Source organism: Kitasatospora sp. NPDC048540 (genome assembly GCF_040651175.1).
GTDB lineage: Bacteria > Actinomycetota > Actinomycetes > Streptomycetales > Streptomycetaceae > Kitasatospora.
The window spans coordinates 1-48,701 of record NZ_JBEZIR010000061.1; the positions used below are offsets into that span (position 1 = coordinate 1).

The 48,701-nt window shown below is 72.9% G+C and carries 37 protein-coding genes, 2 pseudogenes and 1 riboswitch; of the genes and pseudogenes, 33 read left to right on the forward strand and 6 right to left on the reverse strand.

Going from position 1 to position 48,701, the window contains the following annotated elements:
• The 3 genes and pseudogenes from AB0D08_RS23015 to gcvT form a co-directional block, all read right to left on the reverse strand.
• Nucleotides 1-172, reverse strand: a pseudogene (locus AB0D08_RS23015) (serine hydroxymethyltransferase); the annotation flags it as partial.
• Nucleotides 173-259: 87 nt separating this feature from the next.
• The gene (gene gcvH, locus AB0D08_RS23020; RefSeq protein WP_033820060.1) at nt 260-640 is read right to left on the reverse strand and encodes a glycine cleavage system protein GcvH; all 381 of its coding nucleotides are present in this window, start codon (nt 638-640) and stop codon (nt 260-262) included.
• A gap of 77 nt (nt 641-717) precedes the next feature.
• A complete protein-coding gene (gcvT, locus tag AB0D08_RS23025) occupies nt 718-1,836 on the reverse strand; it encodes a glycine cleavage system aminomethyltransferase GcvT (RefSeq protein ID WP_033820061.1) in 1,119 nt (372 codons plus the stop codon).
• A gap of 176 nt (nt 1,837-2,012) precedes the next feature.
• Nucleotides 2,013-2,118, reverse strand: a riboswitch (glycine riboswitch).
• Between the two features lie 157 nt (nt 2,119-2,275).
• On the opposite strand from gcvT, the gene AB0D08_RS23030 reads away from it, so the two are divergent.
• From AB0D08_RS23030 to AB0D08_RS23070, 9 genes are all read left to right on the forward strand, one after another.
• Nucleotides 2,276-3,070 (forward strand): enhanced serine sensitivity protein SseB C-terminal domain-containing protein, encoded by a 795-nt coding sequence (locus AB0D08_RS23030; RefSeq protein WP_359891197.1) that lies wholly within the window; start codon nt 2,276-2,278, stop codon nt 3,068-3,070.
• Nucleotides 3,071-3,311: 241 nt separating this feature from the next.
• A complete protein-coding gene (locus tag AB0D08_RS23035; RefSeq protein WP_033820080.1) occupies nt 3,312-4,124 on the forward strand; it encodes an enhanced serine sensitivity protein SseB C-terminal domain-containing protein in 813 nt (270 codons plus the stop codon).
• 594 nt (nt 4,125-4,718) lie between these two features.
• Complete coding sequence (locus AB0D08_RS23040; RefSeq protein ID WP_033820063.1) at nt 4,719-5,708, forward strand: ABC transporter permease; 990 nt, start codon at nt 4,719-4,721, stop codon at nt 5,706-5,708.
• A 58-nt stretch (nt 5,709-5,766) separates the two neighbouring features.
• On the forward strand, nt 5,767-7,530 hold the full coding sequence (locus tag AB0D08_RS23045) for an ABC transporter substrate-binding protein (protein WP_033820064.1): 1,764 nt from the start codon (nt 5,767-5,769) through the stop codon (nt 7,528-7,530).
• A gap of 98 nt (nt 7,531-7,628) precedes the next feature.
• The gene (locus tag AB0D08_RS23050; protein WP_033820065.1) at nt 7,629-8,639 is read left to right on the forward strand and encodes an ABC transporter permease; all 1,011 of its coding nucleotides are present in this window, start codon (nt 7,629-7,631) and stop codon (nt 8,637-8,639) included.
• Nucleotides 8,636-9,682: an ABC transporter ATP-binding protein gene (locus tag AB0D08_RS23055; RefSeq protein WP_033820066.1), complete on the forward strand. Its 1,047-nt coding sequence runs from the start codon at nt 8,636-8,638 to the stop codon at nt 9,680-9,682. Before AB0D08_RS23050 ends, AB0D08_RS23055 begins: the two co-directional genes overlap by 4 nt.
• A 28-nt stretch (nt 9,683-9,710) precedes the next feature.
• Nucleotides 9,711-10,748 (forward strand): dipeptide ABC transporter ATP-binding protein, encoded by a 1,038-nt coding sequence (locus tag AB0D08_RS23060; protein ID WP_033820067.1) that lies wholly within the window; start codon nt 9,711-9,713, stop codon nt 10,746-10,748.
• A gap of 221 nt (nt 10,749-10,969) precedes the next feature.
• A complete protein-coding gene (locus AB0D08_RS23065) occupies nt 10,970-11,749 on the forward strand; it encodes a hypothetical protein (RefSeq protein ID WP_033820068.1) in 780 nt (259 codons plus the stop codon).
• 70 nt (nt 11,750-11,819) lie between these two features.
• Complete coding sequence (locus AB0D08_RS23070; RefSeq protein WP_051812217.1) at nt 11,820-12,479, forward strand: trimeric intracellular cation channel family protein; 660 nt, start codon at nt 11,820-11,822, stop codon at nt 12,477-12,479.
• On the opposite strand, the gene AB0D08_RS23075 is transcribed toward AB0D08_RS23070, so the two are convergent.
• Nucleotides 12,415-13,227, reverse strand: a complete 813-nt coding sequence (locus AB0D08_RS23075) for an IclR family transcriptional regulator (RefSeq protein WP_033820069.1) — start codon at nt 13,225-13,227, stop codon at nt 12,415-12,417. The two genes, AB0D08_RS23070 and AB0D08_RS23075, sit on opposite strands and share 65 nt — an antisense overlap.
• Before the next feature lie 107 nt (nt 13,228-13,334).
• Here AB0D08_RS23075 and AB0D08_RS23080 point away from each other — a divergent pair, with 107 nt between their 5' ends.
• From AB0D08_RS23080 to AB0D08_RS23175, 20 genes are all read left to right on the forward strand, one after another.
• Nucleotides 13,335-14,519 carry a cysteine desulfurase family protein gene (locus AB0D08_RS23080; RefSeq protein ID WP_359891203.1) on the forward strand — a complete coding sequence of 395 codons (1,185 nt, stop codon included), beginning with the start codon at nt 13,335-13,337 and terminating at the stop codon, nt 14,517-14,519.
• Between the two features lie 91 nt (nt 14,520-14,610).
• The gene (gene mnmA, locus AB0D08_RS23085) at nt 14,611-15,750 is read left to right on the forward strand and encodes a tRNA 2-thiouridine(34) synthase MnmA (RefSeq protein WP_033820071.1); all 1,140 of its coding nucleotides are present in this window, start codon (nt 14,611-14,613) and stop codon (nt 15,748-15,750) included.
• Nucleotides 15,751-15,922: 172 nt separating this feature from the next.
• The gene (locus tag AB0D08_RS23090) at nt 15,923-16,453 is read left to right on the forward strand and encodes a TIGR00730 family Rossman fold protein (RefSeq protein WP_033820072.1); all 531 of its coding nucleotides are present in this window, start codon (nt 15,923-15,925) and stop codon (nt 16,451-16,453) included.
• 56 nt (nt 16,454-16,509) lie between these two features.
• Nucleotides 16,510-17,199 carry an SDR family oxidoreductase gene (locus AB0D08_RS23095; RefSeq protein ID WP_033820073.1) on the forward strand — a complete coding sequence of 230 codons (690 nt, stop codon included), beginning with the start codon at nt 16,510-16,512 and terminating at the stop codon, nt 17,197-17,199.
• Between the two features lie 124 nt (nt 17,200-17,323).
• Nucleotides 17,324-18,277 carry a methionine synthase gene (locus tag AB0D08_RS23100; protein ID WP_359891226.1) on the forward strand — a complete coding sequence of 318 codons (954 nt, stop codon included), beginning with the start codon at nt 17,324-17,326 and terminating at the stop codon, nt 18,275-18,277.
• 19 nt (nt 18,278-18,296) lie between these two features.
• Nucleotides 18,297-20,621, forward strand: a complete 2,325-nt coding sequence (gene ligA / locus AB0D08_RS23105; RefSeq protein ID WP_359891208.1) for an NAD-dependent DNA ligase LigA — start codon at nt 18,297-18,299, stop codon at nt 20,619-20,621.
• Nucleotides 20,622-20,974: 353 nt separating this feature from the next.
• Nucleotides 20,975-22,693 carry a bifunctional diguanylate cyclase/phosphodiesterase gene (locus AB0D08_RS23110; protein ID WP_051812219.1) on the forward strand — a complete coding sequence of 573 codons (1,719 nt, stop codon included), beginning with the start codon at nt 20,975-20,977 and terminating at the stop codon, nt 22,691-22,693.
• 213 nt (nt 22,694-22,906) lie between these two features.
• The gene (gene gatC / locus AB0D08_RS23115; protein ID WP_033820075.1) at nt 22,907-23,203 is read left to right on the forward strand and encodes an Asp-tRNA(Asn)/Glu-tRNA(Gln) amidotransferase subunit GatC; all 297 of its coding nucleotides are present in this window, start codon (nt 22,907-22,909) and stop codon (nt 23,201-23,203) included.
• A gap of 5 nt (nt 23,204-23,208) precedes the next feature.
• The gene (gene gatA / locus AB0D08_RS23120) at nt 23,209-24,702 is read left to right on the forward strand and encodes an Asp-tRNA(Asn)/Glu-tRNA(Gln) amidotransferase subunit GatA (protein ID WP_033820076.1); all 1,494 of its coding nucleotides are present in this window, start codon (nt 23,209-23,211) and stop codon (nt 24,700-24,702) included.
• Entirely contained in the window at nt 24,699-24,938 is a 240-nt protein-coding gene (locus AB0D08_RS23125) for a hypothetical protein (protein WP_033820077.1), read from the forward strand. Before gatA ends, AB0D08_RS23125 begins: the two co-directional genes overlap by 4 nt.
• A 32-nt stretch (nt 24,939-24,970) precedes the next feature.
• Nucleotides 24,971-26,470 carry an Asp-tRNA(Asn)/Glu-tRNA(Gln) amidotransferase subunit GatB gene (gatB, locus tag AB0D08_RS23130; RefSeq protein ID WP_033820078.1) on the forward strand — a complete coding sequence of 500 codons (1,500 nt, stop codon included), beginning with the start codon at nt 24,971-24,973 and terminating at the stop codon, nt 26,468-26,470.
• 223 nt (nt 26,471-26,693) lie between these two features.
• On the forward strand, nt 26,694-26,912 hold the full coding sequence (locus AB0D08_RS23135; RefSeq protein ID WP_033820079.1) for a hypothetical protein: 219 nt from the start codon (nt 26,694-26,696) through the stop codon (nt 26,910-26,912).
• 131 nt (nt 26,913-27,043) lie between these two features.
• Nucleotides 27,044-30,124, forward strand: a complete 3,081-nt coding sequence (locus tag AB0D08_RS23140) for an AAA family ATPase (RefSeq protein WP_359891213.1) — start codon at nt 27,044-27,046, stop codon at nt 30,122-30,124.
• Between the two features lie 338 nt (nt 30,125-30,462).
• Complete coding sequence (locus AB0D08_RS23145) at nt 30,463-33,408, forward strand: EAL domain-containing protein (protein ID WP_359891229.1); 2,946 nt, start codon at nt 30,463-30,465, stop codon at nt 33,406-33,408.
• 293 nt (nt 33,409-33,701) lie between these two features.
• Complete coding sequence (locus AB0D08_RS23150; RefSeq protein ID WP_359891216.1) at nt 33,702-35,552, forward strand: acetolactate synthase large subunit; 1,851 nt, start codon at nt 33,702-33,704, stop codon at nt 35,550-35,552.
• 36 nt (nt 35,553-35,588) lie between these two features.
• Complete coding sequence (gene ilvN / locus AB0D08_RS23155) at nt 35,589-36,113, forward strand: acetolactate synthase small subunit (protein WP_033821081.1); 525 nt, start codon at nt 35,589-35,591, stop codon at nt 36,111-36,113.
• A 103-nt stretch (nt 36,114-36,216) separates the two neighbouring features.
• Entirely contained in the window at nt 36,217-37,215 is a 999-nt protein-coding gene (ilvC, locus tag AB0D08_RS23160) for a ketol-acid reductoisomerase (protein ID WP_033821079.1), read from the forward strand.
• Between the two features lie 215 nt (nt 37,216-37,430).
• Nucleotides 37,431-39,014 (forward strand): phosphoglycerate dehydrogenase, encoded by a 1,584-nt coding sequence (gene serA, locus AB0D08_RS23165; RefSeq protein ID WP_033821080.1) that lies wholly within the window; start codon nt 37,431-37,433, stop codon nt 39,012-39,014.
• Nucleotides 39,015-39,307: 293 nt separating this feature from the next.
• Nucleotides 39,308-39,475 carry a hypothetical protein gene (locus AB0D08_RS23170; protein WP_199520345.1) on the forward strand — a complete coding sequence of 56 codons (168 nt, stop codon included), beginning with the start codon at nt 39,308-39,310 and terminating at the stop codon, nt 39,473-39,475.
• Nucleotides 39,476-39,699: 224 nt separating this feature from the next.
• Nucleotides 39,700-43,008, forward strand: coding sequence for a S8 family serine peptidase (locus tag AB0D08_RS23175; RefSeq protein WP_359891219.1), 3,309 nt, complete (start codon nt 39,700-39,702; stop codon nt 43,006-43,008).
• Here AB0D08_RS23175 and AB0D08_RS23180 read toward each other — a convergent pair.
• Nucleotides 42,949-43,374: a GtrA family protein gene (locus tag AB0D08_RS23180; protein ID WP_033821441.1), complete on the reverse strand. Its 426-nt coding sequence runs from the start codon at nt 43,372-43,374 to the stop codon at nt 42,949-42,951. The two genes, AB0D08_RS23175 and AB0D08_RS23180, sit on opposite strands and share 60 nt — an antisense overlap.
• A 149-nt stretch (nt 43,375-43,523) precedes the next feature.
• Here AB0D08_RS23180 and AB0D08_RS23185 point away from each other — a divergent pair, with 149 nt between their 5' ends.
• The 4 genes from AB0D08_RS23185 to cimA all read left to right on the forward strand — a co-directional run bounded on the left by AB0D08_RS23185 (nt 43,524) and on the right by cimA (nt 48,410).
• Nucleotides 43,524-44,561, forward strand: coding sequence for a 3-isopropylmalate dehydrogenase (locus AB0D08_RS23185; RefSeq protein WP_033821440.1), 1,038 nt, complete (start codon nt 43,524-43,526; stop codon nt 44,559-44,561).
• A gap of 142 nt (nt 44,562-44,703) precedes the next feature.
• Complete coding sequence (locus AB0D08_RS23190; protein WP_033821439.1) at nt 44,704-45,816, forward strand: branched-chain amino acid aminotransferase; 1,113 nt, start codon at nt 44,704-44,706, stop codon at nt 45,814-45,816.
• 93 nt (nt 45,817-45,909) lie between these two features.
• Entirely contained in the window at nt 45,910-46,473 is a 564-nt protein-coding gene (locus AB0D08_RS23195; RefSeq protein WP_033821438.1) for a Uma2 family endonuclease, read from the forward strand.
• 323 nt (nt 46,474-46,796) lie between these two features.
• On the forward strand, nt 46,797-48,410 hold the full coding sequence (gene cimA / locus AB0D08_RS23200) for a citramalate synthase (RefSeq protein ID WP_359891223.1): 1,614 nt from the start codon (nt 46,797-46,799) through the stop codon (nt 48,408-48,410).
• Nucleotides 48,411-48,587: 177 nt separating this feature from the next.
• Here the strand turns inward: cimA and AB0D08_RS23205 are convergent.
• Nucleotides 48,588-48,701: pseudogene (locus tag AB0D08_RS23205) on the reverse strand (ATP-binding protein); the annotation flags it as partial.

Below are 48,701 nucleotides of genomic sequence, written 5' to 3' on the forward strand. Positions count from 1 at the left end.
CCTCGGCGTACTTGTTGGTCAGGACCGAGCCCTGGGCCTCCATGACCGCCACCGGGGCGAAGTTCTCGGAGGCGATCATTTCGAGGGTGGTCTGCTGGCGGTGCAGCTCGGCGTCGACCGCGGCGGCGATCTCCGGGTCGAGCGCGTGCAGGGACTGGTTGAGAACCGTCATGAGTGGGTCTTCCCGTGGGGCTGGGCGGTTACCTGAGGGGAAGGGGCCGTCCGCCGCGCTGCGGCCGGCCCCCTTTCACGCGGTGGGTCAGGCGCCGCTGGTGAACGCGGTGTAGGCCTCGGCGTCCAGCAGCTCGTCGGTCGCCTCGACCTTGAGCTTGAACAGCCAGGCACCCTCGAAGGGCTCGCCGTTGACCAGGGCCGGGTCGTCGATGACGGCCTGGTTGATCTCGACGATCTCGCCGGTGGCCGGCGAGTACAGGTCGCTGACCGACTTGGTGGACTCGAGCTCACCACAGGTCTCGCCGGCGGTGACGGTGTCGCCGACCTCCGGGAGCTGGACGTACACGATGTCGCCGAGCGCGTCGGCCGCGTGCTTGGTGATGCCGACGGTCGAGACGCCGTCAGCGTCGGCCGCGGTCAGCCACTCGTGCTCCTTGGTGTACTGCAGGTGCGTGGGGTTGCTCATGACGTCATTCTCCAGGATCGCAAGAGGGTAGGGCGAAGCCGTCCGCCGACCGGACCGGCCTGTCGGATTGGTGCGGGTCAGCGGGCGCGCTTGTAGAACGGCAGCGCGACGACCTCGACCGGCTCGTGCTTGCCGCGGACGTCGACCGCGACGGCGGTGCCCGGGGCGGCGTGCGCGGCGTCCACGTACGCGATGGCGATCGGCTTGCCCAGGGTGGGGGAGGGGGCGCCGGAGGTGATCCGACCGATCGGGGCGCCCTCGGCGGAGACCACCGCGTACTCGGCGCGCGGCACCCGCTTGCCCTCGGAGACCAGGCCCACCAGCACCTGCGGCGGGGCGGTCTCGGCCGCGGCGGCGGCCCGCTCCAGCGCCTCGCGGCCGACGAAGCGGCCGTCGTTGGTGGTCTTGTCGAAGCGCACCACCCGGCCGAGGCCGGCGTCGAACGGGGTGAGGTCGGTGGACAGCTCGTGCCCGTACAGCGGCATGCCCGCCTCCAGCCGGAGGGTGTCGCGGCAGGACAGGCCGCAGGCCGCCAGGCCCTTGTCGGCGCCGGCCTTGCTGAGCTCCTGCCACAGGTGCTCGGCGTCGGAGGGGGCGCAGAAGATCTCGAAGCCGTCCTCGCCGGTGTAACCGGTGCGGGCCAGCCACACCTCGCGGCCGGCGACGGTGGCGGGCAGCAGCGCGTAGTACTTCAGCCCCGGCAGGTCGGCGTCGGTCAGCGAGGCCAGGATGCCGTTGGCCTCCGGGCCCTGGACGGCGAGCAGCGCGTAGGCGTCGCGGTCGTCGCGGACCTCGGCGTCGAAGCCGGCCGCCCGCTCGGTCAGCGCGTCCAGCACCACCTGGGCGTTGGAGGCGTTGGCGACCACCATGTACTCGGCCTCGCCGGTGCGGTAGACGATCAGGTCGTCGAGGATGCCGCCGTCCTCGCGGCAGATCATGGTGTAGCGGGCGCGCAGCACGCCGAGCGCGGAGATGAAGCCGACCAGCGCGTGGTCCAGCAGTTCGCCCGCCTGCGGGCCGCTGACGGTGATCTCGCCCATGTGGGAGAGGTCGAAGAGGCCGGCCCTGGTGCGGACCGCGAGGTGCTCCTCGCGCTCGGAGCCGTAGCGCAGCGGCATGTCCCAGCCGGCGAAGTCGGTCATGGTGGCACCGAGCGAGCGGTGCAGCGCGTCGAGCGCGGTGTGGCGGAGGGACATGGCGGCGGGACTCCTTGGCTGGACACTCACGGAGCGCGCCCGCACCTGGATGCGGGCATGCGGGGGTGGAGTCTCCCCGTCTGTCGTCACAACCTGAGAGCTTCACCGCACACAAGAATGGCGGCTTGCACCGTGGGTGGGCGCACGGCGCGGCCGTGTCCACTTTCCAGATGTGCCTCGCCCGCGCGGTATGGGTGGCCTGAGAGATTCCGGGGAGGACTTGCTCCTTCGGCGCCGGCCCGTGCCGTGTAGTGGCACTCCGGACTCTCCCGCGCGGGTTCGAGCGGCCAGTATGAAGTTCGATCGGGGTCATCATGGCATGCCCGCGGGGCCCTGCGGGAGGGGGGCCGGGCGATACGCTCTGCGGGACGGTTCTTCGGCCCGCGCACGGCGCGCGGCGCGCGGGCTCGCCCGGTCAGGGCGGAAGGGGCAGAGACGGATGGGGTACCCGGCGGGCGAGGCACGGCCTTGGACGGAGCCGGGCGCGGCTCCCGAGGGCGGGAGCTGGCCGGTCAACGAGCTGGAACAGGTCCTCACCGCGGCCCTGGGCGACCCGGGCGCCACGCCCCGGGTGATCGAGGTGCTGGCCCGCAGCCAGGTGTGGATCCCGCTGCCGGCCGGCGCCGACCAGCAGGGCCAGTCGCTGGACCTGCCCACCATCGAACTGGCCGGCGCGCCGTACGTGCCGGTCTTCTCCTCCCAGGAGGAGTTCCTGCGCCAGGCGCCCGGGATGGCCTTCGCGATCGCGCCGATGTGGGAGTTCGCCCGCGGCCTGCCGCTGGGCATCGGCATCGCGGTCAACCCCGAGGCGCCGGTCGGCATCCCGGTGCCGCCGGAGGGCGTGGGCGAGCTGCGGCGCGGCCCGCAGGGCGATCGGCCGACGGACGGCGGTGTGCCCGAGGGGGCGAGGGTCGCCCTCAAGGAGCCCGAGCCGCACCAGGAGCCGTACGCCTTCCTGGCCGCCGCCGGATCCGAACTCGCGATGCTGCCCGAGGTGTTGACGGCCCGTCGGGCGCTGGCCAAGGTGGAGGGTGAGGCCACCCTGCTCTACCTGGGCATCCAGCTCGACCCCGCGCTGCCCGCCGACCCGGCCCGGGTGGGCGAGGCGCTCGGCCGGGCGCTCGGAACCGCCGCCCCGGCCTGGGGCGTCCACCTGGTGCTGCTGGACCTGGCCGCCGACCCGGTGGTCGACTGGCTCGTCACCCAGGTGCGGCCGTTCTACGTCCGCGCCTGAACGGGCGGGACGGGACCGGGCCCCGCGGGCGGCCCGCCCCGGCGGTGACCGTCCAGTAGGGGGACGGCGGTATGACGGCTGTCGGCCTTGCCCCATAGGGTTGCTGCCGACAGTCCGCGCGGCGGGGCCGCGGAGGCGACGGGACGGGCGAGAGCGAGGTGGGCGCGTGAGCGCGGGAGCGGCAGGCGGCGGCGCGCCGGGCCAGTGGGGCCAGGCGCGCCCCGGTGGTGACCCGGGGGCGATCGAGCGTGCCCTGGCCCAGGTCGCGCCCGAGCGGTACGAGGCCTACGAAGCGCTGCTGCGCGCGCTGGCCGAGGGCCAGGTCTGGATGCTGCTGTGGCACGGACAGCCCGGCAGCCCCGACGCCCAGTACGGGAACATGGACATCGGCGGTCTCGGCTACGCGCCTGCCGTCACCTCGCCGGGGCAGCTGAGTGCCAGCGGCTGGGCCCGGGGCCACGAGGTGATCTCCGGGCTGGAGATCGCGGGCGCGCTCTACCGGACCCGCTGGGGCCTGTGGCTGGACCCGCACGTGCCCGGCGGCGGGGTCGGCGTGCCCTGGGCGGACCTGCGCCGGATCGCGGTGGGCCTGGACCGGCTCCCGGCCGGCCCGCTGCAGCTGGCCGAACCCCAGCTGGCCGCCCCGCCGTTCTACGCCCAGCTGGAGCACCAGGCGGCCGAGGTCAGGCCGCTGCGCTCGCTGCGGCAGGTCTGGGTGCGGCCCGCGCTCGGCGAGCCCTACCTGGCGATCGGCCTCGACCTGTACGACACCTCGCCGCCCGCGGTCGAGGCGGCCCGGGCGCTGGTCCAGCGCGCGGTGGTGCACCTGCCGGAGGGCACCTCGGTGTCGACGGTGATGCTGGCCGACGAGTTCGACCCGGTGGCGATGTGGCTGCTGGCCAACGCGCGCCCGTTCTACGACCGCGAGGCCCGGTTCGGCCCGCAGCAGGCCGCCCCGCAGCCGCCGTACCCGGGGTACGGCTATCCGCCCCCGCAGGGGCAGTCGGTGGCGGGCTGGCCGCAGCAGCCGTGGCAGGGCTACCCGGGCCGCTGAACTACGTTCGTATGCCATTTTCTGAGCACCCGTAGGCGTTTTCGCCCACGGGTGCTTCCTTTTGTCCCCCCACGCCGACCTGGCAGTTTTCCGCCACTGGCGACCATTCGTCAGCGGGCGTCTTGACAGGCACGTAACACCTGTGTGAAGAGCGATATGCGGTGGAAACAGTCGTGCATGCAGGCAGATCACAGTTGGGCATCCTTCGGTTGTGAGGTCTGGCGCAAGGCTGTCCGAATGACACAGAGTGCTGCGCAATGCAGAGCGCGTAGCGAGCCCCACGAAGGCGAACGCGCAAGCTGAGAATCCTGAACGGCACGGGTCGCTTTCCGACCGGTACCACGCACCTCGCAACGACCCGGCGTACCGGCGCAGTTGACCGCCGCCCGCCCGGGACCGCAGTACCCCGGCATTTCAGCACCGCACCTTCAGCACCGCCGCACGAGCCCGGCACCACCGCACCGACGCACCGTCACCAAGCATCAGTGGCGCAATTCCGGCCCTTTCGAGCTCCTGGCCCCACCGGGCCGGGCAGGCCACGAACCGGCCGGAGACCGTGGGCCGGCCACCGTCGGCGAGGGGACCGAACTGACCATGACCACATCGAACGAGACCCTCGGCTCCGCACCCCAGGCCAAGCAGGAAACCGGCCCGGTGAAGCGGATCGAGGGCAGATCGCTCAGCCAGATCGCCTGGCTGCGCTTCAAGCGCGACAAGGCCGCCGTCGCCGGCGGCGTGGTCGTGATCCTGCTGGTGCTGCTCGCAGTGCTGGCCAAGCCGATCGAGGCGGTCTTCGGCCTCGACCCGAACGCCTTCCACCAGGACGCGCTGGACGCCAACCTCGGCGGCATCCCGTTCGGCGACTGGGGCGGCATGAGCTGGGAGCACCCGCTCGGCGTCGACGTCCAGTACGGACGCGACCTGCTGACCCGGGTCATCGAAGGCTCCTGGGTCTCGCTGCTGGTGGCATTCGGTGCCACCATCCTGTCCAACGTCATCGGCACCGTGCTCGGCATCACCGCCGGCTACTACGGCGGCTGGGTGGACACCGTGATCAGCCGGCTGATGGACATGTTCCTGGCCTTCCCGCTGCTGCTGTTCGCGATCGCCATCTCGGCCTCGCTCAAGGACGGCGCGTTCGGGCTGCACGGCACCTCGCTGCACATCACCGTGCTGATCTTCGTGATCGGCTTCTTCAACTGGCCCTACATGGGCCGGATCGTGCGCGGCCAGACGCTCTCGCTGCGCGAGCGCGAGTTCGTGGACGCGGCCCGCAGCCTCGGCGCCCGCGGCCCGTTCATCCTCTTCAAGGAACTGCTGCCCAACCTGGTCGGTCCGATCCTGGTCTACTCGACCCTGCTGATCCCGACCAACATCCTCTTCGAGGCCGGCCTGAGCTTCCTCGGCGTCGGCATCGAGCCGCCACAGGCCTCCTGGGGCGGCATGTTGAGCAACGCGATCGACTACTACCAGGTGGACCCGCAGTACCTGATGGTCCCCGGCCTGGCGATCTTCGTCACCGTGCTCGCTTTCAACCTGTTGGGCGACGGGCTCCGTGACGCCCTCGACCCCAAGAACAACTGACGTAGCCGTCAGGGATTTCCACCGTCATCGCTCATCCTCCAAGGGGTTGATCTCAGCTATGCGCAGGTCCCGTACTGCCGCGCTGACCGCGCTCGCCGCGGCCGTGGCGCTGACCCTCACCGGCTGCTCCAGCAGCAAGGGCAGCACCGACGGCGCCACCAAGGGCGGCTCCGTCGCCGGCGCCGACGCCGCGACGAAGAACATCGTGAACGCCTCGGACGCCAAGGGCGGCACGGTCGTCTACGAGCACTCCGACGTGCCCGACTCCTTCGACCCGGGCAACACGTACTACGCGTACATGTACAACTTCTCGCGTCTGTACGGCCGTCCGCTGACCACCTTCCAGCCCGCCGCCGGCGAGGCCGGCAACAAGCTGGTCCCGGACCTGGCCGAGTCGCTGGGCCAGGTCAGCCCGGACGGTCTGACCTGGACCTACAAGCTGCGGGCCGGCATCAAGTACGACGACGGCACCGCGGTCACCTCCAAGGACGTCAAGTACGCGGTGGAGCGCTCCAACTTCGCGCCCGACGTGCTGTCCAACGGTCCGACGTACTTCCACGACCTGCTCAAGGACAACGACACCCCCTACCAGGGTCCGTACAAGGACAAGACCGGTGACCTGAAGGCCATCGAGACTCCGGACGACACCACCATCGTCTTCCACCTGAAGCAGCCGTTCGCCGACTTCGACTACCTGGTCAGCGCCCCGCAGACGGTCCCGGTGCCGCAGGCCAAGGACACCGGCGCGGACTACGTCAAGCACATCGCCTCCACCGGCAGCTACAAGTTCCAGAGCTACGAGGACGGCAAGGAGGTCGTGCTGGTCCCGAACACCAACTGGGACCCGAAGACCGACCCGATCCGCAAGCAGCTCGCCGACAAGATCCAGGTCAAGCTGAAGATCGCGCAGTCGACCATCGACCAGGACCTGCTGGCCGGCAACGCCCAGGTCGACCTGGCCGGCAAGGGCGTCGACCCGCAGACCCAGGCCAAGCTGCTGCTGGACCCCAAGCTCAAGGCGCAGACCGACAACACCTACGGTGGCCGTCTGGTCTACACCGCGATCAACACCAAGGTCGCGCCGTTCGACAACATCGACTGCCGCAAGGCCGTCCAGTTCGCGATCGACAAGGTCTCGGTGCAGACCGCGATCGGCGGCCCGATCCGCGGCGACATCGCCTCCACGGTGCTCCCGCCGGACATCCCGGGCTACCAGAAGTCGGACCCGTACGCGACCGAGGGCAACAAGGGTGACGAGGCCAAGGCCAAGGACGCCCTGAAGGCCTGCGGCAAGCCGGACGGCTTCAAGACCAGCATCATGGCCCGTCAGGACCGTTCGACCGAGGTCGCCTCGGCCACCGCGATCCAGGCGGCGCTGAAGAAGGTCGGCATCGACGTCGAGATCCAGCAGTTCCCGCAGGGCAAGTACTTCTCGGACTTCGCGGGCGTGCCGGAGTACACCGACAGCCACAACACCGGTCTGATCATGATGCAGTGGGGCGCCGACTGGCCGACCGGCTACGGCTTCCTGCAGCAGGTGGTGGACGGCCGGGCGATCAAGAAGTCCGGTAACACCAACCTCTCGCAGCTGAACGACCCGTCGATCAACAAGCTGCTGGACGACGCGATCGCCAACCCGGACCGGGCCGCCCGCGAGAAGATCTACGGCGAGATCGACAAGAAGACCATGGACGCCGCGGTCATCGTCCCGCTGACCTACTACAAGGTCTTCCTGTACCGCCCGGCGGGTGCCACCAACGTGGCGTCCACCCCGGCCTTCTCGGGTCAGTACGACTACCTGAACATCGGCGTCACCAAGTAAGAGCCTGGCTCCACACCCCTGAAGGCAGGTGAAGGCAGCGGCGCCCGCCTCCGGTCCGGTCACCCCGGACGGAGGCGGGCCGCCGCAGCCGACCGACTATGTTCGCCTACATCATCCGAAGGATCCTCGCGGCCGTCGTGCTGCTGCTGGTAGTCAGCGCCATCACCTTCGGCATCTTCTTCCTGCTCCCCTCGCTGGCCGGCGAGACCACCGACCAGCTGGCCGCGCAGTACGTCGGCAAGAACCCCAGCCCCGAGGCGATCGCCGCGGTCAAGCAGAACCTCGGCTTCGACCAGCCGCTCTACGTCCAGTACGGCCGGTTCCTGAAGGCCCTGGTCAGCGGTGCCGAGTACAAGTTCGGCCCGGACCCGGTCAGCTGCCACGTGCCGTGCTTCGGCTACTCGTTCAAGAACCACGTCGAGGTCTGGCCGGAGATCTCCTCGCGCATCCCGGTGACCTTCTCGCTGGCCGTCGGCGCCTCGGTGATCTGGCTGATCTCCGGTGTCTCCACCGGCGTGGTCTCCGCGCTGAAGCCGAAGTCGATCTTCGACCGGCTCTCCATGGGCATCGCCCTGGCGGGCGTCTCCAGCCCGGTCTTCTTCACCGGCGCGCTGCTGCTGCTGGCCTTCCACTTCAAGTGGCCGCTGTTCGAGAACGTGGAGTACGTCAACTTCACCGACGACCCGTTCGCCTGGGCCGGGCACCTGGTGCTGCCCTGGGTCTCGCTGGCCTTCCTCTACTCGGCGCTCTACGCCCGGCTCACCCGGGCCGGGATGCTCGAGACGATGAGCGAGGACTACATCCGCACCGCCCGGGCCAAGGGCCTGGCCGAGCGCAAGGTGGTCGTCCGGCACGGGCTGCGCTCCGCGCTCACCCCGATCATCACCATCTTCGGCATGGACCTCGGCCTGCTGCTCGGCGGCGCCCTGATCACCGAACAGGTCTTCTCGCTCAAGGGCATCGGCGCCTACGCGGTCGCCGCCATCGGCGAGAACGACCTGCCCAAGGTGCTCGGTGTGACGCTGGTGGCCGCCTTCTTCATCGTCGCCTGCAACCTCCTGGTTGACCTCCTGTACGCCGCAGTCGACCCCCGCGTGAGGCTGTCATGATCGACCTTCAGACCTCTTCGCCGGACGCCTTCCTGTCGGTGCGCGACCTGCGGATCCACTTCGACACCGACGACGGCCTGGTCCGCTCGGTGGACGGGGTCAGCTTCGACCTGCAGAAGGGCAAGACCCTCGGCATCGTCGGCGAGTCCGGCTCCGGGAAGTCCGTCACCTCGCTCGGCATCATGGGCCTGCACCGCTCCAAGCGGGCCAGGATCACCGGCGAGATCTGGCTGGACGGCGAGGACCTGATCGCCGCCGGCCCCGAGCGGGTCCGCCAGCTGCGCGGCCGCCGGATGGCGATGATCTTCCAGGACCCGCTGACCGCGATGCACCCGTACTACACCGTCGGGCAGCAGATCGTGGAGGCCTACCGGGTGCACCACCCGGAGGTGAAGAAGAAGGACGCCCGCAAGCGGGCCGTCGAGATGCTCGACCGGGTCGGCATCCCGCAGCCCGACCGCCGGGTGGACGACTACCCGCACCAGTTCTCCGGCGGCATGCGCCAGCGCGCGATGATCGCGATGTCGCTGGTCAACGACCCCTCGCTGCTGATCGCGGACGAGCCGACCACGGCCCTGGACGTCACCGTCCAGGCCCAGATCCTGGACCTGATCCGGGACCTGCAGCAGGAGTTCGGCTCGGCCGTCATCATCATCACCCACGACCTCGGCGTGGTCGCCGAGCTGGCCGACGACATCCTGGTGATGTACGGCGGCAAGTGCGTCGAGCGCGGCCCCGCGGCCACCCTCTTCCAGGCGCCCGAACACCCGTACACCTGGGGCCTGCTGGGCTCGATGCCGCGCCTGGACCGGGAGCTGCAGGACCGCCTGATCCCGGTCAAGGGCACCCCGCCCAGCCTGATCAACGTGCCCTCCGGCTGCGCCTTCCACCCGCGCTGCCCGTACGCGGAGCTGACCGGCGGGCGCTCGTCCACCGAGGTGCCGGTGCTCGCGGAGGCCGCCGAGCGGCACCACGCCGCCTGCCACCTGCCGGCCGCCGACCGGCACCGGATCTTCGCCGACGAGATCGCGCCCCGGCTGTGACCCCGTTCCACCCCTCAGGAGACACCCCATGACGGACTCATCGACAGCGGCGATCCCGGCCCCCGCGCCCGCCGCCGACCGCGAGCCGCTGCTCAAGGTGACCGCTCTGGCCAAGCACTTCCCCATCACCAAGGGCGTGCTGCGCCGGCAGACCGGTGCCGTCCGGGCCGTGGACGGGATCGACTTCACGGTCAACCCGGGGGAGACCCTCGGCGTGGTCGGCGAGTCGGGCTGCGGCAAGTCGACGATGGGGCGGCTGGTCACCCGGCTCGCCGAGCCCACCGGCGGGAAGATCGAGTTCGAGGGCACCGACATCACCCACTTGAGCACGGGCGCGATGCGGCCGCTGCGCAAGGACATCCAGATGATCTTCCAGGACCCGTACTCCTCGCTGAACCCGCGGCACACCGTGGGCACCATCGTGGGTGCGCCGTTCCGGCTGCAGAAGGTGCAGACCGAGCACGGGGTGAAGCGGGCGGTGCAGGACCTGCTGGAGCTGTGCGGCCTCAGCCCCGAGCACTACAACCGCTATCCGCACGAGTTCTCCGGCGGCCAGCGCCAGCGCATCGGCATCGCCCGGGCCCTGGCGCTCAAGCCCAAGATGATCGTCGCGGACGAGCCGGTCTCGGCCCTGGACGTCTCCATCCAGGCCCAGGTGGTCAACCTCCTCGACGACCTGCAGAGCGAGCTCGGCCTGACCTACCTGATCATCGCGCACGACCTCTCGGTGGTCCGGCACGTCTCGGACCGGGTCGCGGTGATGTACCTCGGCAAGATCGTCGAGATCGCCGACCGGGACTCGCTCTACAAGGCCCCGATGCACCCGTACACCACCGCGCTGATGTCGGCGGTGCCGGTCCCGGACCCGGGCCGCAAGGAGCGCCGCGAGCGGATCCTGCTCACCGGTGACGTCCCCTCCCCGATCAACCCGCCGAGCGGCTGCCGCTTCCGCACCCGCTGCTGGAAGGCCCAGGACGTCTGCTCCACCCAGGAGCCGCCGCTGGTCGCGGCCAAGGTCGGCCACCAGGTCGCCTGCCACTTCCCGGAGAACCCCGTCCTGGTCTGACCCGGTGCGGGCCCCGCCCGTACGCGCCCAAGGCCGCCACCCCCGCACCGGGTGGCGGCCTTCGGCGTCGTGGCACCCCGGGGGCCGCCCGCGCCGCCCGCTCCCCCGTACGGCGCAGCGGGCGGTGCGAGCGGTTGCGGGTGCGGCCGGGCCTGCATTCACTGATCGGAGTTCTGTTCCGATCGACGCCCGACCCCGGCCGGGCAGCTGGGAGGCCTCAGGTGCTGTCGGCGCGCAGTCTGTTCCAGGAGATCCACGACGACGACGAAGCCTTCCGGCTGTTCTGCTCCATCGCGGCCAAGGGCGAGGACCAGGGCGGCTGGGAGAACGGCCGGATCTCCCGGCTGGTGGACGACCAGTGGCTGGCCCCCCGGATCGCCCGGCACGGCGCGGACGAGGACAAGCACGGCCGGATCTTCAACGCGCTGCTGCGCAAGCGCGGGCTGTCGCCGGTGGACGTCCCGGACGACACCGACTACACGATGATCCTGGAGCGCCAGGGGATCGGCCTGGCCCACTCCCGGCTGCGCCGCGACGAGCCGCTGAGCGAGTCCGACGTGATCACCTACCTTGCGCACAGCCGGGTCACCGAGCAGCGGGCGGCCGAGCAGATGCAGTTGCTGAAGAGGGTGTTCGGGCACCACCCCGAGGTCGGCCACGCGGTGCGGATGATCTCCAACGACGAGGACAACCACCTCGCGTACTGCCACGAGGAGCTGCTGCGCCTCGCCCACGCCGGGCACGGCCGGCGGATCCTCGCAACGCTGCAGGAGACCGCCCGCGCCGAGATCAGCACCTACCGGGACGTGAGCCTGGCGGTGATGGCCCACATGGGCGCGATCCTGCGCTGGCCGCGGGCGAAGTCGGCGGTGCTGGCGGCCGGCGTCCACGCGGTGTTCGGCTACGAGCGGGTGGCCGGCTGGCACCGGATGACCAGTCTGACGATGCCGGAGCGGCTCGACGCGCTGGGCGGCCCGCCCCCGCGCGAGACCTTCGCCTGATCCCGGGGGCGTGCGGCGGGGCCCGCTGTTCGATTGGGCCGCGGGCCGGGGCGGCAGGGAGACTGGGCCGGTGACCTCGCAAATCTTCCCGCCAGGGGTGCAACAGGCCCTGGACCTGATCGGCATTTTCGTCTTCGCCCTGTCCGGCGGCCTGCTGGCCGTCCGCAAGAACATGGACATCTTCGGTATCTGCGTGCTCGCCGAGGCGACCGCGCTGGGCGGCGGGGTGATGCGCGACCTGGTGATCGGGGCCACGCCGGTGGCGGCGTTCAGCAACCTCGGCTACTTCTCCACCCCGCTCGCCGCCGGCCTGGTGGTGTTCTTCCTGCACCCGCAGGTGGAGCGGATCAACACCGCCGTGCAGACCCTGGACGCGGCCGGCCTCGGCCTGTTCTGCGTCACCGGCACGATCAAGGCCCACGACTACGGCCTCGGCTCGGTCGCCTCGGTGGCGCTCGGCATGCTCACCGCCGCCGGCGGCGGCGTCATCCGCGACGTCCTCGCCACCGAGCAGCCCTCGCTGCTGCGCTGGGACCGGGAGATCTACGCGGTGCCCGCGCTGGCCGGCGCCACCGTGGTCGCGGTGCTGATCTCGGTCGACCGCCTCACGCCGCTGAACGCCTCGGCCGCCGCGCTGTGCGCCTTCGTGATCCGGATGCTGGCGCTCAGGTACGGCTGGCGCGCTCCACGTGCTTGGCACCGCAACGGTTCTCGCACCAGCGAGGAGTAGGCGTCCCCCCGTACGCCAGCGAGATCGCCTCCACCGTGCACAGCAGCTCCGGCAGCAGCCGGCTCAGCTCCGCCGCCGAGGCCTCGTGGGCGGGCGCGGACAGCGAACAGGCGGCGATCGCCCGGCCCTCGGTGCCGGCGATCGGCGCGGCGATCAGGCTGACCGTCCCCGGGCCGGCCGCCTCGTCCGCGGACCAGCCCCGGCTGCGCACGGCCGCCAGCTCGGCCCGCAGTTCCTCGGTCGGGCCGGTCTCCTGCCCGCCGGCCCGCTGCGCCGCCAGAAAGGCCGTCAGCTGCTCCGGCGGCAGGTCCGCCAGCAGCACCCGCCCGATCGCCGTCGCGGCCGCGGGCGGGCGGTGGCCGAAGCGGCCGTCCGGGCCGAGCCGGGAGCCGGGCCGGTCCGGGTAGCGGCTCTGCGCCTTGTCCAGGTGCAGCACCTTGCCGTCCTCCAGCACCGACAGCTGGACGGTGTGCCCGTAGCGCTCGTTCAGCGAGGCCAGGTACGGCGCGGCGACCTGCCGGATGTCGATCGTCTCCAGCGCCTGCTGGGCGAGCGAGAACAGCCGGCCGCCGAGCCGGTAGCGGTGGTCGCTCTGGCGGGTGACGAAGCCGTGTTCCTGCAGCGTGCGCAGCAGCCGCAGGGCGGTGGACTTGTGCACACCGATCCGGTTCGCCGCCTGTTCCAGCGAGCTAGGCCCCTCGCCGAGGGCGGCCAGGATGGTCAGCGCCCGGTCGACCGTCTGCGACATCGTGTCCGCCCCTCCACGCCTGCCAGTGAGGCAGGAGGCTAACGGCGCGTTGCAGAGGGTGCAATGGCCAAATCGTGACCCTGGCGACGCCTACACTTGGTCCCGCTATGGCTTATCTCGACCACGCCGCGACCACTCCGATGCTGCCCGAGGCTGTCGCCGCCATGACGGCGCAGCTCGGGGTCGTCGGCAACGCCTCCTCCCTGCACGCGGCCGGCCGCCGGGCCCGCCGGGTGGTCGAGGAGTCCCGGGAGTCCCTCGCGGAGTCGCTGGGCGCCCGCCCGAGCGAGATCGTCCTCACCGGCGGCGGCACCGAGTCCGACAACCTCGCCGTGAAGGGGCTGTACTGGGCCCGCCGCGACGCCGACCCGGCCCGCCGCCGGGTGCTGTGCAGCCCGGTCGAGCACCACGCGGTGCTGGACGCGGTGCACTGGCTGGCCGAGCACGAGGGCGCGCTGGTCGACTACCTGCCGGTGGATTCGTACGGCCGGGTGCACCCCGACGCGCTGCGCGAGGCCGTCGAGCGGGATCCGTCCTCGGTCGCGCTGATCACCGTGATGTGGGCCAACAACGAGGTCGGCACCGTTCAGCCGGTCGCCGAACTGGCCGAGGTGGCGCGGGAGTTCGGGATCCCGATGCATGCCGACGCGGTCCAGGCGCTGGGTCAGGTCCCGCTCTCCTTCGCCGACTCCGGGCTCACCGCGCTCACCGTCACCGGCCACAAGATCGGCGGCCCGTACGGCGTCGGTGCGCTGCTGCTGGCCCGTCAGGCCACCCCGGTGCCGCTGCTGCACGGCGGCGGGCAGGAGCGGGACGTGCGCTCCGGCACCCTGGACGTGCCCGGCGCGGCGGGCTTCGCCACCGCCGCCGCGCTCGCCGTCGAGCGCCGCGAACCGTACGCCGCCGCGGTCGGCGCGCTGCGCGACGAGCTGATCGCCGCGGTCCGCGGCGCCGTGCCGGACGTGATCCTCAACGGCGACCCGGCGCCGGCCGGGCGGCTCGCCGCCAACGCGCACTTCTCCTTCCCGGGCTGCGAGGGCGACGCGCTGCTGATGCTGCTCGACGCCCAGGGCGTCGAGTGCTCCACCGGCTCGGCCTGCTCGGCCGGCGTACCGCAGCCCAGCCACGTGCTGCTGGCGATGGGCGCCGACCCGCTGCTGGCCCGGGCCTCGCTGCGGTTCTCGCTCGGCCACACCTCCACCCGCGCCGACGTCGAGGCGCTCACCGCGGCGCTCACCCCGGCCGTCGAGCGGGCCCGCAACGCGGGCCTGGCGGCCGCCGCCCGGCGCTGAGCGCGGGCCCGGGGCAGGGGAGAGGGTTGCCGCGGACGGTCGAGGATTCCTTTACCGCCTGCCGAGCGGGAGCACGTACGCTGGTCGCATCATGAGCGACTTCCCCGGTGCCCCGACCCTCCCCAGTGACAGCCCGCGCCTGCGGGTGCTCGCGGCCATGTCCGGCGGCGTCGACTCCGCCGTCGCCGCCGCCCGTGCCGCCGAGGCCGGCCACGAGGTGACCGGCGTCCACCTGGCGCTGTCCGCCAACCCGCAGTCCTTCCGGACCGGCGCCCGCGGCTGCTGCACCATCGAGGACTCCCGGGACGCCCGGCGGGCCGCCGACGTGATCGGCATCCCGTTCTACGTCTGGGACCTCGCCGAGCGGTTCCGCGAGGACGTGATCGACGACTTCGTCGCCGAGTACGCGGCCGGCCGCACCCCCAACCCGTGCCTGCGCTGCAACGAGAAGATCAAGTTCGCCGCGCTGCTGGACAAGGCCATCGCCCTCGGCTTCGACGCGGTCTGCACCGGCCACTACGCCAGGATCGTCGAGCTGCCCGGCGGCGGACGCGAACTGCACCGGGCCGTCGACCCGGCGAAGGACCAGTCGTACGTGCTCGGGGTGCTGGACGCGGAGCAGCTCGCGCACTCGATGTTCCCGCTCGGCGACACCACCAAGGACGCCATCCGGCAGGAGGCCGAGCGCCGGGGCCTGGCCGTCGCCAAGAAGCCCGACAGCCACGACATCTGCTTCATCGCCGACGGCGACACCCAGGGCTTCCTCGCCAAGCACCTCGGCACCGCGACCGGGGACATCCTCGACGCCGACGGCAGCAAGCTCGGCGAGCACGACGGTGCGTACGGCTTCACCATCGGCCAGCGCAAGGGCCTGCGGATCGGCCGGCCCGCCGCCGACGGCAAGCCGCGCTACGTCCTGGACATCTCGCCCGTGAACAACACCGTCACCGTCGGCCCCGCCGAGGGCCTGGACGTGCTCGGGCTGACGGCGATCAGGCCGCGGTGGTGCGGCGAGGAGCCGGCCGGGGAGGCCGCGTACACGGCGCAGCTGCGGGCGCACGGCGAGGAGGTGCCGGTCACGGCGGCGGTGGTGGACGGGGAGCTGACCGTCCGGCTTGCCGCGCCCGTCCGCGGCATCGCCCCGGGGCAGGCCGTGGTCCTCTACGACGGCACCCGCGTGGTCGGCTCGGCCACCATCGCGACGACGCAGCGGCGGGCCGTCACGGCCTGAGGCGCGCTCCGGGGGGCTTCCCCGGGGGCGGCGCACTCTTCCGGGGGCGCTGGGAGCTGCGGGAGACGGAAGGTGCGGCGAGCTGCCCTCCCGATTCGCGCGGTCCCCGCGCCCCTGGAGCAACCCCCTGCGCACCGGCTCCGGGCGGAGGGCGTGGTAGACCTGGGGAATCATGAACATCACTGTCTTCTGCTCCGCGTACTCGCTGGACGACCGCTACACTGCCCCCGCCGCCGAGTTCGCGCGGCTGCTCGGGGCGGGCGGCCACACCCTGGTGTGGGGCGGCTCGCACGCCGGGCTGATGGGGCTGCTCGCCGACGGGGTCAAGGAGGCCGGCGGGCGGCTGGTCGGGATCTCGGTGGAGCTGCTGGCGCACAAGACGTACGAGGGCGCCGACGAGCTGGTGATGACCGCCGACCTGGCGGAGCGCAAGGCGCAGCTGCTGGCGCGGGCCGACGCCGTGGTGGTGCTGGTCGGCGGGCTGGGCACGCTGGACGAGGTCACCGAGGTGCTGGAGCTGAAGAAGCACGCCCTGCACGACAAGCCGGTCGTGGTGCTGGACACCGAGGGCTTCTACGCGGGGCTGCGGACCCAGCTGGAGCGGATGGACGCCGAGGGCTTCCTGCCGCGTCCGCTCGCCGAGCTGATCACCTTCGCTGACACCCCCGCCGAGGCGCTGGCACGGCTCGACCGCCGCCGCTGACCGCACCGACCGCGATCGACTCCCCACCCGACCCCCACGACCACACTGAGGACATCATGGGTGCACACCTGATCACCGGCGCCGGTTCCGGCATCGGCTCGGCCGTCGCCGAGCGACTCGCCGCCCGGGGCGCCGAGTTGTGGCTGCTGGCGCGCGATGCCAAGCGGGCGGCGGTGCTGCGCTCGCGCTTCCCCGGCGCCCGCACACTGGTCGGCGACCTCGCGGACCCGGCCAAGCTGTCCTGGGCGCTCGGCCAGCAGGAGATGCCGGTCGAGGTGGACGCACTGCTGCACATCGCGGGCGTGGTGGAGCTCGGGACCGTCGGTGACCTGCCGGTGAAGGCCTGGCAGTACCAGCTGAACGTGAACACCGTCGCACCGGCCGAGCTCACCAGGCTCTTCCTGCCGTCGATCCGCCAGGCCAGGGGCCAGGTGGTGTTCGTCAACTCCGGTGCGGGCCTGCGGGCGGACGCGAACTGGGCCGGGTACGCGGCCAGCAAGTTCGGCCTGCGGGCACTGGCCGACGCCCTGCGCGCCGAGGAGCAGGAGAACGGCGTACGGGTCACCACGGTGTACCCGGGCCGGACCGCCACCCCGATGCAGCTCAAGGTGCACCACCAGGAGGGCAAGGAGTACGACCCGAGCCGCTGGATCGACCCGGAGTCGGTGGCCACCGCGATCGTCACCGCGCTCGACCTGCCGCGCGACGCGGCGATCACCGAGATCACCGTCCGGCCCGGCGCCTGACCGTGCCCGGCGCCTGACCCCGGCGGCCCGGCCGTCCGCGGGCGCGCGGTGCCCTAGGCTCGGCCGGGTGAGCACCGAATTCTCCTTCCCCGCCCTGTCCGGCGCCGCCAGCGGCGTCGGGTCCATGCCCGGCACCGATGCCCGGGAGACGGCCAGGACGGTGACCGGCTCGCTGGAGCTGCTGCCGCACCTGCCGGAGCTGCCCGCCCGCGGGCCGGGCGCCGACATGATCGGGCGCGGCGCCGGCCTGCTGGTCGAGCTGTTCGCCCAGGTCGAGCCGAGCGGCTGGCGGTTCGCGGACCGGCCCGGGCGGGACAGCCGGCGGGCCCGCTCCTGGCTCGGCGAGGACCTGGACGCGCTGGAGGAGTTCACCCAGGGCTACCGGGGGCCGCTGAAGCTGCAGGCCGTCGGCCCGTGGACGCTGGCCGCCTCCGTCGAGCTGCGGCACGGCGAGAAGGCGCTGGCCGACCCGGGCGCGTGCCGGGACATCGCCGGGTCGCTGACCGAGGGCCTGCGCCGGCACCTGGCCGAGGTCCGCACCCGGGTGCCGGGCGCGGAGCCCGTCCTGCAGCTCGACGAGCCGTCGCTGTCGGCGGTGCTGGCCGGGTCGGTGAAGACCGCGAGCGGGTTCCAGCGGCTGCGCGCGGTCGACCGGCAGGTGGCCGAGGAGACGCTGCGTTCGGTGGTCCGGGCGCTGGACGTGCCGGTGGTGGTGCACAGTTGCGCGCCCGGGGTGCCGATCCCGCTGCTGCGCCGGGCCGGGGTGGCGGGGGTGTCGCTGGACTTCTCGTTCCTGACGGAGCGTGACGACGACGATCTCGGCGAGGCGGTCGAGGGCGGCACTGTGATCCTGGCCGGTGTGGTGCCCTCCACCGACACGGGATTGTCGGACCCGGCCGGTAGTGTCCAGGGTGTCAGGACGTTGTGGCGCAGGCTCGGGCTGGATCCGGAGCTCCTGGGCCGCCGGGTGCTGGTGACACCGACCTGCGGGCTGGCGGGGGCCTCCCCCGACTACGCCAAGCGGGCATTGTCACTCAGTGTGAAGGCGGCGCAGAGCCTGGTGGACAACCCGGAGTAAGACGGCAGGAGGGCCCAGGGTGGCGGCTGTTGAGGGCTGGGAGGAGATCCCGGCCGAGGTTCGCACGCGGCATGCGGAGCTGGCGGCCGAGATCGAGGAGCACCGGGTCCGGTACTACGACCAGGACGCCCCGGTCGTCAGCGACGCGGAGTTCGACCGGCTGATGCGCGAGCTGGAGTCGCTGGAGGCCGGGCACCCGGCGCTGGTCACCCCCGACTCGCCCACCCAGAAGGTCGGTGGCAGCGCCACCGACGCCTTCGCCAAGGTCGAGCACCGCGAGCGGCTGCTCAGCCTGGACAACGCGATGGACGACGAGGAGCTGGCCGCCTGGGCCGAGCGGGTCGCCGGCGAGCTGTCCGGCATCGACTACCACTACCTGTGCGAGCTCAAGGTCGACGGCCTGGCCGTCAACCTCACCTACGAGCGCGGCCGGCTGGTGCTGGCCGCCACCCGCGGCACCGGCCGGGTCGGTGAGGACATCACCGCCAACGTCCGCACCATCAAGGAGATCCCGCACCAGCTGCAGGGCGAGAACGTCCCCGAGCTGGTGGAGATCCGCGGCGAGGTGTACCTGCCGACCGAGGCGTTCGCCGAGCTGAACGCCTCCTTCGCGGCGGAGAACGAGCGCCGCCGCGCGGAGAACGCCGAGCGGGAGAAGCAGGGCAAGCGCCCGCAGGCGCTGCTCAAGCTGTTCGCCAACCCGCGCAACGCGGCGGCCGGCTCGCTGCGCCAGAAGGACACCCAGGTCACCGCGGCCCGCCCGCTGCACATGGTGGTGCACGGCATCGGCGCCCGGGTCGGCTTCGACATCGACTGCCAGTCGCACGCCTACCAGCTGCTGCGGGACTGGGGGCTGCCCACCGCCCGGCACAACCGGGTGGTCTCCACCCTCGACGAGGTCCGCGCCTTCATCAAGCAGTACGGCGAGCAGCGGCACTCGGTCGAGCACGAGATCGACGGCGTCGTGGTCAAGGTGGACGAGATCGCGCTGCAGGGCCGGCTCGGCGCCACCTCCAAGTCGCCGCGCTGGGCGATCGCCTGGAAGTACCCGCCGGAGGAGGTCACCGCCAAGCTGGCCAGCATCAAGGTCGGCATCGGCCGCACCGGCCGGGCCACCCCGTACGCGGTGCTCGCCGAGCCGGTGAAGGTGGCCGGTTCGATGGTGCAGTACGCGACCCTGCACAACCAGCAGGTGGTGAAGGCCAAGGGGGTGCTGCTGGGCGACACCGTGGTGCTGCGCAAGGCCGGTGACGTGATCCCGGAGATCCTCGGCCCGGTCGAGGACCTGCGGGACGGCACCGAGCGGGAGTTCGTGATGCCGGCCGAGTGCCACGAGTGCGGTGCCGAGCTGCGGCCGATGTCGGAGGGCGACATCGACCTGCGCTGCCCCAACGCGCAGTTCTGCCCCGCCCAGGTGCGCGAGCGGATCGCGTACCTCGGCGGCCGCGACTCGCTGGACATCGACGGCCTCGGGTACGTCGCGGCCACCGCGCTGACCCAGCCGCTGGAGCCCGCCGACCCGCCGGTCGGGAACGAGGGCGACATCTTCGGCCTGACGGTCGAGCAGCTGCTGCCGATCAAGGTGCTGGTGCGCGACCCGAAGACCGGCATGCCCAAGCTGGACGACCAGACCGGCGAGGAGAAGGTGGCCACCTTCTTCGCCAATCTCCGCGGCGAGCCGAAGAAGTCGCTGACGCTGCTGCTGGACAACCTCCAGGCGGTCCGCGACCGCCCGCTGTGGCGCTTCCTGAACGGCCTGTCGATCCGTCACGTCGGCCCGGTCGCGGCCCAGGCGCTGGCCAGGGAGTTCCGCGACCTGGACCGGATCTTCGCCGCCACCGAGGAGGAGCTGGCCGCCGCCGAGGGGGTCGGCCCGACCATCGCCCGCTCCATCAAGGAGTGGTACGAGGAGGAGTGGCACCGCGAGATCCTGGAGAAGTGGCGGGCCGCCGGCGTGCGCTTCGTCGAGGAGGGGGCCGAGGAGCAGGGGCCGCGCCCGCTGGAGGGCCTGACCGTGGTGGTCACCGGCACCCTGGCCGGGCACACCAGGGACGGCGCCAAGGAGGCGCTGACCTCGCGCGGGGCCAAGGTGACCGGCTCGGTGTCGAAGAAGACACACTTCGTGGTGGCCGGTGACAACCCGGGTTCCAAGTACGACAAGGCCGTCCAGCTGGGCCTGCCGGTGCTGGACGACGCGGGCTTCACCGTCCTGCTGGAGCAGGGGCCCGACGCGGCCCGCGCGAGCCTCGGGCTCGACCCGCTGCCGGCCCCCGGGGCCGCACCCGGGGCCGCAGCCGCGGCGGAGCCGGCCCCCGCCGCCGAGCCCGCGGCGCCCGCCGGGTAGCCCGCCCGCGGGGTACTGATGAGCGGTCACCACCGTCCGGCCCGTTATCCTCCTGATGCGACGTCACCGGGGTCCGAACCGGGGATCGCGGGCATCCATCCGGTGTGAGGACAGGGCCGGACCCTCCCCGGTGGGAGAAGTCCGGCCGGTGCCGCGCTCAGGGTGTCCGAAAGTCTGCCCTCCCGGTCGACCCCGGCATACCCTGGAGCGCAACAGAGAGTCAGCAGGGGTGGGTGGCTCCGGTCTTGGCCGGGGCCCGTGGGGACACCCCGTCGCCTGACGTCCACCGGCACCGGTACGGTGCCTCACCGTAAGGCGGCCTGACGGGGCGGGCCCGACGGAGGACAGGGCTTATGGATCGTACGACCGGCGGTGCGCCCACACGCCCGCCGCAGGGGGTGGCAGGTGCGGTCCTGCTGCTCGGCGTTGTGCTGGCCGGGGCCGCGCCGCTCATCCCGCTCGCCGTCCTGGTCTACCGCTACGAACCCGAGCTGCTGCCGCTGTTCGCGGTCCCGCTGGCCGTCCTGGTGGCGGCCTGGCGGATCGCCCGCGACCGTGCCAGGGACCAGCTCACCGACCCGCTCACCGACCTGCCCAACCGGCAGGCCCTGCTGATCGCCGCGCAGGAGGCCATCGCGGCGCACGACGGGGAGGACGACTACAGCGTCGGGCTGATCCTGCTCGACCTGGACCGGTTCCGCTCGCTCAACGACGCCCTCGGGCACACCGCGGGGGACCGGCTGCTGGTGCACATCGCCCGGCGGCTGAACCGGGCGCTGCGCTCGGGCCCGGGCCCGCAGCCCGGCCCGCCGCGTCCCGGTGTGCCCGCGCTGCAGGACCCGGCGGAGGACGTGTTCGCCGCGCTGCCGCCGTCCGTCCAGCGCAGCGGGCAGGCCGTGGTGGCCCGGATGGGCGGCGACGAGTTCGCGGTGCTGCTGCCCGGGGTCGGCAGCCCCGAGACGATGGAACGGGTGGCAAAGGCCCTGATCGTGGAACTCGCCGCGCCGATCCGGCTCGACGGGCTGCTGCTGGTGCTGGAGGCCAGCGCCGGGGTCTGCGTCTACCCGACCCACGCCCAGGACGCCGAATCGCTTCTGCGGCGCGCCGACGTGGCGATGGCCCACGCCCAGCGCAGCCGCAGCGGCGTCGAGCAGTACGACGAGTCGCGGGACATCGACACGCCGTACCGGATCGGGCTGCTCGGCGACCTGCGGCGGGCGCTGGAGACCGCCGAGGTCAAGCTGCACTACCAGCCGAAGGTCGCCTTCGACGGGCGGGTGGTCGGCCTGGAGGCGCTGCTGCGGTGGGAGCGGGCCGGGCAGGGCCGGGTCGCCCCGGACGAGTTCATCAGCCTGGCCGAGTCCAGCGGCCTGATGCCCAGGCTCACCGACTACGTCCTGGAGTCGGCCGTCGGCCAGCTGGCGATCTGGCGGGCCCAGGGGCTCAAGGTGCCGGTCGCGGTCAACGTCTCGCCGCGCGACGTGCTCAACCCGGGCTTCGCCGCCCGGGTCGCCGGCCACCTCGACCGCAACCAGGTGCCGGCCGACGCGCTCCAGCTGGAGATCACCGAGCGGCTGCTGCTGGACGACTCCCGGCGGGCCGCCGACACCCTGGACGAGCTGCGCCGCTACGGCGTGCGGATGTCGCTGGACGACTTCGGCACCGGGCACTCCTCGCTGGTGCGGCTGCGCAGCCTGCCGGTCGGCGAACTCAAGATCGACCGCTCCTTCGTCTCCCGGATGGTCGCCGACGACCACGACGCCGCCGTGGTGCGCTGCTCGGTCGAGCTGGCGCACTCGCTCGGGCTGACCGTGGTCGCCGAGGGCGTCGAGGACGACGAGACCTGGGAGCGGCTGCAGAGCATGGGGGTGGACGCGGTGCAGGGCTGGCTGGTGTCGGCCGCGCTGCCGGCCGACCAGGCCACCGCCTGGCTGATGGTGCACAGCACCGGCGCGCCGTCGGTCGAGCGGCTGACGGCGACCCAGGTCCGCCCGGCCACCCAGCTCGGGCCCGGCGCGAAGGGCAAGGGCAAGGCCAAGCCCGAACTCGGGGCCCCGACCGCCCAGCAGTGACCGTCCCGCGGCGCCCCGCCGGCCCCCTCGACGGGCCGGCGGGGCGCCGCTTTCCCGCCCGGCGCCCCGCTCGCGTCGCCGGTGCCCGGGCCGCGCCCCATAGGATGGGGCGCACAGACCAAGAGGACGGGGTGCGCCGAGCGCCCGCCCGTCCGGGCCGGGCGCCGCAGCAGCGGCCCCGGCCTCACCAGAACTCACCTTGAGGATCGCTGCATGCCTGGCATCACGCGCGAGGAGGTCGCCCACCTCGCCCGGCTGTCGCGTCTTGAGTTGCAGGCCGAAGAGCTGGACCACTTCGCCGAGCAGCTCGACGTGATCATCGGCGCGGTCGCCCGCGTTTCCGAGGTCGCCGGACAGGACGTCCCGCCGACCTCCCACCCGCTGCCGCTGACCAACGTCATGCGCGCGGACGAGGTGCGGCCCTCGCTCACCCCGGAGCAGGCGCTGTCCGGCGCCCCGGCCAGCGAGGAGCAGCGTTTCCGCGTGCCCCAGATCCTCGGGGAGGACTGATCACCATGACCGATCTCATCCGCTACACCGCGGCCGAGACCGCCACCGCGATCGCCTCCGGCACGGTCTCCGCCGTCGAGGTCGCCCAGGCCCACCTGGACCGGATCGACGCGGTCGACAAGAAGGTCAACGCCTTCCTGCACGTCGACACCGAGGGCGCGCTGGCCGCGGCCCGCGCGGTGGACGCCAAGCGCGCCAAGGGCGAGGAGCTCGGCCCGCTGGCCGGCGTCCCGCTGGCACTCAAGGACGTCTTCACCACCGAGGGCATCCCGACCACCTGCGGCTCGAAGATCCTCGAAGGCTGGATCCCGCCGTACGACGCGACCCTGACGGCGCGTCTGAAGGACGCCGGCGTGGTGATCCTCGGCAAGACCAACATGGACGAGTTCGCCATGGGGTCCTCCACCGAGAACTCCGCCTTCGGCCCGACCGGCAACCCCTGGGACCTGTCCCGGATCCCCGGCGGCTCGGGCGGCGGCTCGGCGGCGGCGCTGGCCGCGTACGAGGCCCCGCTGGCGATCGGCACCGACACCGGCGGCTCGATCCGCCAGCCCGGTGCGGTCACCGGCACGGTCGGCGTGAAGCCGACCTACGGCTCGGTCTCCCGCTACGGCCTGGTCGCGTTCTCCTCCTCGCTGGACCAGGGCGGCCCGTGCGCCCGGACCGTGCTGGACGCGGCCCTGCTGCACGAGGCCATCGCCGGCCACGACCCGCTGGACTCCACCTCGATCGACGCGCCGGTGCCGGCCGTGGTCGCGGCGGCGAAGATGCGCGACATCCGCGGCATGCGGATCGGCATCGTCAAGGAGTTCGCCGGCGAGGGCTACCAGGCCGGTGTGATGCAGCGCTTCCACGAGTCGGTGGAGCTGCTGCGCGAGCTGGGCGCCGAGGTCGTCGAGGTCTCCTGCCCGTCGTTCACGCTGGCGCTGCCCGCGTACTACCTGATCGCGCCGAGCGAGGCCTCCTCCAACCTGGCCCGCTTCGACGCCATGCGCTACGGCCTGCGGGTCGGCGACGACGGCACCCGCTCCGCCGAGGACGTCACCGCGCTCACCCGCGAGGCCGGCTTCGGCGACGAGGTCAAGCGCCGGATCATCCTGGGCACCTACGCGCTGTCCTCGGGTTACTACGACGCCTACTACGGCTCGGCGCAGAAGGTCCGCACCCTGATCTCGCGCGACTTCGACGCGGCCTTCGCCGGCGTCGACGTGCTGATCTCGCCGACCACCCCGACCACCGCCTTCCCGATCGGCGAGCGCGCCGACGACCCGATGGCGATGTACCTGGCCGACCTGTGCACCATCCCGTCGAACCTGGCGGGCAACGCGGCCATGTCGCTGCCCTGCGGCCTGGCCCCGGAGGACAATCTCCCGGTCGGCCTGCAGATCATCGCGCCCGCGATGGCGGACGACCGCCTGTACCGCGTGGGCGGCGCCGTCGAGGCCGCACTCAACGACAAGTGGGGACACCCCCTGCTGGAGGAGGCACCGGCACTGTGAGCACCGTTGCGAAGGCCAAGGGCTTCAAGCACTCGAAGCCGGGCCTGTGGCTGTCCATCGGGACGAGCGCCTTCGGCGCGGTCTCGATCGTCAAGGACGTCCGCAAGGCACGTGGCGACAACGACACCCTCAAGCTGATCAACGCCCTGGTCGGCGCCGCCGCGCTGATCACCGGCACCGCGCTCCTCGTCCGTGAGCTCAAGCGGCTCGGCGACGACGACGTGCTGCTGGGCTGACGGACCTCCAAGACTCAAGTGAAGGGGACGCTGTGAGCGTCATCAGTCTGGTCTCGTACGAGGACGCTCTCGCCTCGTACGACCCGGTGATGGGCCTTGAGGTCCACGTCGAGCTGGGTACGAAGACCAAGATGTTCTGCGGCTGCTCGACCGAGCTGGGCGCCGAGCCGAACTCGCAGACCTGCCCGACCTGCCTCGGCCTGCCCGGCTCGCTGCCGGTGGTCAACGCGGTCGGCGTGGAGTCGGCGATCAAGATCGGCCTCGCGCTGAACTGCGAGATCGCCGAGTGGTGCCGGTTCGCCCGGAAGAACTACTTCTACCCGGACATGCCGAAGAACTTCCAGACCTCGCAGTACGACGAGCCGATCGCCTTCAACGGCTACCTCGACGTGCAGTTGGAGGACGGCTCGACCTTCCGGGTGGAGATCGAGCGCGCCCACATGGAGGAGGACACCGGCAAGTCCAGCCACGTCGGCGGTGCCACCGGCCGGATCCACGGCGCCACGCACTCGCTGCTGGACTACAACCGGGCCGGCATCCCGCTGATCGAGATCGTCACCAAGCCGATCGAGGGCGCCGGCGAGCGCGCCCCCGAGGTGGCCAAGGCGTACGTGGCCGAGCTGCGCGAGCTGATCCGGGCGCTGGGCGTCTCCGAGGCCCGGATGGACAAGGGCCAGATGCGCTGCGACGTCAACCTGTCGCTGCGCCCGAACGGCACCTCGACCTTCGGCACCCGCTCGGAGACCAAGAACGTCAACTCGCTGCGCAGCGTCGAGCGGGCGGCCCGGTTCGAGATCCAGCGCCACGCCACGGTGCTGACCGACGGCGGGACGATCGTCCAGGAGACCCGGCACTTCCACGAGGACAACGGCACCACCACCGCGGGCCGGATCAAGGACAACGCCGAGGACTACCGGTACTTCCCGGAGCCCGACCTGGTCCCGATCGCCCCGGCCCGCACCTGGGTCGAGGAGCTGCGGGCCGAGCTGCCCGAGCTGCCGCGGGTGCGCCGCGCCCGGCTGCAGGCCGAGTGGGCGCTGTCCGACAAGGACATGCAGTCGGTGCTGAACGCCGGTGCGGTGGAGCTGCTGGAGCAGACCATCGCCGCCGGTGCGCCGGCCGACCAGGCCCGCAAGTGGTGGCTGGGCGAGCTGGCCCGCCGGGCCAACGAGACCGGCACCGAGCTGGCCGAGCAGCCGATCACCCCGGCCCAGGTGGCCCGGGTGTGCGCGCTGGTCGCCGAGGGCAAGCTCAACGACAAGCTGGCCCGCCAGGTCATCGAGGGCGTGCTGGCCGGCGAGGGCGAGCCGGACGCGGTCGTCGAGCAGCGCGGCCTCGCCGTGGTCTCGGACGACTCCGCGCTCGGCGCGGCCGTCGACCAGGCCATCGCCGACAACCCGGACATCGCCGCCAAGATCCGCGACGGCAAGGTCCAGGCGATCGGCGCGCTGGTCGGTGCGGTCATGAAGACCACTCGCGGCCAGGCCGACGCGGCCAGGGTCAAGGACCTGCTGCTGGCGAAGCTGTCCTGAGGACGCCTTAGGCCTCCTTAGTCCTCAAGGCCCGCCCGCACCCCGGACTCCCGGGGTGCGGGCGGGCCTTTCGGCTTCGAAAGGCAGGCGCCTAAGGCGGTCGTTCCCCCGAAGATGAGGCATGCTGCCGATGCCGCACCCCCGCCTGGGACGGAATCCTGGATGCAGGACGACGGACCGGCCACAGGGACCGGGAAGCGTCCCGAACAGGGGGACCACCACCGTGTACGAGTACGAGATCATCCGCCAGCGCCAGCACCAGCTCGAGCAGGAGGCCGAGCGCGCCCGCCTGGTGCACGAGGCCCGGACCGCCCGCGAGGCCGGGGAGCACACCGGCGGCCGCACCGGCCTGCGGGCGCGGTTCGCCCGGAGCGGACGCCGCGCCGCCGCCGCTACCGGCCGGTCGGCCACCGCCCGCCCGGCACGACTCGGCGAATGCTGACAGAGCGGCACATCCCGGGTGCCCGAGCCGGGACGGAAGGGGAGCACGCCACCGGCGTGCTCCCCTTCGGGCCGTCCGGCGCCCGGATAACGCCTCGGCCCGCGATACGGGCCTGTGGCATGCTCGCCGCCATGGAGCAGATATCGGTCAGCCCGGTCTTCGTCGGGCGCAGTACGGAGACCGACCTCCTCGCGGCGGCCCTGCGCCGCGCCGAGGCCGGGGATCCGCAGACCGTGCTGATCGGGGGAGAGGCCGGGGTCGGCAAGACCCGGCTGGTGGAGGAGTTCCTCGACAGCGCGGCCGCCGCCGGCGCGGTCACCGTGCTGGGCGGCTGTCTGGAGATCGGCGCCGAGGGCCTGCCGTACGCGCCGCTGGCCACCGCGCTGCGCCGCCTGTACCGCCAGCTGGGGCCCGAACTGGAACGGGCCGCGGCCGGCATGGAGGGCCATCTGGCCCGGCTGCTGCCGGACTTCGGCGAGGCGGACGGCGAACCGAACGACGAGTTCGGCCGGGCCCGGCTGTTCGAGCACACCGCCCGGCTGTTCGAGCGGCTCGCCGCCGACCGCACCCTGGTGCTCGCCGTCGAGGACCTGCACTGGTCCGACCGCTCCACCCGCGAACTGCTCGCCTACCTGATCCGCACCCTGCACCGCTCCCGGGTCCTGATCGTCACCACCTACCGCAGCGACGACCTGCACCGGCGCCACCCGCTGCGCCCCTTCCTGGCCGAACTCGACCGGCTGCGCACCGTCCAGCGGCTCGAACTCGACCGCTTCGGCCAGGTCGAGGTGGCCGCGCAGCTGGCCGGCATCCTGGGCACCGAGGCGCCGGACCGCGCGCTGGTGGACCGGATCCACCGCCGCTCCGAGGGCAACCCGTTCTTCGTCGAGGAGCTCGCCACCGCCCACCGGCAGGGCTGTCCGGCCGGGCTGACCGAGTCGCTGCGGGACATCCTGCTGGTCCGGGTGGAGGCACTGAGCGACGAGACCCAGCAGGTGGTCAAGTTCGCCGCCGAGGGCGGCTCCTGCGTCGAGCACGGACTGCTGGCCGCCGTCCTGGACGAGGGCGAGGAGCCGCTGATCGAGGCGCTGCGCACCGCGGTCGGCGCCAACATCCTGCGTCCCGACACCGACGGCGAGGGCTACCGCTTCCGGCACGCGCTGGTCCGCGAGGCGGTCTCGGACGACCTGCTGCCCGGCGAGCGGCACCTGATCAACCGCCGCTTCGCCGACGCCCTGGAGCAGGATCCCGCCCTGGTGGGGGACGAGGTCCGGCCCGCCCGGCTGGCCAACTACTGGTACCACGCGCACCATCCGGCCCGCGCGCTGCCGGCCGCCCTGGAGGCGGCCCGCGCCGCCCGCCGCCGCAACGCCTTCGCCGAACAGTTGCGGATGCTGGAACGCGCCCTGGAGCTGTGGGAGGAGGTCTCCGAGGACGTCCTGGAGCACACCCTGCGCCCCTACGACTGGGCCGAGACCTATCCGCCCTGCTCCTGCGACGCGGGCCGGCACGACACCTCGTGCGACCGGCTCCGGCAGGTCGACGTGCTGGCCGAGGCGGTGGTCGCGGCCCGTCGCAGCGGGGAGCGCGAACGCGGACTCAGCCTCGCCAAGCGCGGGGTCAGACTGGTCGACGAGCAGCGCGACCCGATGCGGGCCGCCTGGTTCCGGATGCAGCGGGCCCGGATGCTGGGCCACCTCGACCGGCCCGGCGGCAGCGCCGAACTCGCCTACGCGCACCGGCTGGTGGCCGACCTCGGACCGTCCGCCGTGCAGGCCGAGGTGCTCGCCCTGGAGGCGGCGCACGCGATGCTGCGCCGGCCGACCCACGAGCACCTGGCCACCGCCGAACGGGCCGTGCGGATCGCGCGGGAGGTCGGCGCGGGCAGCGTCGAGGCGCACGCCAGGATGACGCTGGGCAGCCTGCTCGCCGACTTCGACGACCCGGACCAGGGCCTGGCGGAGCTGGCCGCCGCGGTGGAGCAGGCCCGGGCGCTCGGCGTGCCCGACCTGACCTGCCGGGGGCTCAACAACCTGGCCAGCCTGCTGGTCCAGCTGGGCCGGGCCGAGGAGGCGGAACGCACCGCCCGCGAGGGGCTGGAGGCGGCCGGCTCCACCGGGCTGCTCGGCAACACCGGGGCGATCCTCACCGGCAACCTGGCCGAGGCACTGATCGCCCTCGGACGGCTGGCGGAGGCCGCCGGGGTGCTCGACGCCTGGGCCGAGGACCCGTCCAGGGACTCCCACCACGCCTTCCTCAGCCGGCTGCGGGCCGAGCTCGCCCTGCTGGCCGACGACCGGGCCGCGGCCGAGGCGGCGCTCGCCCAGGCCGTCGCGGCGGGCCGGCACGAGCAGCCCCAGCACGTCCTGCCGACCGTCCTGGTGAGCATCGAGATCGCCGCCCGCTGGGGCAGTCCGCTGGCCGCGCGCGAGCAGATCCTCGAGGTGCTGGACCGCGAGCCGGCCGGACAGCAGACGCTGCTGCTGCTCCCGCTGCTGGTCCGCGCCGCGGCCGTGGAGGCGGACGCGCGCGGACTGCCCGCCGCCGGCCCGGGGCGGGACGGGGTGCTGGCGCGGATCGCCGCCGCGGCCGAGGGCTACCGGCCGCAGGTGCCGCTGCACCAGGGCTGGGCCCGGCTGCTGGACGCCGAGCTGGCCCGCGCCCACGGCGCGGACACCGCCGGACACTGGGCCGAGGCCATCGCCCCGCTGCGGGTCGCCGGCCGGCCGCACCCGCTGGGGCAGGCGCTGGTACGGGCCGCCGGCCGGGCGGCCGCGGACGGGGACCGCCGGGCCGCCGCCGAACTGCTCTGCGAGGCCCAGCCGTTGGCCCGCGGCCGCGGTGACCGGTACCTGGAGCGGGAGGCCGCCCTGCTGGCCGAGCGGGCCGGCCTGCCGGTGCCGCCCGCAGTCCGGGCGGACACCGGGCGGGCGGACACCGGCGGGCCCGGGCCGGCCGCGCCGCAGGGCGCCCCGGCCGCCGTCGAGGCGCTCGGGCTGACCCCGCGCGAACGGGACGTGCTGCGGCTGCTCGCGCTCGGCCTGACCAACCGGCGGATCGCCGAGGAGCTGTACATCTCGCCCAAGACCGCCAGCGTCCACGTCTCCAACATCCTGGCCAAGCTGGAGGTGGCCGGCCGCGGCGAGGCGGCCGCACTGGCCCACCGCTGGCGGCTGTTCCCGGACGCCGGCCAGGTCCCCGCCGAGCGCTGACCCGCGCGGCCGCCGACCGTCGGCGAGCGCGGCCGCCGACCGCTGGCGCGCAGCCGCCGAGGGCTCGCGCGCCGGGGGCGTACGCCCCTGCCGATCGGGCGATCCCGGACCAATGCCCCCAGGCCACCCCGGCGCACCATTACTCTAAGTTGAGTGTGCGTGTCGTTGAGTGACGAAAGTGGTGTAGGGTCCCGATCGGGAACACCGGTACGGCACCGCGGAGCGCCGCACAGCCGAGGCCCGGGCCGAGACGGTCCCGGTGTCGGAGGGGGAGATGTCGATTGAACTCCACCGATGCGGTGCTGCCCGCCCCCCGGACCACCCCGCGCGCCGCCCGGCTGCGCCGGGCGCTCGCCGACGGCACCCGGACCGCGGGCCTTCCCGGCGCCCTGCTGGTGCTGCTGTGCCTCGGGTACACGGCGGGTGCCGCGGTCGGCTGGGGATCCCCCTCGGTGGCCCTGTTCATGGGCGACTTCGGACTGGCCGGCGCCGCCCTGGCGGCCTCCCTCTCCTGCCTCGCCCACGGCTGCGCGGTGGCCGGCCCGGCCCGGCCCGCCTGGCTGCTGTTCGGGCTGTCCTCCGCGATGGTGGCGGTCGGCAACGGCACCTGGGGCTGGTACGAGGTGGTGCTGCGCACCGAGGTCCCGGCCGACTCGGTGGCCGACTTCGCCTTCCTGCTCTTCGCCCCGCTCGCCATCACCGGCCTGCTGGTGCTGGCCCAGCGCCCGCGCACCGCGGCCGGCTGGCTCTGCCTGCTGCTGGACGGCTGGCTGGTCGGCGGCTCGCTGTTCACCCTCAGCTGGAGCCTGGCGCTCGGCCGGGTGGCCAGCGGCGACGGCGGCGACCCGGTCAAGCTGGCGCTCGGCCTCGGCTACCCGGTGCTGGACATCCTGCTGGTCAGCCTGGTGGTCGGACTGCGCTTCCGCAGCCGCGACGGCAACCGGGCGGCCGTGCACACCGCGATGGTCGCGCTCGCCCTCACCGTGGTCTGCGACGCCCTGTTCACCGCACCCGGCCTGCGCAGCTCGTACCGCTCCGGCGAACTGCTGGACGCGGGCTGGTTCGCCGGCAGCGTGCTGCTGGCCCGGGCGCCCTGGTCGCAGCCGCGCGGCCTGGCCAGCCGGGAGCACCCCTCGGCCGGCGGATCGCCGCGCCGCCGGGTGGCCAGCACCTTCTCCGCGCTCACCCCCTACGCGGCCGCCGCGGTCTGCACCGCCGGGATCCTCTACAACGCCCTGGTCGGCCACTTCGTGGACCGCGAGGTGCTCGCCGCGGCCAGCACGGTCGGGATCGCGCTGATCCTGCGCCAGGGCGTGATGCTGCTGGACAACCTCTCGCTGGCGCAGGAGCTGGCGCAGAAGGAGTCGCACTTCCGCTCGCTGGTGCAGGGCTCCAGCGACGTCATCATGATCGCCGGGGCGGACGGGGTGCTCTCCTACGTCAGCCCGGCGTCGCTGCGGGTCTACAGCCGCGACCCCGAGGAACTGGTCGGCGGCAACCTGCTCGACCTGGTCCACCCCGACGACGTCGACCGGGTGATCTGGGAGGTGGGCCGGATCCTGGCCCGCGGCCGGTTCCCGAACCGCCGGGAGGGCGGCGCGGAGCCGTCGGCCCGGGTGGAGTGCCGGATCCGCTCCGGCGACGGCGAGTGGCTGCACGTGGAGTCCACCGTCAACCGCCACCGGGACGGGCTGATCCTCAACAGCCGGGACGTCTCCGAGCGGGTCCGGCTGCAGGCCCAGCTCCAGCACAACGCCTTCCACGACCCGCTCACCGACCTGCCCAACCGGGCGCTGTTCGCCCAGCGGGTGCGCGCCGCGCTCGGCCTCGGCCAGGCCGAGGGCGCCCCGGCCCCCCGCGGCGGCGACGGCACCGGCGTCGCGGTGCTCTTCCTCGACCTCGACGGCTTCAAGGCGGTCAACGACACCGCCGGCCACCAGGTCGGCGACGAGCTGCTGGTGCAGGCCGCCCGCCGGCTGCAGGGCGCGGTCCGCTCCGGGGACACCGTGGCCCGGTTCGGCGGCGACGAGTTCGCCGCCCTGGTGTGCGGGCGGCTCGCTCCCGTCCAGGTGCACGAGCTGGCCGAGCGGCTGCGCACCGCGCTCTCCGAGCCGTACTGGATCGGCGGCGCCGAACTGGGGGTGGCGGCCAGCATCGGCATCGCCTTCGCCCCGCGCGACCTCACCCCCGGCGCCGACCCGCGGGCCGCCACCGACGAGCTGATGCGCAACGCCGACCTGGCGATGTACCGGGCCAAGTCCGAGGGCAAGGGCCGGGTGGTGCTCTACACCCCCGCGATGCGGGCCGAGCTGGAGCGCCGCACCGAGCTGGCGGAGCGGCTGCGGGTGGCGGTCCGCGAGGGCGGCTTCACCCTGCTGCACCAGCCGGTGGTCGACCTCGCCAGCGGCCAGGTGGCCGGCGTCGAGGCGCAGGCCCGCTGGCGCTCCGCGCAGGGCCTGCTGCTCACCCCGGCGGAGTTCCTGCGCACCGCCGAGCAGGGCGACGCCGCGACCAGGTTCGCCCGCTGGATGCTCCAGGAGGCGATCCGGGCGGCCGCCCGCCGCCGCGCCGACCCCACCACCCCCGACGTACCGGTCTCGGTCCGGCTGACCGAGGACCGGCTGTGCGCCCCCGGCATGTACGAGGCGGTGGCCTCCGCCCTGCGCGACAGCGGGCTGCCCCCGGGCCAGCTGATGCTGGAGCTGGCCAAGACCGGGGCCGACCACGGAGCGGACGAGCTGGGCCGCCGGCTGGCCGCGCTGCGCCGGCTCGGCGTCTGCACCGCGGTCGGCGGCTTCGGGGCCGGCGGCGGCTCGCTCGGCACCCTCGCCCGGTTGCCGTTCGACGTGCTGAAGCTGGACCGCAGCCTGGTCCAGGACCTCGCCGACTCCGCGCTCACCCGGGCGCTGGCCGGGAACGCGCTGCGCCTGGGCCGCGACCTCGGTATGGTGACGGCGGCCGAGGGGGTCGACCACCCCCGCCAGGTCGCCGTGCTGCAGGAGCTGGGCTGCCGACGGGCCCAGGGGCTGGCCTTCGCCCAGCCGCTGGACGAGCCCCGGCTGGCCCGCGCGCTGGTGCGCCGGGTCTACCCGCTGCCGCGTCCGGTCGGCGCGCTGGCCGGGCGCCGCCCGCACCTGGCGGACCAGACCCGTCCGGGTGGCTGCGCGGAGCCCGCGGCGGGCCGCTCCGGGCACCACCACGCCCCCCTCGACCTGCCACAACGCCATGCCGTGGGGGGTCCGTCCGGCGGTCCGCATGGCGAGACGTCCGTCCCACCAGCTTGACACTCACCGGGGCTCGGGAGGAAGGTCGGTGCCATGCGCACCCGAATTCTCGTACTTGGCGGGCGCGTCGGCTGAGCGGGCCGTTGTGCCTGCCTCGTGACAGACCGACGCGCCACCCCTCGCATGCCCTGGGCACGAGGGGTTTTTTGTTGCACTGAACCTGTTCCACCCCCGCGATACCCCTGGCCCTGAGCGTCCTAAAACGGGACGATTGGGGCAGAGCCGGAGATCGGCCCCCGGACGGCAGGACCCTCAACTGCCGGGGCCGGCAGAACCCGAGAAGAGACAGGCAGATGACTGAGCACGCCGCATCCCCCCGCCGCGGGGACACCCCGGCAGCCCACGCTCCGGGTCCCCAGACCACCGAGACCATGACCGGCGCCCAGTCGCTCATCCGCTCCCTCGAGGCCGTGGGCGCGGACACGGTCTTCGGCATCCCGGGCGGGGCGATCCTCCCGGCGTACGACCCGTTGATGGACTCCACCAAGGTCCGCCACATCCTGGTCCGGCACGAGCAGGGGGCCGGCCACGCCGCCACCGGCTACGCGCAGGCCACCGGCCGGGTCGGCGTCTGCATGGCGACCTCGGGCCCCGGCGCCACCAACCTGGTCACCCCGATCGCCGACGCCTACATGGACTCGGTGCCGATCGTGGCGATCACCGGCCAGGTCGCCTCCAAGGCGATCGGCACCGACGCCTTCCAGGAGGCGGACATCTGCGGCATCACGATGCCGATCACCAAGCACAACTTCCTGGTCACCGACCCGGCCGAGATCCCCCGGGTGATCGCGGAGGCCTTCCACATCGCCGGTACCGGCCGCCCCGGCCCGGTCCTGGTCGACATCGCCAAGGACGCGCTGCAGGCGACCACCGTCTTCCGCTGGCCGGTGGAGACCTCGCTGCCCGGCTACCGGCCGGTCACCAAGCCGCACGCCAAGCAGATCCGCGAGGCGGCGCGGATGCTGGTCAACGCGAAGAAGCCGGTGCTGTACGTCGGCGGCGGCGTGCTCAAGGCCAACGCCAGCGCCGAGCTGCGGATCCTGGCCGAGCTGACCGGCGCCCCGGTGGTCACCACCCTGATGGCGCTCGGCGTCTTCCCCGACAGCCACCCCCAGCACCTGGGCATGCCCGGCATGCACGGCTCGGTCCCGGCCGTCACCGCGCTGCAGAAGTCGGACCTGCTGTTCACCCTCGGCGCCCGGTTCGACGACCGGGTCACCGGCAAGCTGGACAGCTTCGCCCCGTTCGCCAAGGTCGTGCACGCCGACATCGACCCGGCCGAGATCGGCAAGAACCGGCCGGCCGACGTGCCGATCGTCGGTGACGCCCGCGAGGTGATCGCCGATCTGATCGTCGCCGTGCAGGCCGAGTTCGACGCCGGGCACAAGGGCGACTACGCGGACTGGTGGGTCAAGCTCAACCAGTGGAAGGCCACCTACCCGCTCGGCTACGAGCCCGCCCCCGAGGGCGGCCTGTCGCCGCAGCAGGTGATCGAGCGGATCGGCCAGCTGGTCGGCTCGGACGCCATCTACGCGGCGGGCGTCGGCCAGCACCAGATGTGGGCCTCGCAGTTCATCAGCTACGAGAAGCCGGCCACCTGGCTGAACTCCGGCGGCGCGGGCACCATGGGCTACGCGGTGCCGGCCGCGATGGGCGCCAAGGCCGGCAAGCCGGACACCGAGGTCTGGGCGATCGACGGTGACGGATGCTTCCAGATGACCAATCAGGAACTGGTCACCTGCGCCCTGAACAACATCCCGATCAAGGTGGCCGTCATCAACAACGGCTCGCTCGGGATGGTCCGCCAGTGGCAGACCCTGTTCTACAACCAGCGCTACTCCAACACCGTGCTGCACGCCGGCCCCGAGCACGACGGCATCGCCGCCCCGGCCCAGGGCACCCGGATCCCGGACTTCGTGATGCTCTCCGAGGCGATGGGCTGCGTCGGCCTGCGCTGTGAGCGCCCGGAGGACCTGGACGCGGTGATCAAGCAGGCGATGGAGATCAACGACCGCCCGGTGGTCATCGACTTCATCGTCCACCAGGACGCCATGGTCTGGCCGATGGTCGCCGCCGGCACCAGCAACGACGAGATCCTCGCCGCCCGGGACCTGCGCCCGGACTTCGGCGACGACCTCGACTGACGGCCCCGACCACCCGATAGAGAGACCATGACCGCCATGTCCAAGCACACCCTCTCCGTCCTGGTCGAGAACAAGCCCGGCGTGCTCGCCCGCATCGCCTCGCTGTTCTCCCGTCGGGGCTTCAACATCGACTCGCTCGCGGTCGGCCCGACCGAGCACCCGGACATCTCCCGGATGACCATCGTGGTCAACGTGGAGGACCTGCCGCTGGAGCAGGTCACCAAGCAGCTGAACAAGCTGGTCAACGTGATAAAGATCGTCGAACTCGACCAGAGCCAGGCGGTCCAGCGCGAGCTGGTCCTGGTCAAGGTCCGGGCCGACGCGGAGAGCCGCTCGCAGATCGTCGAGATCGTCCAGCTGTTCCGCGCCAAGACGGTCGACGTCTCGCCGGACGCCGTCACCATCGAGGCCACCGGCAGCTCCGACAAGCTGGAGGCGATGCTCAAGATGCTGGAGCCGTACGGCATCAAGGAGCTGGTCCAGTCCGGTCTGGTGGCCATCGGACGCGGCGCCCGGTCGATCACCGACCGCTCGCTGCGGGCCCTGGACCGCAGCGCCTGATCCCCTCCCGTCTCACCCCCTGAAGCAACGCCCCACCCCACCGCCGGGTCCACGTACGGTAGGTACGCACCGGCACCACCACCACGCAAGGAGATGTGCCCCCGTGGCCGAGCTGTTCTACGAAGACGACGCCGACCTGTCCATCATCCAGGGCCGCAAGGTCGCGGTCATCGGCTACGGCAGCCAGGGCCACGCCCACGCGCTGTCGCTGCGTGACTCGGGCGTGGACGTCCGGGTCGGCCTCCTGGAGGGCTCGAAGTCCCGCGCCAAGGCCGAGGAGGCGGGCCTGCGCGTCACCGACCCCGCCACCGCCGCGGCCGAGGCCGACGTCATCATGATCCTGGTGCCGGACCCGATCCAGGCCGATGTCTACACCGAGTCGATCGAGCCGAACCTGAAGGCGGGCGACGCCCTGTTCTTCGGCCACGGCCTGAACATCCGCTTCGGCTTCATCACCCCGCCGGAGAGCGTCGACGTCTGCATGGTCGCCCCCAAGGGCCCGGGCCACCTGGTCCGCCGCCAGTACGAGGAGGGCCGCGGCGTCCCGTGCATCGTGGCGGTCGAGCAGGACTCCACCGGCAAGGCGTTTGATCTGGCCCTGTCGTACGCCAAGGGCATCGGCGGCACCAAGGCCGGTGTCATCAAGACCACCTTCACCGAGGAGACCGAGACCGACCTGTTCGGCGAGCAGGCCGTGCTGTGCGGCGGCACCGCCGCGCTGGTCAAGGCCGGCTTCGAGACCCTGGTGGAGGCCGGCTACCAGCCGGAGATCGCCTACTTCGAGTGCCTGCACGAGCTCAAGCTGATCGTCGACCTGATGTACGAGGGGGGTCTGGAGAAGATGCGCTGGTCGGTCTCCGAGACCGCCGAGTGGGGCGACTACGTCACCGGCCCGCGCATCATCACCGCCGACACCAAGGCCGAGATGAAGAAGGTCCTCGCCGAGATCCAGGACGGCACCTTCGCCAACACCTGGATCGCCGAGTACAAGGCGGGCCTGCCCAAGTACAACGAGTACAAGAACGCCGACTCCGAGCACCTGCTGGAGACCACCGGCAAGAAGCTCCGCAAGCTGATGAGCTGGGTCGACGCCGAGGCGTAACCCGTTCGGGCGGTCCAACTGCCTTGTACAACCAGGCTGCTCCCGTCCGGGTGATTTCGCCGGACGGGAGCAGCCGCCGCCCCAGCCCGTCGATACACTTCCGAGTGCGCGTCAGGCCCACAGCGTCGTGCGTCTACCTACGCGGCATGCCACCTTCCCCCCGTTCGCCACGCCACCTACGTGCCGGGGAGAACCGGACAGTTAAGGACACTGTCGTGAGCAGCAAATCCGTAGTTCTGATCGCCGAAGAGCTGTCCCCCGCCACGGTCGACGCCCTGGGTCCGGATTTCGAGATCCGCCACTGCAACGGTGCGGACCGCACCGAGCTGCTGACCGCCATCGCGGACGTGGACGCGATCCTGATCCGCAGCGCCACCAAGGTGGACGCCGAGGCGCTGGCCGCGGCCAAGAAGCTCAAGGTCGTCGCCCGGGCCGGGGTGGGCCTGGACAACGTGGACGTGTCGGCCTCCACCAAGGCCGGCGTGATGGTCGTGAACGCGCCGACCTCCAACATCGTCACCGCCGCCGAGCTCGCCTGCGGCCTGCTGATCTCGGTCGCCCGCAACATCGCGCCGGCCAACGCCGCGCTCAAGCAGGGCGAGTGGAAGCGCAACAAGTACACCGGCGTCGAGCTGAGCGAGAAGGTCCTCGGCGTGGTCGGCCTCGGCCGGATCGGCGTGCTGGTCGCCCAGCGGATGTCCGCGTTCGGGATGAAGATCGTCGCCTACGACCCCTACATCCAGGCCGCCCGCGCGGCCCAGATGGGCGTCAAGCTGCTCTCCCTGGAGGAGCTGCTGGAGGTCTCCGACTTCATCACCGTGCACCTCCCCAAGACCCCCGAGACGATCGGCCTGATCGGCGACGAGGCGCTGCACAAGGTGAAGCCCTCGGTGCGGATCGTCAACGCCGCCCGCGGCGGCATCGTGGACGAGGCCGCGCTCGCCAGCGCGCTGCGCGACGGCCGGGTGGCCGGCGCGGGCCTGGACGTCTACGCCAAGGAGCCGTGCACCGACTCCCCGCTGTTCGCCTTCGACAACGTGGTCGCCACCCCGCACCTGGGCGCCTCCACCGACGAGGCGCAGGAGAAGGCCGGTATCGCGGTCGCCCGCTCGGTCCGCCTGGCGCTGGCCGGCGAGCTGGTGCCGGACGCGGTCAACGTCCAGGGCGGCGTGATCGCCGAGGACGTCAAGCCGGGTCTGCCGCTGGCCGAGAAGCTCGGCCGGATCTTCACCGCGCTGGCCGGCGAGGTCGCCGTCCGGCTCGATGTCGAGGTCCGCGGCGAGATCACCCAGCACGACGTCAAGGTGCTCGAACTCTCCGCCCTCAAGGGCGTGTTCGAGGACGTGGTGGCCGAGACGGTGTCCTACGTCAACGCCCCGCTGTTCGCCCAGGAGCGCGGCGTCGAGGTCCGGCTGACCACCTCCAGCGAGAGCCCCGAGCACCGCAACGTGATCACGGTGCGCGGCACCCTGGCCGACGGCGGCGAGGTCGCCATCTCCGGCACGCTGGCCGGCCCGAAGCAGCAGCAGAAGATCGTCGGGGTGGACGCCTTCGACGTGGACGTGGCCCTCACCGACCACATGGCGTTCTTCAAGTACGAGGACCGCCCCGGCGTGGTCGGCACCCTCGGCCGGATCCTCGGCGACGCCGGGATCAACATCGCCGGCATGCAGGTGGCCCGGGACGGCGCGGAGGCGCTCGCCTCGATCACCGTGGACAGCGAGGTCTCCCAGGAGGTGCTGGCCGAGATCGCCGGTGCGATCGGCGCCCGCTTCGCCCGTGCGGTCAACCTCGGCTGAGACCGGCAGCCAGGCCTTCGAGCGGCCCTTCCGCCTTCGGGCGGAAGGGCCGTTCGCATGCCGTCGCATCGGCGGCCGGGTGAACCCCGTCTCAGATACTAGGAAATCCAACTAATCGTGCAGACATCGGCGCCGTCGAGTCGTACGGTGAAAGAGCCATACGGTGAGCCACCCCTGCAAGCCAGGGACGGTGGCCCGTGTGTGCCCGTACGCAGTTCGGCAGGCGACCCTTGCCGGCGTACCCCACCCTCCCCACTGCGCCTTCGGGCGCGCCCAGAACCGAGGAGACCGGTATGCCCCCCGTCGCAGACCGTCGCACCGTCCCCAGCGCCCCCGCCGTCCACTCCGTCCACGCCCCGCGCCGCCGTCGCCGCGCCGAGCCGGACCCGCACGCCGCGGCCGCCCTGCAGCGCGCCCTGGATCGCCGTGACAACGGCGGTGCCACCGGCCACGGTTACTGAGCGCGGCCCGCGGACTCCGCCCGCAGGTCGCGGAATGGGCCGAACGCCTGACGGTCCGTCACCCACAGGAGTGCAAGCCGTCCCCCAACGGGGGAGAGTGCTCGCCGACGCCAACTCGATGATCGTAATTTGGTGCCTCCGGAAGGGTGATCGACCTCCGCACGGCGCGGACCGCGGCTGACCGGCACGCAGATCAGTCCACCCCTGCCGGGGGAGACGGACCTGTGCGCACCCCACCAGCCCACCGCCGGGCGGCAGTCGCCACCCGGATCGGCCTGACCCTCGCCCTGCTGACCGCCGTCGCGCCCGCCGGCGCGGCGGCGGCCGAGCGGCCCGACACCTCCGCGGGCAGCGCCCGCCCCGGCGCCCCCGCCGGTTTCCTGCTCGAACTCGACACCGAACCGGCCGCCCCGGCCTGGCGCCGGGCCGCGGACGACGCCCGGCGGGCGAGGCGCAGCCCGGAGGCGGTCCGCGCGGCCGCCGCCCGGGCCGGCGCCGACCAGCGGGCCCGGGCCCTGCGCGCGGCCGCCGACCTGGAGGCCGCGGTGCACCGGGCCGAGCCCGCCGCCCGCCCGATCTACCGCACCTCCACGGTGCTCACCGGCCTGGCCGTCCGGGCGCCCGCCGGCGCCCAGGCGCGGCTCGGCGCCCTGCCGGGCGTCCGGGCGGTCCACCCGATCACCCTCAAGCAGCGCGCCAACTCCTACTCGGTGCCGCTCACCGGCGCCCCGCAGGTGTGGTCGCCGGCGGCGGGCGAGGGCAACACCGGGCGCGGGGTGCGGATCGGCGTGATCGACTCCGGGATCGACTACACCCACGCCGACTTCGGCGGCCCCGGCACCGAGGCCGCGTTCAAGGCCGTCGACGGCGCCAGGCCGGCCCCGGCCGCGCTGTTCCCCAACGACAAGGTGGCCGGCGGCCGGGACCTGGTCGGGGACGACTACAACCCCGACCCCTCCGCCGAGCACTCGCAGCCCGAGCCGCACCCGGACGCCAACCCGATCGACTGCGCGCTCAACGGGCACGGCACCCATGTGGCGGGCACCGCGGCCGGCTACGGCGTCGCCGCGGACGGCCGCACCTACCGCGGCCCGTACCGGCCCGGGCTGGACCCGGCCGGCTTCAAGGTCGGCCCGGGCGCAGCGCCCGAGGCGCAGCTGTACGCGATCCGGGTGTTCGGCTGCACCGGCTCCACCGACCAGCTCGCGCAGGCCCTCGACGTGGCCGCCGACCCCGACGGCGACGGCGACCTGTCCGACCGGCTGGACGTGGTCAACCTCTCGCTCGGCAGCTCCTTCGGCGACCCCGCCGACGCCGACGCGCTGGCCGCCGACCGGCTCGCCGAGCTCGGCACCGTGGTGGTCGCCGCGGCCGGCAACGAGGGCGACGTGTACGCGATCGGCGGCAGCCCCGGGATCGCCCCGCGGGTGATCGCGGTAGCCGCCTCGGTCGACCAGCACACCGACGCCGACGGCATCCGGGTGCTGGCACCGGCGGCGCTGGCTGGGCTGGTCCCGGCCCACTGGAGCGCCCAGTACCGGCAGTGGTCCACCGCCGACGTGAGCGGCGAACTCGCGCGGCCGGCCGACCAGAGCGACGGCTGCACCGCCTTCACCCCGGCGGACGCGGCCCGGCTCAAGGGCCGGGTGGCACTGCTGACCTGGCGGACCAAGGACGCGGACCGGGCCTGCGGCTCGGCGGCCCGGGCCGACCACGCGGCCGACGCGGGCGCCCTCGGCGCGCTGTTCGCGGCCGACGGGGACCACCTGGGCGAGCTGGCCGGCGACGACCGGGTGCCGGTGGCCATCCTGGCCCGGGCCGACGGCGAGCGGCTCACCTCGGCGCTGGCCGAGGGCCCGGTGCGGGTGCAGCTCGCGGTGCACGGCGACGCCCTGCGCGGCTCGGTCGCCCAGGAGCAGCCGCAGCGGGTGGACACCCTGACCTCGTTCACCTCCCGCGGGATCGGTCTGCCCGGCCTGGTCAAGCCCGACCTGGCGGCCCCGGGCGAGACCATCTGGTCGGCCCGCGCGGGCAGCGGCACGGCCGGCATCCGCGAGGACGGGACCTCGATGGCGACCCCGCACATCGCGGGCCTGGCGGCGCTGGTGCGCGCCGCCCACCCGGACTGGTCGGTCGAGGAGGTCAAGGCGGCCCTGATGAACACCGCCGGGGACACCTGGCTCGGGGACGGCCACGGCGGCCCGGTGTACGGGCCGGAGCGGACCGGCGCCGGCCGGGTCCAGGTGGACCGGGCGGTGCGGACCCCGGCCGTGGCGTACGCGGCGGGGGAGGGAGCCGTGCCGGGCGCGGTCGGGCTGTCCTTCGGGCCGGTCGCGGTCTCGCGGCCGACCGAGACGGTCCGCGAGGTCGAGGTCCGCAACCTCGGCGACACCCCGGTCAGCTACACCACGGGGTACCTGGCCGCGACCGGGCTCGCGGGCGCCTCCTTCGAGCCCAGCCCGGCCCGGGTCGACGTCCCGGCGGGCGGCACGGCCCGGGTCCGGGTCGCGCTGCGGGTCCCCGGGCAGGTCGAGCGGCAGCCCGACCCGACCATCGACACGCTGCAGGGCGGCCGGGCCCGCGGGTACCGCGGCGAGCTGTCCGGCCGGCTGCTGCTGACCCCGGTGTCCGGTGACGCGCCCGAGCTGCGGGTGCCGCTGTTCGCGGCGGTGCGGGCGGCCTCCGACCTGACGGCGGGCCTGCAGCTGAAGTCGGCCCGGCAGGGCTCCACGCTGCTGGCGCTAGGCGGCACCGGTGCCCCGTCCACGGCCGGCGCCCTGGTCAGCGCCTTCCAGCTGGGCGGCGAGGGCGAGCGCTGGCCCGACTGCCCGGCCGCGGGGCTGTGCGTCGACGCGCCGTCCGAGCGGGCCGCGAACCTGCGGGCGGCCGGTGCGGCCAGTGACGCCCCGGCGGTCGGCGGTGACCCGCTGGCCCACGGCACGCTGTACCTGGCGGCGGCGCTGTGGGCGCCGGCCGCGACCCCGGCGGCGCAGTTCGGCGTCCGGGCCTCGCTGGACACCGACGGTGACGGCCGCACCGACGCGGTGGTCAGCGCCGACCGGCTGCGCGGCAGCGACGTCCTGGTGGCCCGCACGGTGGACGCCAGGACCGGCCGGGAGCTGGACGTCCAGCCGCTGAACGCCCGCTGGGGTGACAGCGACACCGGTCTGCTCGACAGCGACACGCTGGTGCTGCCGGTCCGGCTGGCCGCGCTGCCGGGGCTGAGCGCCTCGGCGGCCCGGATCCGGTACGGGCTGTGGACCGGCTTCGCCCTCGGCGGGGTGCCCAGCGCGGCCGACGCGCTGTCCTCGATCGGGCTGCAGGGGGAGCGGCCGACCCTGTCGATCGACGTGCTGCACCCGGCGCTGGACGTCCGCAGCCCGGCCGACGGACCGGCCGCCATCGCCGCCCCGGCGGGCCCGGGCACGGTGCTGGACGTCCGCAAGGGCCCCGGCGGTGACACCGCCCGGCTGCTACTGGTCCACCACCTCAACCCGGACGGGCGCCGGGCCCAGCTGGTCTCCCTGCGGTGATCCGGCGGCCCGGCCGGTCAGCACCAGCCGGGTCAGCAGGAAACTGACCGGGATCGCGCCCGCGGCGACCACCGCGGGCGCGATCCGCTCGTCCAGGCCGCACCACTGCACCAGGGCGAACAGGCCGGCCGTCTGCAGCAGGTAGTTGGCCAGGTTGGGCAGCGGGAAGAGCAGGAACTTCCGCCAGGTCGGCCGGGTGCGGTAGGTGAAGTAGGTGTTCAGGAAGAACGACCCGACCATGCTGAGCAGGTACGCCACGCTGAACGCCGCCAGGTACGGCAGCGCCGGGTGGAGCAGCCAGAACAGCGCCAGGCAGCTGCCGGTGTTCACGGCACCGACCAGCCCGAACCGGATCAGCTGCCACATCCGTCTGTCCTCCGCCGCTCGCCCACCGCTTCCGCCAGGCCGCACTGTAGGCGCACCCGGCCGGCCGGCACCAACCGCCCACTGCCGGGAATGTCCGAATGGCGGACACGGGATGTCAGCCCATGGGACGCGGGAGTAGGGTCACGAGCATGTCTCGCACCCTTCGCCTCGCAGTGATCCCCGGTGACGGTATCGGCCAGGAAGTGGTCGCCGAGGGCCTCAAGGTGCTCAGCGCCGTCCTCCCCGCCGACGTCAAGCTGGAGACCGCCGAGTACGACCTCGGCGCCCGCCGCTACCACCGCACCGGCGAGACCCTGCCGGACAGCGTGCTGGCGGAGCTGAAGGGCCAGGACGCGATCCTGCTCGGCGCGATCGGCGACCCGAGCGTGCCGTCCGGCGTGCTGGAGCGGGGCCTGCTGCTGAAGCTGCGGTTCGCCTTCGACCACCACATCAACCTCCGCCCGGGCAAGCTCTTCCCCGGCGTGAGGTCCCCGCTGGCCGGCGACCCGCAGATCGACTTCGTGGTGGTCCGCGAGGGCACCGAGGGCCCGTACGTCGGCAACGGCGGCTCGCTGCGCACCGGCACCGAGCACGAGGTGGCCACCGAGGTCAGCCTGAACACCGCGTTCGGCATCGAGCGGGTGGTCCGGGACGCGTACCGCCGCGCCGCCGCCCGCCCGCGCAAGAAGCTCACGCTGGTCCACAAGAACAACGTGCTGGTGCACGCCGGTCACCTGTGGACCCGGATCTTCGAGCAGGTCGGCCAGGAGTTCCCCGAGGTCACCACCGACTACCTGCACGTCGACGCGGCGACGATCTTCTTCGTCACCCAGCCCGAGCGGTTCGACGTGATCGTCACCGACAACCTGTTCGGCGACATCCTGACCGACCTGGCCGCGGCCGTCACCGGCGGCATCGGCCTGGCGGCGAGCGGCAACATCAACCCCTCCGGCGCCTTCCCGTCCATGTTCGAGCCGGTCCACGGCTCGGCCCCGGACATCGCCGGCCAGGGCAAGGCCGACCCGACCGCCACCGTGCTGTCGGTCGCCATGCTGCTGGAGCACCTCGGGTACGCCGACGAGGCCGCCCGGGTCGAGGCCGCCGTCGCGGCCGATCTGACCGAGCGCTCCGGCGCCCGTACCACCTCCCAGGTCGGCGACGCGCTCGCCGCCCGAGTATCCGGCTGAGGCGCCGGAGCACGACGGGACAGCCCTCCGGCTGTTCGGCACGGCCCTCTGGATGCGAGTATCGACAGTGGGCCGTGCCGTCGTGCGTTCGATCACCGGCGGTGGCGGCCCAGCCCTACCCCACGGTGAAGGACAGACAGCCATGAGTACGCCCACCCAGGCGCCCATCACGTTCGACCTCAAGCCCACCGCGCACCCGCTGTCCGACGCGGAGCGCGAGGCCCGGCTGGCCAACCCCGGTTTCGGGCGGGTCTTCACCGACCACATGGTGACCATCCGGTGGACCGACGGCCTGGGCTGGCACGACGCCCAGCTGACGCCCTACGCGCCGCTGGAGATCGACCCGGCCAACATGACCCTGCACTACGGCCAGGCGATCTTCGAGGGCCTGAAGGCCTACCGCCAGGCCGACGGCTCGATCAGCACCTTCCGCCCGGAGGCCAACGCCAAGCGCTTCCAGGATTCGGCCCGCCGGCTGGCGATGCCCGAGCTGCCGGTCGAGACCTTCGTCGAGGCCGTCGAGCTGCTGGTCCAGCAGGAGCAGAACTGGGTGCCGAACGAGGCCGAACAGAGCCTCTACCTGCGGCCGTTCATGTTCGCCACCGAGGTGGGCCTGGGTGTGCGCCCGGCCAACTCCTACCTCTTCATGATCATCGCCTCGCCGGCCGGCGCCTACTTCCCCGGCGGCATCAAGCCGGTCTCGGTCTGGCTCTCCGAGGAGTACGTGCGCGCCGCCCCCGGCGGCACCGGCGCCGCCAAGTGCGCGGGCAACTACGCCGCCTCCCTGGTCGCCCAGGCCCAGGCCGCCGCCAAGGGCTGCGACCAGGTGGTCTGGCTCGACGCCGCCGAGCACCGGTGGATCGAGGAGATGGGCGGCATGAACCTGTACTTCGTCTTCGGCGAGGGCGAGGACGCGAAGATCGTCACCCCCGAGCTCTCCGGCGCGCTGCTGCCCGGCATCACCCGCGACTCGCTGCTGCAGCTGGCCGCCGACCTCGGCTACGGGGTCGAGGAGCGGAAGATCTCCACCGACGAGTGGAAGCAGGCCAACGCCGACGGCACCCTGACCGAGGTCTTCGCCTGCGGCACCGCCGCCGTGATCACCCCGGTCGGTTCGGTCAAGTCCGCCCGCGCCGACTGGACCGTGGGCAAGGGCGAGCCCGGCCCGGTCACCATGGAGCTGCGCAAGGCGCTGCTCGCCATCCAGGGCGGCCAGGCCCCGGACACCCACGGCTGGCTGCACAAGATCGTCTGACCCGTCACCGGGCGTCCCGCACCGCCGGGACGCCCGGCTCGGTAACCTCGAAGTGCCCCGCTCGTTGAGCCGTGCGGACCTGAAGGAGGGGCTGTGAGCGCGCTGACGCACGACTTCGCCGAAACCTGGAACGACCAGGACGGAGACCTCCTCGACGCGTTCCTGGCCCTGGACACCCCGGAGGGTTTCAAGGCCGAGCTCATCGAGGGGGAGATCGTCGTGACGCCACCGCCGGACGGGGACCACGAGACCGCGATCGGCCGGATCGTCCGGCAGGTATTCGAGCACTGCCCTGACGTCGACTTCGCGGGCGGCAAGGGCCTGATCGTGCCGAGCGGCCGCTACATCCCGGACGGCACCTTCACTGCGGCCGACGCCATGCTGGGCCGGGAATCCTGGTCCAAGCCGGACGGTGTCCTGATGGTCTTGGAGGTGACCTCCAGCCGGCCGGGCAAGGACCGCGAGGCCAAGCGGCTCGGCTACGCGGCCGCCGGCATCCCGCTCTACCTGCTGGTCGACCGGCAGGCGAACCGGCTCGTGCTGCACAGCGACCCGGCCCGAGGGGACTACGCCACCACCACCGCGGTGCCGGTCGGCACGCCGCTACCGCTCCCCGTGCCGTTCGGTTTCGAGCTGGCGACCGACCGGCTGACCTGAGGCGTTTCGCATCGCGAGACGCCGGGGCCGGGATGCGGTCGGTGTGCCAGACTGCAAGCGTGTCCTCGCTCTCGCTGATTATTAGCAGCAGGCGCGCCGGTCCGCAGTGACCGCTCCCGCAGTACCCGAATGCGGAGCGACCACCAGCGTCCAGACCCGCGCGCAGACCTCTCGCACCCGCGAGGGGTCTTTTGTTTTGCCCGGACCGGCCGGAGCCCCCACGAGGGGCCGAGGGACACCGGGTGCGCGCGGGATGCTGGACAGTGGAGCCGGACTCCCACCCGGCAACAGCAGTAACTCCATCGAACGGAGAACCCAGGGCCATGACCGAGGCCAGCAACAGCCGACCCAACGACAGCTTCCACCTGTTCGACACCACGCTGCGCGACGGCGCCCAGCGCGAGGGCATCAACCTCACCGTCGCGGACAAGCTGACCATCGCCCGGCACCTGGACGACTTCGGCGTCGGCTTCATCGAGGGCGGCTGGCCGGGCGCTAACCCCCGCGACACCGAGTTCTTCGCCCGGGCCGCCGCCGAACTCGACCTGCACCACGCGCAGCTGGTCGCCTTCGGCGCCACCCGCCGGGCCGGCGGCAAGGCCGCCGAGGACCCCCAGCTGGCCGCCCTGGTCAACTCCGGGGCCCCGGTGGTCACCCTGGTCGCCAAGTCGCACGACCGGCACGTCGAGCTGGCCCTGCGCACCACCCTCGACGAGAACCTGGAGATGGTCCGCGACAGCGTCACGTACCTGCGCGCCCAGGGCCGCCGGGTCTTCATCGACTGCGAGCACTTCTTCGACGGGTACCGGGCCAACCCCGAGTACGCCCTCGCGGTGGTGCGCACCGCCCACCAGGCCGGCGCCGAGGTGGTGGTGCTGTGCGACACCAACGGCGGGATGCTGCCCGCGGGCGTCCGGGAGACGGTGGCCGAGGTGCTGGCCCGCATCGGGGCACGGCTCGGCATCCACGCCCAGGACGACACCGGCTGCGCGGTCGCCAACACGCTGGCCGCCGTCGACGCCGGCGCCACCCACGTCCAGTGCACCGCCAACGGCTACGGCGAGCGGGTCGGCAACGCCAACCTCTTCCCGGTGGCCGGGGCACTGGAGCTCAAGTACGACCGCCGGGTGCTGCCCGAGGGCCGGCTGGCGGAGATGACCCGGATCTCGCACGCCATCGCCGAGGTGGTCAACCTGGCGCCCTCCACGCACCAGCCGTACGTGGGATTCTCGGCGTTCGCGCACAAGGCCGGCCTGCACGCCTCCGCGATCAAGGTCGACCCGGACCTGTACCAGCACATCGACCCCGAGCGGGTCGGCAACACCATGCGGATGCTGGTCTCCGACATGGCCGGCCGGGCCTCGATCGAGCTCAAGGGCAAGGAGCTCGGCTACGACCTGTCCGCCGATCGCGACCTGGTCGGCCGGGTGGTCGCCAGGGTCAAGGAGCAGGAGAACCTCGGCTACACCTACGAGGCGGCCGACGCCTCCTTCGAGCTGCTGCTGCGCGACGAGGTGCGCGGCAGCCGGGAGCGGTTCTTCGCGCTGGAGTCCTGGCGGACCATCAGCGAGCAGGGCCCGCACGGCACGGCGGGCAACGAGGCCACCGTGAAGGTCTGGGCCAAGGGCGAGCGCAAGGTCGCCACCGGTGAGGGCAACGGCCCGGTGGACGCCCTCGACAAGGCGCTGCGGGCGGCCCTGGAGCCGATCTACCCGCAGCTGGCCGGCCTGGAGCTGGTCGACTACAAGGTCCGCATCCTGGAGGGTCAGCACGGCACCGGCTCCAAGACCCGGGTGCTGGTCGAGTCCACCGACGGCAGCGCCACCTGGTCCACGGTCGGGGTCGCCGACAACGTGATCGCGGCCTCCTGGCTGGCGCTCGACGACGCCTACACCTACGGCCTCATCCACGCCGGGCTGGACCCCGCGCAGGGCTGAGCCGGGACCGGCCGGACCCCGGGGCCCGCGGACCGACGACGGTTCCGCGGGCCCCGGCCGTCTCCGGGCGGGGCCGGCGGGTCAGCGCAGCCTGGCGAGGAGTGGGCCCCTCCTCACCGGAGGCGGGCGAGGAGTGGGCCCCTCCTCACCGGAGGCGGGCGAGGAGTGGGCCCCTCCTCACCGGAGGCGGGCGAGGAGGGCGTGTTCGACCAGGGTGATCAGGGCGCTCTTGGCGCTGTCCCGGCGTCGGGCGTCGAGGGCGATGATCGGGGTGTCGGGGCCGAGCTGGAG

What these genes read in the sequence shown, in the direction of transcription:
- gcvH (WP_033820060.1), bottom strand. Translation starts at nt 640, where the DNA reads ATGAGCAACCCCACGCACCTGCAGTACACCAAGGAGCACGAGTGGCTG.
- gcvT (WP_033820061.1), bottom strand. Translation starts at nt 1,836, where the DNA reads ATGTCCCTCCGCCACACCGCGCTCGACGCGCTGCACCGCTCGCTCGGT.
- AB0D08_RS23030 (WP_359891197.1), top strand. Translation starts at nt 2,276, where the DNA reads ATGGGGTACCCGGCGGGCGAGGCACGGCCTTGGACGGAGCCGGGCGCG.
- AB0D08_RS23040 (WP_033820063.1), top strand. Translation starts at nt 4,719, where the DNA reads ATGACCACATCGAACGAGACCCTCGGCTCCGCACCCCAGGCCAAGCAG.
- AB0D08_RS23045 (WP_033820064.1), top strand. Translation starts at nt 5,767, where the DNA reads ATGCGCAGGTCCCGTACTGCCGCGCTGACCGCGCTCGCCGCGGCCGTG.
- AB0D08_RS23050 (WP_033820065.1), top strand. Translation starts at nt 7,629, where the DNA reads ATGTTCGCCTACATCATCCGAAGGATCCTCGCGGCCGTCGTGCTGCTG.
- AB0D08_RS23055 (WP_033820066.1), top strand. Translation starts at nt 8,636, where the DNA reads ATGATCGACCTTCAGACCTCTTCGCCGGACGCCTTCCTGTCGGTGCGC.
- AB0D08_RS23060 (WP_033820067.1), top strand. Translation starts at nt 9,711, where the DNA reads ATGACGGACTCATCGACAGCGGCGATCCCGGCCCCCGCGCCCGCCGCC.
- AB0D08_RS23075 (WP_033820069.1), bottom strand. Translation starts at nt 13,227, where the DNA reads ATGTCGCAGACGGTCGACCGGGCGCTGACCATCCTGGCCGCCCTCGGC.
- AB0D08_RS23080 (WP_359891203.1), top strand. Translation starts at nt 13,335, where the DNA reads ATGGCTTATCTCGACCACGCCGCGACCACTCCGATGCTGCCCGAGGCT.
- mnmA (WP_033820071.1), top strand. Translation starts at nt 14,611, where the DNA reads ATGAGCGACTTCCCCGGTGCCCCGACCCTCCCCAGTGACAGCCCGCGC.
- AB0D08_RS23090 (WP_033820072.1), top strand. Translation starts at nt 15,923, where the DNA reads ATGAACATCACTGTCTTCTGCTCCGCGTACTCGCTGGACGACCGCTAC.
- AB0D08_RS23095 (WP_033820073.1), top strand. Translation starts at nt 16,510, where the DNA reads ATGGGTGCACACCTGATCACCGGCGCCGGTTCCGGCATCGGCTCGGCC.
- AB0D08_RS23100 (WP_359891226.1), top strand. Translation starts at nt 17,324, where the DNA reads ATGCCCGGCACCGATGCCCGGGAGACGGCCAGGACGGTGACCGGCTCG.
- AB0D08_RS23110 (WP_051812219.1), top strand. Translation starts at nt 20,975, where the DNA reads ATGGATCGTACGACCGGCGGTGCGCCCACACGCCCGCCGCAGGGGGTG.
- gatC (WP_033820075.1), top strand. Translation starts at nt 22,907, where the DNA reads ATGCCTGGCATCACGCGCGAGGAGGTCGCCCACCTCGCCCGGCTGTCG.
- gatA (WP_033820076.1), top strand. Translation starts at nt 23,209, where the DNA reads ATGACCGATCTCATCCGCTACACCGCGGCCGAGACCGCCACCGCGATC.
- AB0D08_RS23140 (WP_359891213.1), top strand. Translation starts at nt 27,044, where the DNA reads ATGGAGCAGATATCGGTCAGCCCGGTCTTCGTCGGGCGCAGTACGGAG.
- AB0D08_RS23150 (WP_359891216.1), top strand. Translation starts at nt 33,702, where the DNA reads ATGACTGAGCACGCCGCATCCCCCCGCCGCGGGGACACCCCGGCAGCC.
- ilvN (WP_033821081.1), top strand. Translation starts at nt 35,589, where the DNA reads ATGTCCAAGCACACCCTCTCCGTCCTGGTCGAGAACAAGCCCGGCGTG.
- AB0D08_RS23170 (WP_199520345.1), top strand. Translation starts at nt 39,308, where the DNA reads ATGCCCCCCGTCGCAGACCGTCGCACCGTCCCCAGCGCCCCCGCCGTC.
- AB0D08_RS23180 (WP_033821441.1), bottom strand. Translation starts at nt 43,374, where the DNA reads ATGTGGCAGCTGATCCGGTTCGGGCTGGTCGGTGCCGTGAACACCGGC.
- AB0D08_RS23185 (WP_033821440.1), top strand. Translation starts at nt 43,524, where the DNA reads ATGTCTCGCACCCTTCGCCTCGCAGTGATCCCCGGTGACGGTATCGGC.
- AB0D08_RS23190 (WP_033821439.1), top strand. Translation starts at nt 44,704, where the DNA reads ATGAGTACGCCCACCCAGGCGCCCATCACGTTCGACCTCAAGCCCACC.
- cimA (WP_359891223.1), top strand. Translation starts at nt 46,797, where the DNA reads ATGACCGAGGCCAGCAACAGCCGACCCAACGACAGCTTCCACCTGTTC.